This is a genomic window from Pauljensenia sp. 20925_1_27, assembly GCF_041432835.1.
GTDB lineage: Bacteria > Actinomycetota > Actinomycetes > Actinomycetales > Actinomycetaceae > Pauljensenia.
On the sequence record NZ_JAPWAH010000011.1, the window covers coordinates 1 to 57671 of the forward strand.

The following is a 57671-nucleotide window of genomic DNA, read 5'->3' on the forward strand; positions in this document are numbered from 1 at the left end:
ATATACGAAAGCCCCGGCCTCACGGCCGGGGCTTATCGGCCAAACTCAGGCCTGCAGCGCGAGGGGGGCTGCGGCGGCGACGGCCTTGATGCGGTCAGGGCGGAAGCCGGACCAGTGATCCTCGCCGGCGACGACGACTGGGGCCTGCTGGTAGCCGAGGCCCTTAATGAAGGCGAGGGACTCCGCGTCCTGGGTGACGTCGATCTTCTCGTAGGAGACGCCCTGCTTGTCGAGGGCGCGGTAGGTCGCGTCGCACTGGGGGCAGCGGGGCTTGGAGTAAACGGTGATCGACATGTTCGTGTCTCCTTGCGGCTCAAGGCCGGACGTTGGCATCCTATGTTGACTTTCTAGCGGCTCGTTCGCCGCGAACACGACAACACTACACCTTGTGGCCACCCACGCAAGCGACCCCTAGATGTTGTGTGCGACGCCCTGACTGTGGACGATGCCTGAGGGGCCTGTGGACGGAGCGAGCGGTCAGGATCTCCGTATGGCTGACAGGGTTTGTCGCGCCGCATTCACGGGCGGGCGCAGATGCGCGCAAACACTGGGGTTTGTCGCTAACCTATGGGCGCATCTAGGGGTCTCCAACACCCACACAACCACCTGTGCACCCTGTGGACGGACACATCACCACCCTGTGCATAACCACCTGCCAACCAGCTAAAAAATGTCGAGCGTCACACTCTTTGGTGGCACTCTTGGGCGTGTCGCACCCGCACATCTAGGGGTCATTGGCGACTAAGTGACCCTACATGTAGGGGTTCGAGAGGCCTGAGGCACAATGACTGGAATCCTGCGGAAAGGCGGTCGCGGGGAGACGAACAGGACATCAAGAAGTCGCCTCCGATGGCCAATGGTCCCTACATCTAGGGCCCGCGTGGGCCCTAGATGCGGACCCTTATAGAGGTGCCCATATGCGCCCTAGATCCAGGAGGGACACTCCCTCGATATGGACCAGTGCACGAGATATGGGCCGATGCACGCCCGTTCTCGCTGCTGGTGCGCACCCTCATCCCCTTTGCCAATGCACGCCCTCATCCCCTTTGCCAACACACACCCCCGCCCTCTTTGCCGGTGCGCGCCCAGCACGCCACCTCACCCCAGTAACGTGCCCCTCCCCCAATTTCGCATGAAATTCCAAAACACAAGTGACACAACATCATGAACTGATACAAACCAGCATGATATTCGCGGGGAATTGCATGCGAAATTGCTGGACAGCGACCAGTTATGCCAAGTACCACCGAAACGGATGCACCCATGCGGCCTACAGCCCTGGCTGCAGGCCCCTTGGTTCCCACAGTCGACTCGCAACGACCCCTAGCACCATGCCACGACGCCTCCACCGGTACAAAACTCTCCCGGCACGCGCCCCCGTCGGCCCAACCGGTACAAAACTCTCCCAGCACGCGCCCCCGGCGGCCCACCCGGTACAAAACTCTCCCAGCACGCCCGAAACACCCCTTTTCGGCGCATTTTGCGCCAGCAGGGAGAACTTTGTACCGCTTCCACCACCACCAAGCCGAGCAGGGCGAAAAAAGTCACGCACGGGCCGCGCCAAGAGGGGCGGGGCAAGCCCTTACAACCCCAGGAACGCCTTGATCGCAGGCATTTCGCGGACAGCCTGGACCAGGCCTGCGCGGTAGGTCGCCTCCAGGCGTTCGCGCCGCGATTCGGTGTTGTTGATCCACAGGTTGTCGGGTGCGAACACGTAGGCCTGGCCTCGTTCTTCGAGTTCGAAGAGGAAGCGGCGGCCCGCGTTGTAACGGTCGGTGCGCAGGGCCACGCCCTCGAACACGGACGGGAATGAATGGTAGGCGGTGCGCAGGAGGGCACCGACACTGGCGGGCATGGGGTCTTTGACGAAGTCGCGGGGGCGGGTGAGGACGACGAGGAGCTTGCGGTATCCCTCGCGCAGGGGCTGGTCGAAGGGCAGGCCGCCGTTGGGGCCGAGCGCGCCGTCGACGTAGGTGTCGCCGTCGATTTCGACGGGCGGCATGAGGATCGGCAGCGTGGAGGAGGCGCGGATGATGGGTCCGAGCGTGTCCAGTGTGCTCATTTCTTCCTTGGAGAACCAGCGTTCTTCGCCGCGCGAGGCGTTGAACGTGGCGACGCGGGTGGTCGCCGGGTTCGCCAGGAAGGTATCCATGTTGAAGGGAAGGGCGCCGTCGGGGTAGCAGATCTGCTGGTAGATGTACTCGGCGTTGAAGTAGCCGTGTCCCTTGCGGAAGTGCTTGAGGCCGCCGAACTCGGGGTCTTCGACGAGGTCGACGAAGGTGTCGTGGGAGCGGATCGCGTCGCGGGAGGTGAAGTTGCACAGGTGACTAGACCCCGCGGAAACGCCGGAGATGTGGGGGAAGTTGATGCCTTCGGCGATGAGTCGGCTCACGAGCGCGGCCGTGTAGGCGTTGCGCATGCCGCCGCCTTCGAACACGAGGGCAGTGTCGTCGACGGTGACCATCGTGGCGATGGATTCTTCGGGGGTCGGGTAGTGCTCTGGCGTTTCCTTCACGTTTCGACCCTACCGCCACGCCTCAAACCTACGCGCGCGTATGTCCTGTAAAGACCACGTAGTGGTAGAAGAAGAAGCGGAATGCGGTGCCCAGGGCGAAGCCGACGATGTAGACGGCGATGTTGTCGGCCAGCGCCGAGGTGTACCCGAGGATGTGGTGGGTGAACACGAGGCAGAACTGGGAGATGCCGATGCCGCAGGCGTTGGCGAAGAAGAAGAGGATGGCTTCGCGGGTGGCGTTTTCCTGGGTGCGGCCTCGGTAGGTCCACAGGCGGTTGGCGATCCACGAGTAGAGCGTGGCGGTCGCCGCGGCGACGAATTGCGCGGTGTTGGGGTGCCCGGCGAGCACGCCGAGCGGCCCGTGCTGGAGCAGGTTGAACAGTCCGGCGTCGACGATGTACGCGGTGGCACCGACCATGCCGAATTGGATGAATTCACGCACCCAGGCGAGGAGTCGCTGCGTCAGGCTCAGGGACGAGGCCGGGGCCGCTCCCCCGTCCACCTGTCCGCGGGTGCCGGCCTGAGTGAGGGACGAGGCGGGGGCCGCTTCCTCGTTCACCTGTCCGCGGGTGCCAGCCTGGGTACGAGGGGCGGACGGGTCCGCGAGCGCCGCGGGTTCACCGACGGGGGCCAAAGGGTCGAGCACCGGGGCCGCGTGTTCGAGCGCGGCGGATCGGCGCGAGGAAGCTTGTTCGTCATTCACTCCCCTAGTGTCGCACGCTCACAGAACAGCCTCTTCCGCCATATACCAATCCCGCCCCCAAATTTCGCATGCAATTCCCTTTCTCCCCTTCTTGCCTGCCGCCCACAAACCGCAGAATTCCAACGATCTGATTTCAAGATTTGAAAGACACGCGAGGGAATTGCATGCGAGATTTTTGGGGAAGTATGCTGGGTCAGACCTAGGTCAGACGTGGGCGGTGGAGAGGCCCCGTGTTTCCGTGCTACCCCGATGGCCCAGGCCACACCACAAATCGCAGGCCGCCTCCCCGCAGGTCACACCCCCAACCCGACCCGCCATCACCCCAGGCTGCATCAGGCACCACCCCAGTCCGCAGGCCGCCCATACCCCCGCCCACCCCTAAGATGGTCCCCATGACTGAGACGACCCCGCACACTCCCCCCTCGCCAAACACTCCCCCGGTTGCCTCGAAGCGTTACGGGTACCGGGTGCGCGACCAGTTCGGGCAGCATTTTGATGACCCGTGGGATTGGTTGCGTGACGGCGAGGACCCCGAGGTGCGTGCGCATCTGGAGGCGGAGAACGCGTGGGCGGACACGGTGACGGCACCGACGCGCGAGGCGGCCGCGCGCCTCGTGGAGGAGGTGAAGGCCTCCACGGCGCTCACCGACGTGACGGTGCCGATCCGCGAGGGCGAGTTCTGGTACTTCCGTCGTTTCGCGGAGGGTCAGTCCTACGCGACGCATCACCGCGCGCCGGTGGAGCTCGACGAGGCCGGGGCGCCGATCCCGCTCGTCCCCACCCCGGGCGTGCCCGCGCGGGGCGAGGAGCTCCTCGTCGATGAGAACGAGTGGGCGCGAGGCCAGGAGTTTTTCCGCTTGGCGGACCTGTACCCGTCCCCGGATGGGCGCCTGATCGCGTGGGCGCGGGACACGAGCGGGGATGAGCGCTACACGTGGGTCGTGCAGGAGGCATCGGGCCGCGTCATCGACGAGGCCGTGGTGGACGCAGGCTACGGCTTCGCGTGGGCGGACGACTCGAAGTCCTTTATCTACATGGGAGTGGACGACGCGTGGCGCGCGTGCGACGTGTGGTTGCACCGCGTGGGCACGCCGCGCGAGGCCGACGAGCTGCTGCTGGTCGAGCCGGACGAGGGCTTCGAGATGGGGTTCGCGCCCTCGGGTTTCCCGGGGCACGTCGTCATTCATTCGTCGTCGTCGACGGCGGGCCGCGCGTGGCTGTGGCTGCCCGCCCACCCGTCCGTGCGCCCGCTGCCGCTCATGCCGGTACGCCCGCGCACGCTGGTGTCGGCGGATTCGGCCGGCGACCGCCTGTTCCTCGTGCATACGGGGCTGACGCAGGAGGGCTCACTCGCGCAGGCGATGCTGCCCGCAGGGGGTTCGCCCGAGGCCTTGGCCCAGTTGGGCGTTACTTCTTCCTCCGTGTACAGCCGAGGGGCCCTGGCGGATCGCGCGCCGGGCACTCCCCTGCCGGAGGACGAGCCCGCGCCCCTCACCCCGTTTGAGTCCTGGGAGCCGCTGTGCAGCCCCGGCCCCGGCGAGCGCATCACCGACGTCGAGGCCCACGCGGGCTACGTGGCACTCTCGCTGCGTTCGGGCTCGCTGACGCAGGTCGACGTGTGGGATCGCCGTGAGCCCTCGCCTACGTGGCGGCGCGTGGAGGTCAATGCCCCGGTGCGCACGATCACGACCGTGCCGACCCCGTGGGAGGATCCGCTGCGCGTGGAGTTCCAGTCGCAGACCGTGCCCCCGACGGTCGCCGAGGTTTCCCTGCCGAACCCGGCCCCGGCCTCGTCCCCCGAGGACTCCGCCAACCACGAAGGCGCGGCCCTGAGCGTGCGAACCCTGCGCACTCACGAGGCGCCCGGCTGGGACCCCGCCGAGTACGTTGAGGAGCGTGTGTGGGTGCTCGCACGCGACGGCGCGACCCGCATCCCCGTGACCCTCATCCACCATCGCGACGCGCGCCCGGACGGCACGCACGCGGGCTGGCAGATCGGGTACGGCTCGTACGAGGTCAGCTACGACCCCGAGTTCGAGACCCTGCGCCTGCCGATCCTGCGCCGCGTCGTCTACGCGATCGCGCACGTGCGCGGCGGCGGAGAGATGGGCCGCGCCTGGTACGAGGACGGCAAGGAGCTGGTCAAGGAGCACACCTTCACGGACTTCATCGACGTGGCCGACTGGCTGGTCGACTCTGGGTGGGTGGCGCCCGGCCGCCTGGTCGCGGAGGGCCGCAGCGCCGGAGGCCTCCTCATGGGCGCGGTCACAAACGCCGCCCCCGACCGCTTCCGCGCGATCCTGGCGGGCGTGCCCTTCGTGGATGCGCTCTCGACGATCCTGGACCCGAGCCTACCGCTCACCGTCGGCGAGTGGGAGGAGTGGGGCAATCCGCTCTCCTCGCGCGCCGTGTTCGACGCGATGAGCCGCTACACGCCGTACGAGAACGTGCCCGACGGCGCGCTCCTGCCCGCGATCATGGCGACGACGTCGGTCAACGACACGCGCGTCGAGTTCATCGAGCCCACCAAGTGGGTGCAGCGCCTGCGCGAGGCCACCGGCCAGGTTCCCTCCACGGACGAGGCCGGGGCTGGCACACGCTGCAACTGCTGCGATTCGGGGGCGGCCGGGGATTCCGGTGCGGTCGGCGTCGACTCCGGCGGCGGCGAGAGCACGGGCGCAGAGGCCAGCCACGGCCTCGTCGCCGCGCGCGACCCGCGCGAGCGTCCGATCATCCTGCGCACCGAGATGGTCGCCGGGCACGCTGGTCCCTCCGGGCGCGAGGGCCGGTGGGCGGCACGCTGCGAAGAGTTCGCCTTCGCGCTGGGCCAGGTGGGCGTCACGGTGTAACAGGTGGGGCGGTCTTCGTTGGAAGACCGCCCCTCTCGCGTTGCGTCACTGTGCCGCGCGGGTACACGCGTTACTGCGCGCCGCCGTCCCATCCCGGGCGCAGGGCGAAGGACTCAATGCTGCGCCTGTACCCCATCAGCAGATGTCGCTCCACGAGGTAGCGCGACATTGGGCCCGTCGTCAAGAGCACACGCTTGCCGCCCCCATCCCACGGCTGGTACGAAAGAGTGAGGACGTCCTCATCATCATTCTGCTCGAGCGCATACACACCGGTCTCGCTCACCTGGAATACCGCTGGGTTGCGAGTTTTCTCCGATGGAATCGAGAAAAGGTGCCTGGCGTTGCCGCTCGTCACGTCAACCGCGTAGGCGTTCCCTTTCTTTGTCACAAACCGGTACTCATCCCCCACCCGGATCGCTTGAGAATAGTAGAGGAAATTATCCTGATCCGTTTCGATGGGCTGTCCTGCTTCATCGAGTACAGGAATGATCGTGCGCTGCCCTGTAGTCAGATCCCATCGCTGCAGGACCAAAACCCCATCGAATGGGTGCCTTGTGCCATTACGCACAGCGGCTGGGTCTTCCTGTTGAATACTCAGCACCGTGATGACGTTCCCGTCGCACGGAACACTCATCCGACCCGTCAGCAGGCCATCAATCGCAGGTGCCACCGCAAGGAGTCGGGGAACATCACCAGTGGGTTCATCGATCTGAATCACAGCAGCAACATTCTCCGGCATGTCACCGCCCGACTGGGCTGCATAGGCCTCGAACGCCGCCGATCTGATGCTCTCAGAATCCTCAGTATCAGTGATCCCAACGATGTGCTGCCCGCACTGCCCAATCGACCCACTAGTATCGGGGATTTCCGTCGTCTCAATGCGCCCATTAGGGTGGATCGTGTCGACCTTGATCCCCCTGCCCAAATCTACGACAGCAATTCTCCCGTCCGGGAGCGAGAAGCGTTGATGCTCAGCGATCGACGGTTGTTTCACATCGATCTCCTGCGTTCCCTGATCGGTCGTCACATATTCCTTATCCGGCGCCCCAAAGGAGAGACCGCGTTCATTCCACAAGAGAGCGGAAATGCCGTACCTCTTAGCCTCGATACGGGTCGCCTGCCCCCGCCCCTGCGCGTCCAGCAGCACGATCCAGTTGTCTTCCGGCGGGTCCGGAAGTCCCGCCGAGAACTTTCCCTGGCTCAGCCGCACAGCAATCACCGCATCCCCCACACTCAGCTGAGCGGCCCGCGTCTCCGTCACCTCCCCCTGAGACATACAGCTCGACAGCAGCATGACGATCGACAGTGCTGCCGCACCGATGCCGCACCGGCGCACGCCCTTGCGACTGAGCAACCCCCTGCGGGTCTTCACACGGCTACCACCGGTAAGCGGCTCGTCAGTATGCGCCTTCATCGTCCTGATCCATTCTCGTCACTGCGTCGAAGGCGCATCATACGCCCGCTCCCGAGTCTAGGGCACGAGGCCTGGGTGGCCCCGGCCTCGTACCCTTCCGATCAGGGAAGCGCGATGCCGATAGGATGAGTACATGACGATTACGGCGGCGGCAGACGGTTCTTCCCTCGGCAATCCCGGGCCCGCGGGGTGGGCCTGGTACGTGGACGAGGACACGTGGGACGCTGGCGGCTGGCCGCAGGGCACCAACAACCTGGGTGAGCTGACCGCTATTCTGCGCCTGCTTCAGGCCACCGCCGAGACCGGCGAAGAGCTGCACATCCTCGCCGACTCGCAGTACGCGATCAACGTCGTGTCGAAGTGGCGGCTCGGCTGGAAGAAACGCGGCTGGACGAAGGCCGACAAGAAGCCCATCAAGAACCTGGAGCTCATCCAGGAGATCGACCGCGCCATGGAAGGGCGCCGCGTCACCTTCGAGTGGGTGAAGGGCCACGCCGGGCACCGCATGAATGAGCGGGCAGACGACCTCGCGCGAGGGTGCGCCGAGGCCTACCAGGCCGGTCGCACGCCCGAGCCGGGCCCAGGGTTCGGGGGTGTTGCCCGCGGGTCGCGCGGGTCTGCGTCTACGGATCGGGCGCACGGGGGCGCTGCCGCTGGGCGCGCGGTGCCCGCGTCGGTCGAGGTGCGCGACGCTGTGGAGTCCGGCGCGAGCACACCTGCCGAACAGCAACACACCGAGGCCGACAGGGCCGCCGCTGTGCCCGCACGCCCGAGCGAACATGCGGAGGAACCCGCAGCTGCGCCGACATCTGCGTCCGCTTCGCGCAGCGCCTCTACCGACGAGGCCACCGCCGACAGGGCCATGACATCGACTTTTCGTTCCCATCCCAGTGTTTTCTCCGCGCCCACCGAGGCGATCGAACCCGCGGAGGAGGCCCCGGCCTCGTCCGTGAGTGAACCCGCGATCACCACGGAGGACGCGGTCGCCCGCGAGCGCGAGTTCATCCTGGCGTGGACCGGCGGCGACGAGGTGGCGCTGGCGGGGATGACGGACGCGCGCACGACGCGCATTTGGCCGGGCGGCGGCGCGACCACGACGCTGGCGGGACCCTCGCCTGCCTCGCCGTCCATTGGCCGCATCGACGCGCACGACCTGGGCGGGTCGTTCCTGACCCGCTACCGGGTGCGTTGGGAGGGCGGCGCGTCGCTGGAATCCAGTGTGTGGGCACCGGCGACTTCTGGTGAAGTGCGCCTGATCATGGTGCACCACCAGTCGACGCTGATCGGCTAAAACGGGAAGTTCTGTCGCGGGTGGACTCTGCGCGCGCGTTCTCAACTCGTGCGCGCTCCGGGCACACAGTCGCATTCTCTCCAAAAGTCGCATGCAATTCGGCCACCCGAATAAACGGCACCGCCCACAAACGTTGCAATTCCAACGACGTGAATTCAATGTTTGAAGCAATCTCAGGAGAATTGCATGCGACATTGTTGGGAAACCGCTCCATGGCCGTGGCCGCGGCGAGGAGAGGTTGCATCTCAGCAGCCAGTGCACGCGTCCCCCTGGAGCTCCAGTAGGCTGGAGCTCCAGCCTGTCGAGCGCGCCTCACGCGGATAGGTTATGCGCATGCGGATAGGTTATTAAGGTATCCGCATCGTCGTAACCTATCCGTATCTTCATAACCTATCCGCATAACCGTTTCCTATCCGCGAGGAGCCCTACCACACCACACCCTCACAGCTTGGCGCCCTCGAAACTGAAGATGTCGAGGAACTTGCGCGCACGATCCGAGGACGGATCCGCGAAGAATTTGCGCGGCGGGTCGACCTCGACGATGCGGCCCTCGTCCATGAAGACGATGCGGTCGGCGATCGCGCGGGCGAAACCCATCTCGTGCGTGACGATAAGCATCGTCATGCCGGTGCGAGCCAGCTCGAGAACGACGTCGAGGACCTCGCGCACCATCTCCGGGTCAAGGGAGGCGGTGACCTCGTCGAGGAGGAGGATCTCGGGGTCCATCATGAGGGCGCGCACGATGGCGACTCGCTGACGCTGGCCGCCGGAGAGCTGGCGCGGGTAGTCCTCAGCGCGGTCCGCCAGGCCGACGCGCTCGAGCAGTTTCAACGCCCGCGCGCTCGCGTCGGCGCGCGATTCTCCCGCGACGAGGCCGGGGGCGAGCGTCAGGTTCCCCATGACGGTCAGGTGGGGGAAGAGCTCGTAGGACTGGAACACCATGCCGATGCGGCGGCGGACCTCGGGCCAGGACACGCCGGGCGCGGCCAGGTCGGTCCCGTCGAAGAGGATCTGCCCGGAGTTGATGGGCTCGAGGCCGTTGATCGTGCGCAGGAGCGTGGACTTGCCGCAGCCGGAGGGTCCGATGATGACGACGACTTCGCCGTCGGCGACGTCGAGGGAGACGCCGCGCAGGGCGTGGTGTCCGCCGGGGTAGGTCTTGTCGAGGTCGACGAGGCGCAGCTGCGGGTCGGAGGTCAGTTCTGCCATGTTTTCTCCATGTGGCGTGAGAGGAGCGAGATGGGCCAGCAGATGAGGAAGTACAGCGCGAAGATCAGGCCGTAGATCCACAGCGAGGCGGTCGGGTAGTTGAAGCGGTTGGCGTCGATGATCTGCTGTCCGACTTTGAGGACTTCGACGACGCCGATGAGGACGACGAGGGAGGTCGTCTTGATCATGCGGGTGATGAGGTTGACGGCCGGGGGCGCGAGAGCGCGCAGGGTTTGCGGCAGGATCACGCGGCGCATGGTCTGCCTCGGGGTGAGTCCCAGAGCGTAGGCGGACTCGTACTGGTGGCGCGGGATCGAGATGAGCGCGCCTCGCACCAGGTCGCCCATCTCGGCGCCGCCCCACAGGGTGAAGACGAGGACGGAGGCAGTGATGCCGTCCAGGTTGATCCCCGCGACGCGCGTGAGCCCGAAGTAAGCTACGAACAGGAGGACGAGCTGGGGCATGATGCGCACGAACTCGAGGTAGAGCTGCATGAGCCAGCGCAGGGCTCGCCAACGCGAGCGCATGCCGAGGCCCACGAACACGCCGAGGATCAGGGACAGCACGACGGACAGCGCGGAGGTGCCGACGGTGACGCCCAGGCCCTCGAGGATGCGCACGAGGTTGCGGCCTTCGAAGATGACGTTAATTCCCAAATCCGCCACGGCGCACCTTCTTTTCGATGAGTCGGGCCGCGATGGACACGGGCAGGAGGATCACCAGGTAGGCGAGAACCAGGAGGATCAGCGCTTCGGAGGTGTTGTAGGACATGCCGATGAGGTCTTTCGCGACGTACACGAGGTCGGGCAGCGCGACGACGGAGACGACGGAGGTTTCCTTGATGAGGAAGATGACGTTGGCGGCCAGCGGCGGCACGGAGGTCGCGATGGCCTGCGGCAGGGCGACGTGGCGCAGCGTCTGCGTGCGCGTGAGGCCGAGCGCGGAGGCGGACTCCCACTGGATGGTGGCGATCGAGTCGAGGCCGGAGCGCAGGGCTTCGGCCATGTAGGCGCCGCCCAGGAAGATCAGGCCGACGATCGCGCAGGTCTCGCCGCTCCACTTGATGCCCACGCGCGGCAGACCAAAGTAGATGAAGAACAGCTGCACGAGCAGCGGCGTATTACGCGACAGTTCCACGTAGGCGGCGGCAATCTGGGTAGCGACGGGGATCCGGTAGTGCCGAATCGCGGCCACGAGGAGGCCGACCGCGAGGGAGCCGACGATGCCGATGGCCGCGATCCTCAGGGTGAGGATGGCGGCGTCGACGTAGAGGGGCGCGTATCGCGCCAGGATGTCAAGATTCATAGGCGAAATCTGGGACGAGGCCGTGGCCGCCCGGGGCGATCACCTGCGGCGGGCGGACCCGAGAGCGAGCCACGGCCTCGTACCTGTGTCAGTTGGTGGAGGTGGTATCCACGCCGCCTTCGACGACCAGGTCGTCGGGGGTCGCGGCGTCACCGTAGACGGGGGCGAGGGTCTGCTCGTAGTCCTTGTGGAAGAAGTCTTCCTTGCCGAGCTCGACGAGTTCGTTGTTCAGCCAGTCGAGGAGGGCGGTGTTGCCCTTCTTAACGGCGGCAGCGATGTAGCTGGTCTCGCCCAGGCTCTTGATGCCGACGCTGAAGCCGGGGTGCTGGATGGCCCAGGCGATGACCTCGGTGTTGTCGGTGGAGAAGGCATCGCCGCGGCCGTCCTCGAGGGCCTGGTAGGCGTCGGAGTACTGGTCGTACTTCTGGAGCTTGACCTCGGGGTGGTTGGCCTCGAAGTAGGCTTCGGCGGTCGTGCCCTTGGTGACGATGAGGGTCTTGCCGGCCAGCTGGCTCACGTCGGTGATTTCCGCCGAGGTGGGCGAGACGACGCCGAGGGAGACCTTGAAGTAGGGGTTCGCGAAGTCGACCTTTTCGGCGCGCTCGGGCGTGACGGTGAAGTTCGCGAGGGTGATGTCGACCTTGTTCGAGGCGAGGACCTCGGTGCGGGCGGCGGCGTCGACGGGAACGTACTTGGCGGTGACGCCCAGGTCGGCGGCGATGCGGTCGCCGTAGACGACGTCGTATCCGGCGGGCTTGCCGTCGGCGTCGATGTAGCCGAAGGGGGCCTTGTCGGAGAAGATGCCGATGACGATTTCGCCGGCTTCCTTGATCTGCTCGGGGCTGCGGTCGCCGACCTGCGCGCCGGACGAGGAGGACGAGGAGGAGGCCGCGCCACCGGAGCATGCGGCCATGCCGAGGGCTGCGACCATGGCGACGGCGGCCGTGGCGAGTCGAAGGAATGGCTTCTTGCGTGCGTGAGTGGCGCTCATGAGGGCTCCTGATCTGCGGGATTGAATGAAGGACGCCGGGGTGTTCTTCCTCGGCGTTGGTGTCGATGCTTCCACCGCTGGCGCTCATTTGCGAGGGGTATTTCCCGTTTTGGAACTATGTGACAAACGAGCGCGGTGACAAACCGCGGAATTCCGGGCCAGGACCAAAGGCCCAACAAAACGTGGAAGTCGTCACGCTACGGTGCGCCCGCTCGCAATTGGACGGATTGGCACGCGAAAATTGCATCCATGCCCAAGCTACCGCGCACCGTGAACCTCCCCGTGCCGGCTAGCCCTACCCGCCGCGAGATCCTCGAGGGCCTGCGCATCACGGCACCCGTGGCCGCGGGATACATCCCGCTGGGCCTCGCGTACGGCGTTCTCGTCATCCAGCTGGGCCTGCCGTGGTGGCTGGCTCCGGCTCTATCCCTGTCCGCCTACTCGGGGTCGGCCGAGCTGCTCGTCGTGACCCTGGCGGCGCAGAATACGCCGCTGGCCGTCATCGCGGTGACGATGCTGCTGGTGAACTTCCGCCTCCTGTTTTTCGCGTTCTCGTTCCCACTGCACGTCATCGAAGGGCGGTTCGCGCGCTTCTTTTCGATGTACGCCCTCGTGGACGAGGCCTACGCGCTGACCGCCGCCCGCCCGAACGGGTGGACGAAGCCTCGCCTGTTGGCGATGCAGGTTCTCTTTAACCTGACGTGGGTGACGTCGGCCCTCGTGGGCGTATTCGCGGGTTCCTTGATTCCGACTCAGATCGAGGGCCTGGATTTCGCGCTCACCGCTTTGTTCATCACGCTGACGCTGGACGCGGCGCGCACGAGGCGCGAGCTGCCCTCGATCCTCCTGGCGGGCGCGTCATTCGCGGTCGCCATGGTGGTGGCACCCACCCAGCGCCTCCTGGTGGCGCTCCTCCTGTTCGTCGCATGCCTGGTGGTTCGTCACGTCCTTCACCGCCGAGGCATCCTGCGGTCCGCGGATTCGCCTGCCTCGGCCGATGGGCCCGGTCGCGTAACCCGGGAAGGGGGCGCGCAGTGACTCCGACGCTGGGCTACCTGCTGGCACTCCTGGTGATTGTCTTCGTCATCGACTTTACGTTGCGGGCTCTGCCGTTCAAGATCCTGGAGCCGCTGCGCGACTCGCGCTTCGTCTCCGACATGGCGGTGTGGATGCCGCCCGGCATCATGCTGATCCTGGTGCTCTCTACACTGTCGCAGGGCGCGCAAGCGGCCGGCGAGCGCTGGTGGGCGGCGCTGGTGGCGACGGGCGTGACGGTCGCGGTGCACCTGTTGAGCGGCCGCAAGCTCCTGTGGAGCGTCGGCATTGGAACGGTCTGCTACGTCGCGCTGCTGAACTGGCTCTGACGACCTGGCTGTCGCGAACGGGGTGTCACCCGCTGGCTGGGCTCCAGCTGCTGGGTTCCAGATGCAGTGCCCGGCTGTGGTGCCCGACTACGGGGCCCATGAGTGAAGGCGCAGACACCTTCCAGAAATTTCGCATGCAATTCGATTGCATGAACTTTCAACAACCTCCAGAATCGTTGCAATTCCAACGATGCCAATTCAAATTCTGAAATAGTCACAGGAGAATTGCATGCGACATTGTTGGGGAACCATGCATGGCAGTCTGATCCTTTGATCTGCACGTGGGCCCGCTAATTCGAGCCTGGGCAGCCCCGCCCCACAGCCGGGCCAAACAGCAGCCAGAACAGCCACGGCCACAACGAGCCCGCCCCAAAACCGCTACCATTGTGTCCATGCACACAGAGTCGTACCTGCACCATGGCCACACCGTTTACGAGCACCGTCTGGACGTCCCGCTGGATCACCTGCGTCCCACCGGCGAAGACAATCCGACGATCGAGGTTTTCGCGCGCGAGGTCGTGCGTAAGGGCCGCGAGGATGCGCCCTACGCGGTGTTCCTGCAGGGCGGCCCGGGCTACCCGAGCCCGCGTTTCGGCACGTTTACCGGCGGGTGGATGAATCGTCTGCTGCAGGATTACCGCGTGGTGCTCCTGGATCAACGAGGCACGGGCCAGTCGACCCGCATGGACGCTCAGTCGCTCGCCCACTTGGGCACGGACGAGGAGAAGGCCGCGTACCTGCGCCACTTCCGTCAGGACCAGATTGTGTATGACGCGGAGGCGTTGCGCCACGAGTTGTGCGGGGATGACCCGTGGACGACGCTCGGCCAGTCTTTCGGCGGTTTTATCACGACCTCGTACCTGTCGCTGGCTCCCCAGGGCCTGAAGGCCAGCTTGATCACGGGAGGCCTGCCCGGCCTCGTCCATGTGGATGAGATCTACCGCCTGACGTATGAGCGCACGGCGGCGCGCAACCGCGCGTACTTCCAGCGTCACCCGGGCGACGAGCGCACGGTGCGTGAGCTGTGTGCGCACTTGGCGGACACGGAGGAGACGCTGCCGACGGGTGAGCGCCTGTCCCCCACGCGCCTGCGCATGATCGGCATGATGCTGGGCGGGCAGGGCAACACGGATCAGCTGCACTACCTGCTTGAGGGCCCGTGGACGTCGGTTCGAGGCGAGCGCCGCCTCTCATCGCAGTTCCTGGCGGCGATCGGCTCGCAGGTGGACGTCGCGCCGATTTACGGCGTGTTCCAGGAGTACATCTACGCGTGTGCGACGCCGGACCTGGTGGGCACGGCGACGCTCTGGGCGGCGGATCGCTTGGCCGAGGAGGTCCCGGGCTTCGCGAAGGACGCGAACCCGCTGGATGAGAGCGAGCCTTTCTACCTGACGGGTGAGCATTTCATGCGCCGCGTGTTTGACGAGGATCCGGGCTTGGCCCCGTTGAAGGGTGCGGCGCAGATCCTCGCGTCGACGACGGAGGCGGCTCCCGTGTATCTGCCGGACGTATTGGCCGAGAACACGGTGCCGGTGGCGGCGGCCGTGTACTACGACGACATGTTCGTGCCGCGCGAGCTGTCCTTGGACACGGGCAACTTGATCGGTGCCCGACACTACATCACGAACGAGTACCAGCACGACGGATCCGCCTATTCGGGCGGGAAGGTTGTCTCTCACCTGTTGGACCTGCTCGCGGACTGATCCGCGAACGCCTGATCGAAAGGACTGGCTATGACCGACTCATCTACCTGTTCTTGTCCGTGCGCCGGCTCGGTGGACCCGATGCGGGTCGCGGGGTTCGCGGCGGGCGTGGGCGCGACTGTCGCCTGGTACGCGCTGCCTGATTATGTGCGTTCTCGCCCGTTGCGCGGCCTCGCGAAGGCGGGCCTGCTGGGGGTGCTCGGCTGGTCGATGGTGGCGCAGCTGCCGGAGGGCGCGGAGCTGCCGCCCTACGACGACGAGGACGTGGATTGTTCGAAGTCCTCACCCGTGGCGGGCGAGGATCCACTGGAGGGCGTCACGGAGGCGGATCCGGCCGAGCTGGCGGTTCTCGCGGGCGCGGCGCTGGGTTCGGCGATGATCACGGTCGGCGTGGAGCGTTGGCTGTTCCGCCGCGGTGAGCATCGTCGCGCGCAGGGCGCTCGTTTTGCTCATACGAGGCAGGGGCTGGTCCTGGGCGGTCTGGAGGCCGCTTTGACCGTGGTGACGTTCAGCGCGGGGGCTGTGCGAGGCAAGCTCTCGAAGGACTGAGGCAGCGCCCGCCGACCCCACGCCAACAGCCGCCGACCCCACGCCAGCCGTCCACGCGCGAGCCGCCGTCCGCCGCCCGCTCGTTAGCGTTCGCGCCTGAAGACCATGTAGCGGGCGAGCGCGGCACCGACCCACCCGCAGGCCATGACGAGGATGGGCACGCCCACGGCCGTCCACCACGAGGATGCGGGGACAAAGTACCGCAGCACTGCGAATGCCACGGGGGTGACGACGAGGAACGCGAGCGAGATCGTCGCGATCGTCGCGCCGACGGGTCGGCGCTTGAACACGAGGTCGACGACCTCGCGGCGCGTCTTGCCCTGTCCGGCGGCGACCTGTGAGAGGTGTTTGCGCACCGCGCTGTCCATGCCGCGCAGGGGAATCAACGCGGACCACACCAGCCCGACGATGATCGCAACGTCGCGGCTGCCGAACGCGTAGACGAGGCCCGCGATTGACCAGCCGATCACGTAGGTGATCGTGAGGCCTAGGCAGAGGTAGAAGAGCGGCTTGAACACCAGCCAGTGGAGCTTATTCTCGTATATTTTCTCGTCGGGGTTCTGTGCGAGGAGGTCACGGTAGAGGCGGCTGGTGGCGTCGGTGCGGTCGACTTCTTGTATGTCCGCGATTGCTTCGCGGGCGGCCTCGTTGTTCGGATCGATTGAGAGGACGTGCCGGTAGACGTCGAGCGCCGCTTGTTCATCGTCCCGGGCGAGCAGCCGGCCGAGGGTGTTGAGCGCAAAGGGGTCTTCGGGGTCGAGGCGCGCGCCTTCACGCGCTTCGCGCAGCGCTTCCTCCCACTGGAAGTTGCGCGCGAGGGCGTGAGCCCTCATGGTGTGGCTGAAACCGTATTGTGGCGCGAGTTCGACCAGGCGCGTGGCGTGTGTGAGGGCGAGCGCACGGTCCCCCTCTAAGTAGGTCAGCCAGTACAGGGCACTGAGGTTGTTGGGGGAGGCCTCGACGGCACGCCGAGCGAACGCGTAGGCCTTCTCAGGCTCGCGATTTATGAGGTGAGCGTGGGCGAGGAGACAGTTCACTTGCGCCGAAACCTCGGGGTCGGCCTGAGGGATTGTGACGAGTTTTTCGATGGCTCGTTCGGGGCGCTTGATGTCGATCAGGGCCTGGGCGTGCCTGATCCGCTTCGAGATGTCCTCGGTCACCATCGGTCCTCCTCGGTGTCGGTAGCGAACGGCGAGGGGTGGGCAGCGCGAGCGCGCCGCCCACCTCCTCACATCAGATTGTTCGCCTTCATGTACTCCGCGAGGTCGTCGTATTCGCCTTCTCGGTTGCCGTATTCGACGATGTTGCGGGCGGTCACGAACCAGGGACCCGCGCTGGGCCGAATCTGTTCCAGCGCCCTGAGGAAATCCTGCATGGTCACCATGCGCACGTTGCCGGTGCGCACGGAGTCCATCATCGCGTATTCGACGGCGCTGTCGACCAGGTGGGCCAGGTCGGCACCGGTGAATCCGTTGGTGCGCTGGACGAGGTAGCCCAGGTCGATGCCTTCGACGGGGCGGGACTTGAGGTGGTGGTAGAGGACGGCCTGCCGGGCGGGGCCGTCGGGGGGCAGGACGGCGATGGATCGGTCGAAGCGTCCGGGCCTGCGCAGCGCGGGGTCCACGTCCCACGGGGTGTTGGTCGCGGCGAGGACGAAGACGCCTTCGTTGTCGGATCCGATGCCGTCCAGTTCCATGAGGAGCTGGTTGGTGACCGATCGCATGCCTGAATAGCCCATGTCCGCTCTCCGCATGCCGATCGCATCGATTTCGTCGAGGAAGAAGACGACGGGGGCGTTGGCGCGCGCAGTCTCGAAGAGTTCGTGGAGGTTAGCTTCCGATTCACCGAAGTAGCGCGCCATGACATCGCTAATCTTGACGTTCATGAACGCGGCGCCGAGCTCGCCGGCGAGAGCACGGGCGATGTAGGTCTTGCCGCATCCGGGAGGGCCGTAGAGCAGCAGGCCGCCGTTGAGGCTCTTGCCGTAGAGCTTGCGGATCTCAGGGTTGCGCAGGGGTGCCAGGAAGGCCATGGTGAGGCGGTCCTTGACCGACTGCATGCCGCCCACGTCGGCCAGCGTCGACGTCACGTTTTCAAAGGCCCACGCGTCCCCTTCGGGTTTCTCGTCAACTTCGACTTCGCCTTCGACGGCCCCCGGTTTCACGAATGCGGGCGCCGGTCCGCCGACCTGCTTCTCAGCGTTCTTCCAGTCGAAGTTTTCCGGATCGGCACCGTCGGGGGAAGCGGGGGCATCCTGCCCCTCTCCGGCCTCGCCCGCCGACGCACCACCCTGCTCGTTCCCTTTCTCGGCCGTCTGCGGGAAGGCCTCGGGATGTATCGTCACGATCGCGGGAATGTCTGCGTCGTCCGAGGCGGGGGCTGCGGGGGCAGACGGAGCGGGCTCCTCGGGCGCAGTGAGGGGGTCGGCCTCGTACGAGGCGGGGGCCGCGGGCTCAGGTTCAGCGTCAGTCGGCCCGTCGACGGCCGGGGCCGAGGCCTCGGGCACGCCGAGGGCGCTGCGCATGAGGGCCGAGACGCGCTCGTTGTGGGGGTCGACGGCGAGGACGACGGCGAGGTGCGAGACGGCTTCGGCGCCCCTCCCCTCGGCGATCAGGAGTTCGGCGAGGTGCTCGCGCAGGGCATGGTCCTCGGGTCGTTGTTCGATGATCGACATGAGGGAGTCGATGAGAGGATTCGTCATGCTATAAGCCTACCGGCTGGCAGGCTTCTGGGTCTATGTGCGCACGAAGCAAATCGCGCGCACGGATGACATTAGAGGGTGCGCGCGGTGATCCTGCGCAGGGCTTGGCCCGAGCGCCAGGAATTGACGAGGCCCATCGCGAGCGGCAGGGAGACGAGGGCTGCCAGGAGGGCAGATTCGGTGGCGACGGCGATGGCGCCGACGGCAAGGAATCCGATGAACCAGGCGAGCTGCATGCGCGCGCAGGCGGTCATGATCGCGCCGTCGCGCCGGGCAGCACGCAGGGCGGCGTGAGAGTCGGAGAAGATGACGAGGTCCTCGTTGCAGTCCCATTCGCGGTGCCACCGGCGCGCCACGACGATGAGGGCGGCAAGGAGCGCGAGGAGGATCAGGCCTCCTGAGAGGATGAGGGCCAGGGCCACGGCCGCGAACGTTTCGATAGTCGCCTCGGGCATGGAGGACATCTCGACGATGGCGACGATCGTGCTCACGGAGACGATGAGGAGGACGGTGACGATATCGATGGCGATGTTGATGCGGCCCTGCGTCTTTTGCCCCGAGCGCACGCGGTTATAGCGGCGCAATTGGTCATTCCCCAGGCGGTAGGGCCTGGGCGGTGCGGCGAATTCTAATGGCTGATGGGTCACGCCCTCACAATAGCGCTGTCTGTTGATTATCCGCGCCTTACAACGCAACTGTCAGGCACATGGTTTGACACGTTTTCGATGGTCAGGATATAGGCATCGGCATAGAGTGATCGAGATTTTAACCGACCGATTGAATCACCGTGTCAGCGCCATCAGAACGAAAAGAATGAGTCCAGCCAGCACGATCATACGAATGAAGTCCATGACGGAACTTCCCAGGTCGGGGAATCGCTTGCGCAGGCGCGTAAAGGTCAGGCGCACGCCGCGCGGCAACGTGCGGTTAAAGAGCGCGATCTGGAGGAACGCGAACGCGTATCCGCTCAGCGCCGACGCGGCGTACAGGAGGAAGAAGAGGAGCGCGCGTTCATCCGTCATATAGCGCAGGGTGAAGAGATAGCCCAGCCCGGACCCAAATCCACCGATGATCGCGAATATCCACGCCTTGTCGAGCGCGAAGGTCACGCGCTTGAGCATCCCCCGGTAGGCCTTGGCAACAGTCGGCTGCATTTCGATGGCGTACGAGGAACGCCCGGCACCCTTGAGGGGATGAGCCAGAGAGTCGTAGGCGAACTTTGCCTCGGCCAGGTTCGGGGCGTTCGCCTTGGCGCGACCGAACGCCCACTGCGCCGCGTTCGGGTCCACGGGCTCCCACAGGCGCCCGTACGCCATGAGGAGCTCAACGTCGTCGGGGTATCCGTCGGTGGCGATCTGCGAGACGGGCAGCGCCTCCTCGCAGCGCCCCAACTCGACGAGGCAGAGGGTCAGTTCGCGCGCGATCTCAGGGGATTGGGGGTGCAGGCGCATGCCCCTCATGGCCACGGCCCCGGCCTCCGCGACGAGGCCTTGGCGGCGCTGGGCACGGGCAATGAGCGCGAAGGGGTCGGCCATGTCGTCCCCGTAGGCGCGTGCGCGCGTCGCATATTCTTCACACAGTGGGTACAGGCCGAGGAGGTCGGCGCAGGCGGCGGCCTGAATGTCACGGCGGTAGCACGCGTCCTCGCCCACGACCTCGAGCGATTCGAGAATGGCGAGGGCCGCACGGTAGTCATGCTGGGCAATCGCGGCGTCAGCGTCAGCGAAGGTGGGCATCGTCATGGCGCATACGATAGCGCCTCGCACGCGCCCAAGGTGGCCTCGTCCACCACACAGGCCAATCTCAGAACGCGCCCTCAGCACGTTGGCCCCGACGAGTAGCTGCCCTACCCACCACCCTGCGCCAGGCATGCGAGGAAGAAGCCGACGATAACGACGACATAAATGGAGGGGTAGACATTGGAACTCACATCATGCCATCGGATGTTCAGGCACCCGAAGGTAAGGCGCACGCCTCGCGGCAGCGTTCGATTGAACGCGGCGATCTGGTGGCCCATGTAGAGGTAGATGCCGACGATGGGGGCGACATACAGCAGCAGGACCAACAGGCGGGCCCCGTAGGGCATGAGTTGAGCGATAAACAGGTGGTACAGAAGCAAACAGGACAGGCCCAGGATGAAGGGGAGCTTCATGAGCATGGGAGCCACCTTGCGGACTCGGGTCAACATCGTGCGGTAGGCCTGTGCGACGGTCGGCTGCATCTCGATGGCGTAGGAGGAGCGTCCCGCTCCCTTGAGGGGGTATCTCAGGGAATCGAAGGCGAACTTCGCTTCGGCCAGGTTCTGGTTGTTTTCCTTGGCGCGACTAAACGCCCACTGGGCGATGTCAGGATCGATGGGTTCCCACAGGCGCCCGTAGGCCATGAGGAGCTCGACGTCGTCGGGGAATCCGTTGATGGCGACCTGCGAGACGGGCAGCGCCTCCTCATCCCGCCCCAACTCGACGAGGCAGAGGGTCAGTTCGCGCGCAATCTCACGGGATTGGGGGTGCAGGCGCATGCCAGCCATGGCCACGGCCCCGGCCTCCGCGACGAGGCCTTGGCGGCGTTGGGCGCGCGCGAGAAGGGCGAAGGGGTCGGCCATGTCGTCCCCGTAGGAGTGCGCACGCGTCGCATACTCCTCGCACAGTGGGTACAGGCCGAGGCGGTCGGCGCAGGCGGCGGCCTGAATGTCACGGCGGTAGCACGCATCCTCGCCCACGACCTCCATAGACTCCAGCATGTCCAGAGCCGCACGGTAGTCGCGCTTGGCGAGGGCCTCGTCAACGTCGGCGAAGGTGGGCATCGTCATGGCGCATACGATACCGTCCCACTCGCGCCCAAGGTGGCCTCGTCCACGAAACACGGGCCACCAGCGTCGTCGCGGGCCTCGCACCCACTATCCTGGACCCTATACGCGAGGCCGCCCCGGCCTCGTCCGTCCGACACCGCACACAGAGGAGCCCCCATGGCGACCGAGCCCGTGTTCGAGGCCATCAACTGGAACAAGATCCAAGACGACAAGGACCTCGAGGTCTGGGATCGCCTGACGGGTAACTTCTGGCTGCCTGAGAAGATTCCGCTCTCCAACGACCTGCCGAGCTGGAAGACCCTCACCAAGGACGAGCAGCTCATGACGAACCGCGTGTTCACGGGCCTGACCCTGCTGGACACGCTGCAGGGCACGGTCGGCGCGGTGTCGCTGATCCCGGACGCGCGCACCCCGCACGAGGAGGCCGTCTACACGAACATCGCGTTCATGGAGTCGGTGCACGCCAAGTCCTACTCGTCGATCTTCTCCACCCTGCTGTCCACGGAGGAAATCAACGAGTCCTTCCGCTGGTCGAACGAGAACGCGGCCCTGCAGAAGAAGGCCGAGATCGTCAAGTCCTACTACGACGGCAACGACCCGGAGAAGCGCAAGGTCGCCTCGACGATGCTCGAGTCTTTCCTGTTCTACTCGGGCTTCTACGCGCCCATGTACTGGAGCTCGCACGCCAAGCTCACCAACACGGCTGACCTGATCCGCCTCATCATCCGCGACGAGGCCGTTCACGGCTACTACATCGGCTACAAGTACCAGCTGGCCGTGAATGAGTCGAGCCAGGAGCGCCAGGATGACCTGCGCGACTACACGTACGCGCTGCTGTACGAGCTCTACGAGAACGAGGAGCAGTACACGGAGGACCTGTACGATCCGCTCGGCCTGACCGAGGACGTCAAGAAGTTCCTGCGTTACAACGCGAACAAGGCGCTCATGAACCTGGGTTACGAGGCCCTGTTCCCGCACGACGCGACCGACGTGAACCCCGCGATCCTGGCGGCACTGAGCCCCAACGCGGACGAGAACCACGACTTCTTCTCGGGTTCCGGCTCGTCCTACGTGATGGGCGAGGTCGTGGACACCGAGGACGAGGACTGGGACTTCTGATCCTGCACGGGGCCGGGCGCACGTTGTGCGCCCGGCCCCGTTGTTTGTGCGCAGCCGGGCGGTATCGTCCGCGGCCTTCCCTCTTCCTCGGTTCCCCTCCCAAAAGTCGCAGGTAATTTAACACGGTCAGTTTTAGATATGGCCCATAAACGTTGCAATTCCAACGATGCGATTTCAATGTTTGAAATAGTCGCGAGGGAATTGCATGCGACATTGGTGAGGAACCACGGAACCACGGAACCACGACTTGACAACTGCAGGGATCTGGCGGGCGCCCGACGCGGGCGCATCGTGTGCCCGCGTCGTGCGCCCGGCCGCATTCCTTATGCGGCCCGCATCATCTCTCCTTACGAGGCCCGCGCCCACTCTCGGCGTCGCCACGCGCAGCCGGCGAGGCCGAGCAGGGCGGCTCCCACCGCCAGCTGCGGGTAGACGCCGATGGATCCGGCCTTGGGGAGGGTGCCGACCTGCGTGTCGACGACGCGGATACCCGGCAGGGCGGCGTCGCCGCTCGCGTCGGCGTCGGCGGGCAGGACGCGCACGGAGGTGAAGCCTTGGTCCGGTCCATAGTCGGCCACGACGACGGTCGAACACGCGTCATCGGTCCCAACCTCGATATGGAAGGGAACGGGGCGCGGCAGTAGGACGTGGCCCGCCGGCGCGCGGGTTTCCACGAGCCAGTAGGTGACGCCCTTCTCCAGGGACGAGACCACGAAGCTGGATCCACCATCAAGGACGCTGACCGGGGTTCCGCTGAGCTCCGCGTTGTCGTAGATCGCGAAAGCAGCGCCGTCGAGCGGGTAGGTGCCGTCATCGTTGGGCGTGCCCACGGGCTGGGTTCCGGCCTTCTCGATGCGGATCAAGCGCGGGCGAGCGGGCGCACAGGCCTCGTTGTTGGCGGATCCGTCGTGATCCTTGGGTCCGGCGACCTCGTTGTAGAGGCCGTGGCCCGGAACGAGGCGCTCGTTTTCGGTGCGACACTCAAGCAGGGTCTCCTTGTACCCCTCAGCGCTCTTGTCGCGCGCCACGGTGAAGCGAATGAACCACGTAACGGAGGCGCCCGGCTCGATGTCGGTTCCCTCGGTCAGGACGTAGTTTTCGGTTGCGGGCAGCGCAGGGACCTGGTCGATATTCTCGGGTTCGGTCGTGATGCGCGCGGATTGCACGGTCAGTCCCGGCGCGAAGTCGGGACGGTCCACGACGCGGCCGGTCGACCCCTTGACGTTGCCGTCGTTGGTCGCGGTGATGCGATAGGTGACAGTGATGTCATCGGTCGTCGCGCCATCAACGCCGTCCAGCTCCTTTTTCAAGCGCAGATTCGGGGATTGCAGCTGGTTGGTGAAGGTACACGTGATCGGCAGTGCCGCGGGGGACGAGGCCGGGGCAACCTGGGAGAAGTCCACGCCGCCCGTGGTCGCGTCTCGGGTGACGTTCACGCGCTCACCCACGCCGTTCAGGCAGGTCACGTCCGTCATGGCCCACACCGGCGAGCCCGACAGCTCGCTGGTCTCCCACGTGGGCCCAAAGTAGCCGGGCTTGGGAGAGAATCCGGGCAGGACGGGGCCGGTCTCGGCGATCACGAACTTCGACTGGCCGGGGATGAAGGCCTTGTAGCCGGAGGTCGCGGTGCCGTCAGCCCCGTAGCCGGTGGGGGTGAGCTGAGACTCCGAGAAGGAGCCGTCAGCCACGAAGCCATCGGCCGCCACCAGCGTCGAATCCGGCGTGCCGGTCATGCCGGCCCAGTCGCCGACAGCCCGCGTCGTGAAGGTGAAGGGAGGAATAGTCCCGCCGACGCCCTCGGAGTCCTCGGTGATCGCCTTGGCGACGCGCACGTAGCGCTCCTGTTGGAACGACCCATACATACAACCAAATGACGACCTGTTCTCCTTCGTCACGAACGTCGCCACCGGCTCCACACCCGCCGGGGGCTGGGCGGGGCAGTTGCCGTCCGCGTTGGGCACGAAACCGTAGATGAAGAGGCGATGCGGCATCCCGTTGATCATGACGGTCTTCTCAGACGTGGTCTTACGGATCGTCAGGATGTCGTCGGAATAGGGGGTCTGGCCCGGCTCGCCCTTGCTGTCGGGATACGTCTTTCGATCGTAGGGATCGTCAGATTTCTTGTAGATGTCCACACTCCCCTTGCCCTCGCCGACGTGACGATGGCAGTACCACCTACTCTTGTCCCCGCGCTTGCGAGCCTTGTAGGGAGCTCCGGGGTAGCAGCCATAGCCGTTAGGAACGGACGTCGTTTCCTCGTAGGCACCACCGGCGCGGGGCACCGCGGTCGTCTCCGTGTCGTTGTCGGTTTCCTGCTGGTCGAAGGGGAACGACTCCTCCAGGTCTCCGATGCGCACATCGAAGGTAGAGTGCACCCAGCCGTTCCACGTAAGAATCGTGAAATTGTTGTGGCGCACGGCCCCGATCAGGAATGGCTCACCCAGCGTCACCGTTCCAGGATCGTTGGGCTTGTACCCCAGCGCACTCGTCGTGGAAGCATTGATGACGCCATCACGGTACTCGCTCGTAGCTGTGTAGGGCCTGCCTCGAACGATGTAGGACCAGTAGTCCCCACTCTCAGCCACAGATGCTTTCAGCCACGGCTGGACCTGAGTGCCGCTGGTGTGCTTGATCGACGACTGGTTCGGGTCGCTCGAGTTGTAGCGCGACTGGCCGCGCACAACACCGAAGTAGCCGTTGTCGGACACGAAGGTGGTGCGATCTCCTTCAGTGTTGTTGATGACGGTGGCGCCGATACGCCCCTCGGCGCGATTAAACGAGGTCGTGGTCACGCCGGGCGTCTCGAGGGGAGCCTCGGCGTGGGCGGGCTCGACCGCGGAGGTGAGCGCGGTCAGAGCCGCGGCGGCGGCGAGCGCCCCGGCGATCAGGGCGTGGGCGAAAAAGCGACGAGGCCTGGGACCGCGGGTGCGGAGGGAGGCCTCGGGCGCGTATCGCCCTCGCGGAGGAGCGGTATCCGCCAGGCGAGCACTGCTCACAGCTTCGTCGTGGTGCATAGTTCCCCCAGATAGCAATAGTTACTACGCCACCCTAGCAAGTCCCGTCAATTAATGAGTAAGTTATGGCAGATATCATCGCGTTCGAGTTCTACCAGCGCTTATATGACCGTCGAGCATACGTCTATATTCCGCGTTAATTCCACACAGGCTCGGATTGACACATCAATGAACACCACTGACAAGCAGTCAACGCCAGATGCGCCGCCGAGAGAACACCCCTCTCACTTTGTTTGCTCCAACACACTTATTGTCACACGTGTAACATGCGCACCAGCTGTCACAGGCGCATCATGGCGCGGTATTCCCCGCCATCACGCGCATTGCACGCGACGACCAGCGCCACCCCACATCGGGAACATCCCGACAGATGGGGCACCGGCGCCTACTATCGCAGCTAAACTGGGACCGGAAGCGGCCTCGCTTCCACCCACACCGTACGTCGCGCACACCGCGCGGGGGAATGAGGAGAGCACGACTATGAGCATCTTCGACCGCTTCGAGAGCGCCGTCGAGAGAGGCGTCAACGGCGCCTTCTCGCGCGTGTTCCGGTCGGGGATCAAGCCCGTGGACATCACCACGGCGATCCGCCGCGCCATGGACGAATCCGTCCAGGAAGTCTCCGCCTCGCGCATCATCGCCGCGAACCACTTCGCGGTCTACGCCTCGCGCACCGACCTCACGTCCCTCGAGGCATCCCTTGACGTCCTCGCCGACGAATTCGCCCAGCAGGCCACCGAGCACGCCTCCTCAAACGGCTACTCACTCCTCGGACCCGTGACGATCGAATTCATCGCCGACGCGTCCGAGCCCAGCGGCACCCTCAAGGTCGACGCCGAGAACCGCAGGGGCCCCGCAGCCCCCGCCACTGCCTCGTCCGCGTCCCCCGAACACCCCATCATCGATGTCGACGGCGAAAAGTGGCTCCTCACCGAGCCCGTGACCGTCATCGGACGCGGCTCTGAAGCCGATATCGTCGTCAACGACTCGGGTGTCTCGCGCCGTCACCTCGAACTGCGCATCACCCCCACCGGCGTGATCGCAACCGACCTCGGTTCCACCAACGGCACCTTCGTTGAAGGACACCGAATCGACGCAGCGACCCTGCTCGACGGCAACCAGATCGTCATCGGACGTACCAAGATCCTCTTCTGGACCCACCCAGACCAGAGCGGAGTTTAATGAAGTGACCACCGACCTCGCATTCACCGTCTTCCGCATCGGGTTCCTGGTGCTGCTGTGGCTCCTCGTGCTCGCGGCTGTCAACACGCTGCGGCGCGACATCTTCGGCACCGTCGTCACCCCGCGCGGCAAGGGACGCGACAAGGCGACGTCACGCCGCAAAGCCTCCCGCGACAAGCGCAAGGACAAGAAGCGCACGTCCTCCAACCCGCTGGCCCCCAAGGATCTCCTGGTGACCGGCGGCCCGCTCGTGGGCACCATGCTGCCCCTCGGAGAGGCCCCCATCGTCATCGGGCGTTCACCCGCCTGCACGCTCGTGCTCGAAGACGAGTACGCGTCCAGCCGCCACGCGGCTCTCACCCCCCAGTCCGACGGCTGGTGGATCGAAGACCTCTCCAGCCGAAACGGCACCTTCATCGACGACGAACGCCTGAGCACCCCACGCCAGCTCAAGATCGGTGACATCATCCGCATCGGCCAGACGACTCTCGAATTGGTGGGTTGATATGTCAGGAAACGCGGTTCAATTCCACTACGCCGCCCGCTCCGACGTGGGCCTCGTCCGTTCCAACAACCAGGATTCGGGCTACGCCGGCGCGAACCTCCTCGTCCTCGCCGACGGCATGGGCGGCCCCGCGGGCGGTGACATCGCCTCCTCGGTGGCCCTCGCGCACCTCGTTCCCCTCGATACGGACTCGCACCCCGCCGACTCGATGCTTCCCCTCCTGCGCGAGGCCCTCCTCGACGCGCACGAGGAACTCACCGATCGTTCGAGCCGCGACCGCGACCTCGAAGGCCTGGGCACCACCTGCATCGCGCTCATGCGCAGCGGCAACCGCCTGGCGATGGTCCACATCGGCGACTCGCGCGCCTACGTGCTGCGCGGCGACACGCTCACGCAGGTCACGACCGACCACTCCTTCGTGCAGTACCTGGTCGACACCGGCCAGATCACGCCCGAGGAAGCCGAGCACCACCCCAACCGCAACGTCGTCCTGAAGATCCTCGGCGACGCGCAGGCCGACGTGGCCCCCGACGAGACCATCCGCGAGGCCGTCGTCGGCGACCGCTGGATGCTGTGCTCCGACGGCCTCTCCGGCCTCGTCTCCCCCGAGACGATCGGCCAGGTCATGGCCGACATCAAGGATCCGGGCGAGTGCGCCGAAGAGCTCATCCGCCTGGCGCTCCTGGGCGGCGGCCCCGACAACATCACGTGCGTCATCGCGGACATCGTTCCCGCCGGCACGTACCCGCCCGCTCCCCCGCAGATCGTGGGCGCCGCGGCCATCGACCGCAACGCCAAGTCCCGCGGAGGCGAAGGCGCGGCAGCCCGCGCGGCTGCCCTGGGTTCCTCCTCCTCGGACGCCGTTTCCGACGAGGACGAGGCCCCCATCGAGCTCAAGCCTCGGTCCTCCTGGTGGACCCCGGTGTTCATCTCGCTGGTGACGGTCCTCGTCGTCGCGGCCTCGTGGATGTCGTGGAAGTGGACGCAGACCCAGTACTACGCGATCGGCCAGGACGGCTACGTCGTCATCTACCAGGGCATCCCCCAGTCGATTGGCCCGTGGCAGCTCTCGCACGCGGTCGAGGTCTCGAGCGTGTCCCTCGCCGACCTGAGCCCCGTCGATCGCCAGCGCCTCGACACGCCGGTGCTGCGTTCCTCGCGCGCCGACATCGACTCCTACATCGAGGGCCTCAAGCGCTCCGCGGCTGAGAACGCGGCGTCCTCGTCCTCCTCATCTTCGTCGTCGACGCCTCAGTCGGGTACGTCCCAGTCCGGCGCGTCCCAGTCCGGGGCGCAGAGCGGGGGCGCCTCCTAATGGCTACCGTATCGATCGCGCCCGCCCGGCCTCGCCGATTCCTGGAGCTGACCCTCATGGGGTTGGCCCTGGCCGTCGGCATCGCCGGCTACGTGCTGACGTCGCTGAACTACACGGGGGAGATCCCCGCGAACCTGCTCACGCAGGTCGGTGTCCTGGTGGCCATCGCCATCATCGCCGAGGTCGGCGTGCACTTCCTGGCACCCTACGCGGACCCCGTGATCCTGCCGATCGCGGTGGCGCTGACGGGCCTCGGGCTGGCGATGATCTACCGCCTCGACCTCTCGTACGCCCGCAGGGACGAGGCCGTGGTTGGCTTCCGCCAGGCCCTCTTCGTGGGCATCGCGATCGTTATCGCGGCGGTCATTTTGATCACGCTGCGTGACCACCGCATGCTGCGCCGCTACACCTACACGTTCGGCGTGCTCTCCCTGTTCCTGCTGCTCCTGCCGATGATCCCGGGCCTGGGTCAGGAGACCTTCGGCGCGCGCGTGTGGATCCACCTGGGTCCCATCTCCATCCAGCCCGGTGAGCTCGTGAAGATCACGCTGGCGATCTTCTTCGCCGGATACCTCGTGACCAACCGCGACAACCTGGCGATCGGCGGCCGTAAGTTCCTCGGCATGCGCCTGCCTCGCGCCCGCGACCTCGGGCCGATCATGGTCGTCTGGCTGATCGGCATCGCGATCCTCGTCCTGCAGCGCGACCTCGGCACCTCGCTGCTCTTCTTCGGCCTCTTCGTCGCGATGCTGTACGTCGCCACAAACCGCGTGTCGTGGCTGGTCATCGGTTTTGCACTGTTCGTGCCCGCAGTCCTCGTGGCGGTCAAGTCCTTCGCCCACGTGCAGACGCGCTTCAACATCTGGCTCAACGCCCTCGACCCCGACATCTACAACCAGGGTTCCTACCAGCTCGTCCAGGGCCTATTTGGACAGGCTTCCGGCGGCCTCATGGGCACCGGTTGGGGCCGCGGCTACCCGCAGCTCGTGCCGCTGGCGAACTCCGACTTCATCCTCTCCTCCTTCGCGGAGGAGCTGGGCCTGACCGGCATGGCGGCGATCCTCGTCCTGTACCTGATACTCATTCAGCGCGGCCTGCGCGCGGCGCTCACGGTGCGCGACGGCTTCGGCAAGCTCCTGGCCACCGGCCTGAGCTTCTCGCTGGCCATCCAGCTGTTCGTGGTGCTCGGCGGCATCACGCGCATCATCCCGCTGACCGGCCTGACGGCCCCGTTCCTGGCGGCCGGCGGCTCCTCGATGGTGTCCTCGTGGATCACCGTCGCCCTGCTGATCCGCGTATCCGATGCTGCTCGCCGCCCGGCCTCGACCCCCGCGCCGTGGAATTCCGGCATCCAGCCTGCCGTGGGAGTGGGTGAGTAAACCGTGAACAACCAGATCCGCAAGATCTTCATCATCGTCCTCATCATGTTCGCCCTGCTGGGCGTGGGCGTGACGAACACGCAGTTCATCTCCGCGTCCTCGCTCAACGCCGACGCGCGCAACCAGCGCACGATCCTGCACGCCGCGGAAACCGACCGCGGCCCGATCATCGTCGACAAGACGGCCATCGTCTCGTCCGAGCGTGAACAGGACTCCAAGCGTTACGCGCGCTCCTACGCCGAGGGCCCGCTGTACGCGCCGGTCACGGGCTATTTCTCGTCCGTGGGCAACGCGTCGACGGGTATCGAGGCCGCCGAGGAGGACGTCCTGGACGGCCAGTCGCAGACGCTGCTCGGCCAGCGCCTGCGTAACCTCCTGACCGGCCAGAACCGCCAGGGCGGCGGCGTGGAGCTCACCCTGAACTCGCAGATGCAGAAGGCCGCCGCCGAGGCCCTCGGAAACCGCAAGGGCGCTGTCGTGGCTCTCGACGCGAAGACCGGCGCGGTCCTCGCGATGTACTCGGCGCCGACTTTCGATCCGAACCAGCTTGCCTCCTCCGACGCGAACGCTGTGTCGGACGCGTTCTCGGCGCTTTCCTCGGACCCGAATAATCCGCTGCTCAACCGCGCGATCTCGCAGCGCTACGCGCCCGGTTCCACCTTCAAGGTCCTCACGACGATCGCCCTCATCGAAAACGGTGTCGCCGAGCCGGACACGCGCATGTCGTCGCCGGTGTCCACGACCCTGCCCGGCACCGCGACCGAGGTGTCCAACATCGAGTCCTCGACCTGCGGTGACGGCAACCCGACGCTGACCGAGGCCTTCGCCCGCTCGTGCAACACGACCTTCGTGCTGGCCTCCGAGCAGCTGACGACCCAGCAGCTCGTCGATGTGACGAACCGATTCGGTTTCGGGCGCGACTCCCAGATCCCGCTGGCGGTGACCCCCTCGGTCTTCCCGGCCGACACCGATAACGCGCAGCTCGCGATGAGCGCGATCGGTCAGTACACGGTCCAGACGACGCCCCTGCAGATGGCCCAGATCGCTCAGACGGTCGCCAACCAGGGCCAGATGATGACCCCGTACCTCATCGACTCCATCGTGGACGCGGACAATCAGGTCGTTCGTACAACCAGCCCGACGGACGGCGGACGCCCCATCTCCGCAGAGACCGCCTCGAAGCTGCGCACCATGATGGAAGCCGTCGTTTCCCAGCCCTATGGCACCGGAAACACGATGGCTCTGCCGAACGTGGCCGTGGCCGCCAAGACCGGCACCGCTGAGACCGGCGAAGGCGACCGCGCGAACGCGTGGGCCATCGGCTTCGCACCCGCCGACAACCCGCAGATCGCTTTCGCGGTCCTCGTCGAGGGCGACAACACGAACCCCACCCCGCACGGTGGCGACGTGGCCGGCCCGATCGCTCGCGCTGTACTGGAAGCGGGGCTCAAGTGAGCGCGCCACGCATGACATCCGGCGCCGGGCGAGTGCTCGGTGGGCGCTACACGCTGCTCACCCCGATCGCGCAGGGTGGCATGGGCGAGGTGTGGAAGGCCCGCGACCGGGTCAGCGGACACATCGTCGCAGCCAAGGTCCTGCGCCCCGAGCTGGCGGGCGAGGAGCTCTCCCTGTCGCGTCTGCGCCTCGAGGCCCGCAACTCGATGTCGATTTCCCACCCGAATATCGCGAACACGCAGGATTCGGGCCAGGAGGACGGCATCGGCTGGATCATCATGGAGCTCGTCGACGGCTATCCGCTGACGGATTACCTGCGTGGCGGCTCGCGCATCGAGCCCGAGTACCTCATGCCGATCCTCGTGCAGGTCGCGATGGCCCTGGGTGCCGCCGCGCGCGCCGGCGTCGTACACCGCGACATCAAGCCCGCGAATATTCTTGTCCGTCCTGATGGCATGGTGAAGCTGACGGACTTCGGCATCTCGCGCGCCACCGGCCAGGTGAACCTGACGGCCGCGGGTATGGTCATGGGCACCGCCCAGTACCTGCCGCCCGAGCAGGCCATGGGCGAGATCGCCACCCCCATCGGCGACCTGTATGCTCTCGGCGTCATCGCTTACGAGGCCGCGGCCGGCCGCCGCCCCTTCACAGGCGAAACGCAGGTGGACATCGCGTTCTCGCACGTCAACGACCCGGTGCCCCCGCTCCCCGACTTCGTCCCCGAGCCGCTCGCCGACGTCATCCTGCACCTGCTGGAAAAGGACCCCGCGAAGCGCCCCGAGTCCGGCTCTGCCGCCGTGCGCGAGATCGCCGCCGCAGCCAAGGCCATGGGGATCTCCGTGACTCCCCGGCCTCTCCCCCTGCCCAAGGCCGCACAGCGTCCGGCCGAGGTCCGCACGCCCGTCCAGCCCTCCGTACCGATCGTCGCGCCCGTACGCCACCTGACGCGCCGCACGCTCCCCGAGGACATGCTCCAGCCTCCCTCGGGCCTGACCCCCAAGGTGCGCACCACGACCGGCCGCCACGCCGCCGTCCCCGTCCTGGACGAGGCGACCACGATCGCGCCCTCCTCCTCGGCGATCCCCATCACGGGCCGCCACGCGTCGGTTCCGCGGATCCTCGACGAGGCCGAGGTCCTTCCGACCGCACGCCCCGTTTCCACACCCACACGGGCGCGTCGCCTGCACCCTGAGACCACTGGCGAGCACGCGCCCGCAGTGTCCGGTGCCGTCCGATCGCTGACCTCGACCGGGCGTCACGCGGCAGTCCCGGCCCCTCCGAGCGCCCCTCAGGCACCGGCCTCCGCGCCGATTCCAACCCGCTCCACCACCGCGGTATCCGCATCTGCGCCGGCGCCCGCATCTGCACCTGCGCCCGCAACCAAGCCGACGTCGGCCTCGTCGCCGCGGCACGCGGTACCCACGCGTCCGGAGCAGGCCCCTCAGCCCCGCGAGAGCGCGCAGCGTCCCGAGGCACCCATCCCCGCGCCGCCCGTCACGCCCGCCGATCAGGCCTCGGATGACCGCCGAGCCGCCCTCGCGCAGCGCCTGCGTGAACGCGCAGCCAGCCGTCAGGCCGAGGACGCCGCCGAGGCGCAGCGCCGCGAACGCGTCGCACGCGAAGAGGAACAGCGCCAGCGCGAACTGCGCGAAGCCCGCGAACGCCGCGAAGCCGAACAGGCACAGCGCATGGCCGCCCAGCGCAGCGCGCCCTCCATCCCCCAGCCGACCCGCTCCGAGCAGCAACGAAGCGACAAGGCGGCCACGGCCTCGTCGCCGCGCGCCACGAGCGGCGGGACTCCGCGCGTGTACGGCACCGTCCCCCAGCCTCGGGCCCCCAAGCCGTCATCTCGTCCACGCCGATCCGTGTTCGAGCCCCGACCCGACAAGGCGACACACGGACCACGCTGGCACGACCTCGACGCCCGATCGGCAGACAGGACCCGGCCACCGACCAAAACCGCCTACTCGCGCAGCGTGGTCGCACCGCCCGTCCCAGTATCCAGGCAGATTATTCGCGCGGTCATCGTCGCAATCATCGTGATTGGGCTCATCGCGCTCACAGCTATTACGATCAAACACATGCTTGGCTCCCTGATTCATCCAAGTGCGGGAGCACACATTATCGAGGAGGTTAGGACATGGCAGAGCCCATGGCCCACCGTCTAGCTGGCCGATACGAGGTCCGCTCGCTCATCGGGCGAGGCGGCATGGCCGAGGTCCACCTGGGCTTCGACACTCGTCTGTCGCGCGTCGTCGCCATCAAAATGCTGCGACGCGACCTGGCGCAGGATTCGATCTTCCAGGCGCGCTTCCGCCGCGAAGCGCAGTCAGCGGCGTCGCTGAATCACCCGAACATCGTCGCCGTCTACGACACCGGCGAGGAGATCATCGAAGACGCGTCCGGCCGCTCGATCGCGATTCCCTACATCGTCATGGAGTACGTGGAAGGGCACACGGTCAAGGAACTCATCTCCGACGGTACGGCCGTGCCGATCAACGAGGCCATCGAGATCGTTTCCGGCGTCCTGTCCGCCCTCGAGTACTCGCACGCGAACCACCTGGTGCACCGCGACATCAAGCCCGGCAACATCATGCTGACGTCGGACGGCAAGGTCAAGGTCATGGACTTCGGCATCGCGCGCGCCCTGACCGACTCGCAGGCCACCATGACGCAGACGAACGCCGTCGTGGGCACCGCCCAGTACCTCTCCCCCGAGCAGGCGCGCGGCGAAACCGTCGACGCCCGCTCCGACCTGTACTCGACCGGCGTCGTCCTCTTCGAGCTGCTGACCGGCCGCCCGCCCTTCAAGGGCGACTCCGCCGTCGCCGTCGCCTACCAGCACGTCGAGCAGATCCCTCCCACGCCCTCGTCGATCCTGTCCGACATCCCGGACTCCCTCGACCGCGTGGTGCTCAAGGCCCTGGCGAAGAACCGCGAGGACCGCTACCCGAGCGCGGCCGCGATGCTCGCGGACCTGCAGCGCGTCGCCCGAGGCCTCGACGTGGGCGCACCGCCCGCGGACTCGTGGGCCACCGAGGTACTGCCCGCCGCCGGCGTCGCTAGCGCCCAGACCGCTGCGACCATGCCGATGGCGGCCGTCGCCAACCGCACCCCCGCCCCGGCCATGGCCGCGACCTCCACGTCGCTGCCCCCGGTGGCCACCGCGGACGCGGATGACGACGTCGCAAAGTCGCGCAAGCGCCGCACGGCGATCATCGCGACCCTCGTGGTCGTCGCACTGCTTCTGATCGGCGGTTTGGTATGGGCGCTGACGCGTGGGGCCGCACAAGCGGAGACGATCGCGGTCCCCAACGTTGTCGGCCTGACGCAGGCCGAGGCGAAGACCCAGATCGAGCAGGCAGGCTTCACGTGGGAGCTCAACCCTGACAAGGTCGCCTCCGACACCGTTGCCGAGGGTTCGGTCGCCTCCACCGATCCCACAGCCGGCACGCAGGCCGAGAAGGGCGCGACCGTGCGCGTCACCATCTCCTCCGGCCCCGATTCCGTGACCCTGCCGGACAACCTGGTCGGCATGAGCCCTGACGATGCGCGCAAGGCCATCGAGGCGCTGGGCCTGAAGTGGGAGCTCGACAACAGCAAGGTCGCCTCCGACACCGTCCCCGAGGGCAAGGTCGCGCAGACCAACCCCTCCCCCGGTTCGAAGGTGAAGGCGGGCCAGACGATCCGCGCCTACCTGTCCTCCGGCTCTGACCAGGTCGACGTTCCGGACCTGTCCGGCATGAGCCAGGACCAGGCGCGCAGCGCCCTGAAGGCCGTCGGCCTGGAGCTCGGTAACGTGACGAGCGTGGACTCCGAGAAGGACAAGGATCGCATCGTCGATCAGGATCCGGCCACCGGCACGAAGGTTAAGAAGGGCACCACCGTTGGCGTGTCCGTGTCGAACGGCAAGGCTGCCCAGGTGGAGATCCCCTCCGTCGTCGGCATCGGCCGTGATGACGCCGAGGCGCAGCTCAAGGCTCTCGGCCTGAACGTCACCGTCGAAGAAGTCTCGGGCAACCAGCCTGCCGGCCAGGTCCTGTCCGTTGAACCCGGCGTGGGCTCGAAGGTCGACAAGAACTCGACCGTGAAGCTGAAGGTGTCGAAGGGCAGCCAGAACGGCAACAACAACGGGAACAATAACGGCAACAACGGGAACGGCCACTGAGGTTCCCGCGGGTCGCTACCGCGTGACGGTGTCGAGCCGGACGGTCACTGATCGGGTGAGTAACTGATCGGGTTAGCGGCTGACCTGCCGATTGATGAGGCCCGCGCCGCAGGATTTCTCCTGGCGAGCGCGGGCCTCACTGTATGCGCGGGGGCGCGCCGGCGTGCGCCGACGTGCGCCGGCGGCCTCGACAACGCACTGCTAGCAGGGACCGGCGCGCCCGCCTCTTCACGGTGGAAGCGTGCCTTCCACAACGCACGCCTGCCAGATAACCAGCTCTGTAGGCAGGTGCTGTGCTGCGACGTGGGCTCAAACGCGGATCCGTCAGAAAACAGGCGCCTCACGCGGATAGGTTGTGACGATGTGGATAGGTTATCGGCATCCGGATAGGTTAATAAGCTATCCGCATGCGCATAACCTATCCGTATGCTCGTAACCTATCCGGATGTTCACGCCAACAAGCACATCTGCGGCACTAGCGCCACCGCATCACCGCGCCAACAGCACTGCAATGCCGCCGCCACTGCGGCCAGCGCGCCAGCGATGACACGTAGACAACACAGCACTCGAACACCAGGCCCTTTCTGCCACGGCGCTCTGCCCCGTCGCAGTGAGTGTGCGCTTACGCGGATAGGTTGTGACGATGTGGGTAGGTTATCGGCATACGGATAGGTTAATAAGCTATCCGCATGCGCATAACCTATCCGTATGCTCGTATCCTATCCGAATACTCACTCCAACAAGTACATCTGCGACACCAGATCGGGAGCATTACACCAGATCGGAAAGGGTGTAACACTCCCTAAACGGTGTAACACCACGAAGCAACAAGTCTTTACGCGGTCGCCCCGAAAAATCCTTGCTCCGAACGGGGGCTTTTGCACTACACGGGGCTCCGACACGCCGGCGACGCATGCTCCCAGGCCCTCATGTAGTGCAAAACCCCCACTGCAGGCCACTACTTAGACGGATGAAAGAGTACGGAGTTTCAGAAGACAGGGCTGCGCCCCCTGAGCACTGGATAGGAAACGAGGATCTGGACAGGTTACGGCGTTCTGGATAGGAAAATAACCTATCCAGAAGAGCGGTTCCTATCCAGAACACGACTTCCTATCCACAACACGCATCACCGCCGGCATAAGCCACGAGAAACTACTGGCTAAACACAGTTTCAGTGCCCACACTCAGCATCAGGGATAGCGCGCCCCCAAAGATCAACCACCTGTAGCCGCAGGCTCGCGACGCATGCGCCAAATGAACCAACAGGGAGCAACAACCCTCGTGCTAGCATGATGGTTACTTCATCACCATGTGACTGGGACCCATTGGTGGAGCCTCCAGTCAGACCTGGAGCGCAGATATGAGTGACACGACGCAGGACGTTGAGCAATGGGATCCCAATGAGGATGACACCATCATCGTCCCCCTCGAAGACGATTACGCCCTCGTCGTTGGCCCCAACACCAAAGGCCTCGAAAAGATTGACGGCTCGCTGGTAGGTGATCGTGCGCTCAACGATCTCATCGCGTCAATCGGCGAGGGAGCCTCACTGAGCGGAGGCGCAGCCTCGGCGGCCAACGCCATCCAGCATATGTCCGGCCTCTACAAGCTGGATGCCGTCACCAAGGCACAACTAGCCGCAGGCAACGCACTCACGAAGACCACTGACGGTCGATTGATCGGTGCCGTCAGAAATACTGGTGGGCAAATCACTCGCCAAGCACGCCTCATTCCCGTGTCAGCTCCCCAGATCGCGGGAGCCATCGCAGCCATCGGCCCGGCGGTCGCGATGGTGGCCGTGCAGATGCAGCTCAACAACATTTCCAAGCAGGTGAGCACAGTCCAGCAGACCTCTCTGCAAACGCTTCAGGTGCTGACCGACTCGAGGAATGCTGATTACCAGGGCGACTGTCAGACCATCGATGAGATCTATCGGGCTAGCTCTAGCCATGACTACGTGTCGGAGACCGACTGGTCGATCATCTCCGGACTTGTATCTAGAATTCAATCTCACCGTCACTTCTACAAGAAGCAGGTTGCGAACCACCAGGAAGCCCTCGAGAAAGCTCATGACGACTCACACACGCAAAGGGACTACATCCAGACGAACAAGGCTCGCATTGTGAACGATTCTTGTGCTGCGTTTGAAACGCTCCGGGCATGGGCACACCTAACTGAGCTGCGCATCGCACGGGCCCAGGCACAAGGCGAACACCCCCACGCCGAACCACTTCAGATCCGCCAGGAAGTTATCGAGGACCTGCAGGTTCAACGCGCTCTTTTGCACGGCCTCATGCGCGAGCTTCGCATCATCGCGGAGCTTCCCGGCGGTTGGACCGTACCGGCCTCCGGTAAGCGAAAGCAGTCCCACCTATCCCAACAAATGGCACAAGAGATTATCGGCACACTGAATCCCCTCGTACAGCAGCTGGGAATCCAAGAAAAACCTATTCCCAGCCTGGATGTCACCTGTGCACCCGACGACTACGATGTGTCTCCCTACACCCAAATCCTGCGCTGGTACCTGGACGAGGGCGAAGAACTGAGGGCATTAGCTTTCCCTGTCAACGCGTTGACTCATAAAGTCGTCGCCCCAACCATCGACAGAGTCAGATCCAAGCCATCTGTGGACTCGGCATGGTCCAAGCTCCCGACACCGAAAAACGCAACGGAATGGAGCCTGGGCTGGGTCAGACGCGCTACCGGAAGAGCAGTAATGGTCTCGCCCGAGATGGTTGCCGTTACCGGCCGCCGCATCATCACCGCTGACCCACAGGAGTTCATTCAGAAGGGCATTGTCAAAGAAGAGTTCTCCATCAACGACGTGACTCCAACGTTCACGGACACAGATGATGCGCTCCCGGAGCTAGACCTCACGCAAGGGGAGAAAAAATGTCGCGAGTGGTGTTTCCCGAGCACCGCACGCGTCGAGGCGCGCAGCGTCGCAGAAATGCTCGTCGATGATCCTATGCAGCTCCTACCGCCCACGAAGCCTGAGCTTACCGATACACAGGACGACATAGAGGCTGCGGACCCAGGCGATTCGGAACCCACACAGAGTCCGGATCCCGCACAGAACACGAAATCCGCACCGAACGACGCATCAGCGCATCCCGAAACGGTAGAAACCCCCGCGAAACCTACAGCTTGAAGCGCTCCGCGACGACGGGCTTGAGGGACACGGCACGCTCACGCGCGTCGGCATCACCGCAGGCGGCCAGCCAGTTGGCGAACATGAGGTGCCCAGACTGGGTCATGACGGACTCGGGGTGGAACTGGACGCCCTCGAGGGGCAGTGAACGGTGGCGCACGCCCATGATGATGCCGGACTCGGTGCTCGCGGAGACCTCGAGCTCGTCGGGCATGGTCGCCGGGTCGATAGTCAGCGAGTGGTAGCGGGTGACGGTCAGCGGCGAGGGCACGCCCTCGAACACGCCGCGCCCGTCGTGGGTGATGACGGAGGTCTTGCCGTGCATGAGTTCGGGCGCATGCCCGACGGTCGCGCCGAAGAGCTCGCCCAGGGCCTGGTGGCCCAGGCACACGCCCAGCATCGGGATCTCGCGCTCGGCGCAGTCGGCGATGGTCTGCAGGGAGGCGCCGGCGCTCTTGGGGTCGCCGGGTCCGGGGGAGATGAGGACGCCGTCGTAGCCGGCCTCGAACCACGCGGGATCCACGACATCGTTACGCACGACGTCCACGACGGCACCCAGGTGGCGCAGGTAGCCCACGATCGTGAAGACGAACGAGTCATAGTTGTCGACGCAGAGGATTCGTGCCATCGCCGGTCCTTTCATGTACGAGGCCGTGGCCCCTTCTCCGTCATCCATCGTAGGGCGCTCCCCCAGTGGGCGCGCGGGCGCTGTCCGACAAACGAGCGGTGCGGTGCGGAAAGCGGCGGCATAGAAAGCGGTGACGCATTCACGAATGAGAGATGGGAGACCGACCCCGCGCCCGCGGGACAGCCTCGGTCAGCTTCCATCGCGGTCAGCCGCGCTGGAGACCGACCCTGCGCCCGCGGGACAGCCGAGCAGAAATTCCCACATGCAAGGTTCGCGACCCCGCCCCACACACGTGGATACGGCACGAGGCCGGGGTGGCCCCGGCCTCGTGCCATCGACGAGCAGGCGGCTCAGGCTCAGCCGACGGAGGACTGTCCCAGTTCCAGGTATGACTGGACCCAGGGGTAGACCCAGGTGAACAGGGCGGCGACGGCCGCGCCGATGAGGGCCAAGGATTCGATGACTTTGAACCAGGTGGGGCCGGGCAGGTGGCGGAAGATCCATGCGTACATGTGGGGTCCTTAGTTCGTGGGTTCGTCGACGAGTTCGGCGGGCACGCCCGTGTCCTTGGGGGTCCAGGATTCGAACTTGAGGTGGACGATGTAGCGCTGCCAGTTGCCGTATTCGGGGTGGCAGGTGGTCATGGTCATCCAGCGCTCGGTGGGGGTTTCGGACCAGGATTCATCGTCGATGACGGGGGCGACGACGCGCATCTGGGTGGGGTCGGTGGCGTCGATGATCTCGGAGGAGACCATGGAATAGACGAGGTAGTGGTCGTCGACTTCCACGACGACCTTGTCGCCCTGGCTGAGGCGGTCGATCCAGCGGAAGTTGTTGCCGTAGGTGCGGCGGTGGCCGGCGACGGAGAAGTTGCCGACGCCGCCGGGCTGGGTGGTCATGTCGTAGTGGCCGGCCCACCCCTGGTCGAGGACGTAGGAGGTGGTGCCTTCGGCGAGGGGGATCTTCATCCAGTCCCAGGTGGGCACGTGGACGAGGCCATAGACCTCACCGTCGCCGACTTCGCGCGTGAACTCGGGCGGGTCGTCGGTGCGGACTTCGCCGAGGGTGCGCTTGGCGGGCTGGTGGCTCTCCTCGTACGAGGCGATGGTCTGGGAGACCTGCCCGGAGACCTCGTAGGTCGTCCAGTACAGCTGCCAGACGGAGAAGAGGCCGATGACGAACGCGAAGGTAATGAGCAGTTCGCCGACGACACCGACGATGTTCCAGAAGATGTTGGAGCGCTTTTTGCTTGTCGGCGAGGCTGGGGCGACGTGTTCACCCATTCGTTTCCTCCACGGTTGCGTAGTTGACTGTCTGCGAGGTGGTGGCAGGCGCGAAGCTCAGGGAGTCTTTGGTCTGCATATCCCACCCGAGGCCGTACTTTGTCACGTAGACCTGGTAATTCACCATACGTGGGTTTGCAGTAACCGTCGCGCGCAGGGTGGCAGGATCACCGATTGCTTGGATCACATAGGGCGGCGAGTAGCTGGTGCCATCGACGAGGATGACGTTGCCAATGCAGCGGATGACGGTACGGGACGTGACGCGCACGCCTTGGACGGTCATGGCCTCGGCGCCGCCGCTCCACAGGGCGTTCATGGTGTCCTCGATGTCCTGCTGGTGGATGACGAGGTCGTTGGGGGTTGCGCCCTCGGGGATCTGCCCGGGGGGCGCGTCGGAGAGCGTGATTTGGACACCGGGCCCGGAGACGGGGCGGTTGGAGCGGGCGGTGAACGCGTCTTCGTCGGGGGCGCCGGATTGGGGGTCGGCGGAGGAGAAGCTCTGGACCTGCGCGTCGAGCTCGGATACCTCGTTGTCGAGGGCTTTGACCTGCTCCTGGCGGTTTCGCACGAGGGTGGTCAGGTCGGAGGTGGCCGCGGGATTCTTGCGTTCGTTGAGCGCGGAGATGGAAAAAAGGAGTCCGGAGGCGACGGTGACGGCGAGGACGCCTGCGATGTGGCGGACGCTGCGTGGGCGCATCTTTCCCCCTCCCGTGGCGCTGCGCTTTGGCACTTTCCACGTCCGAGACTACGCTAGTGTTGCGACTAATTCATCACCGCCGGGCGGTTTTCTTCCCGCGCGGGCCAGCAGAGAGGACCCGACGTGGCCGAATCCAAGAAGCGTAAGAAGAATGGGCACGAGGTTGAGGACGATACCGATATCCAGAACTGGACTGACGGTATTCCGCTCAGCCCGGCCTGGTGGGCACCCGCTTTCGTGACCCTGATGATTCTGGGCCTGCTGTGGGTTGTCGTCTACTACATTTCGTCGGGCACGTACCCGGTGCCGAAGCTGGGCGCATGGAACATCGCGGTGGGCCTGGGCACGATGATGGTCGGCTTCCTCATGACGCTGCGTTGGCGTTGAGCGCGGGCAGTATCGCGAAAACGTGAGTGTGGGGCGTTCCGGCTGCGGCCGGGGCGCCCCACTATTTCTATCGACGAGGCCGGGGCTGGCTACCGGGTCACGGCCTCGTCCTCGGGTCACGCCCTGCTGAGTTCGACCCTCATGCCCGCGTCGTACATGCCGAGGAGGGATCGTCCAGCCAGCCCGTCTTCGAGGCGCGCGGGGTGCGCGCTGGCGAAGGACATGACGGTCGTGGCCCCGGCGTGAATGATCGCGGGGGACGCGGGGGCGGAGGGGCCGAGGACGACGGTGTGCGCGCTGGAGGCGAGCGCGAGCAGGCGCGGCATGGTCTTGTTGACGAACGCGGATCCGGAGATGAAGACGTAGTCCATCTCGGGGAGCAGGTATTCGCAGGCGGAGTCGGGGTAGTCGCCGTCGAAGACGTTGCGTTCGAGGATGACGAGCTGCGCGGCATCGGGCATGGCGGCGGCCGCGAAGGGGAAGTGTCCGATGACGGCGACGCGCTTGCCGGCGACAAGGGGCGCGTAGGGGTGGAAGGTGCGCGCCCAGTTGTTTTCCTTGCAGGGGGTAAATCCGTGGGCGAGGGCGCGGACGGGGTGGGAGTGGTAGGCGTTGACGGCGGCCATGCCGATGCCGGCGTCTTCGAAGTTCCAGGACTTGGCGAGGGCCGCGACGTCGCGCAGGGGCCGTCCGATGAGGTCGGAGGGGTCCTCGGTGGCGCGCGGGCGGGACTGGACGTTCATGCCGAAGGCCATGCCGACGCCGTCTTCGCTGGAGGCGACGCGGCGCCATTTTCCGTCGGTGTGGATCGCCGTGACGGTGATGTCGGCGGGGATCTCGTCGATGAGCTGGTCGTACAGGTCCCAGGGGCTGGTCATGGTCTCTCCTGTGGGAAGCATGAGGGAGGGCCCGGCACGCTTTGCCGGACCCTCCCTATATTAGGTCATCCTTAGATGCGACGCGCCTGTCGGTCGTGAACGCGTCACGCTCCGTAGACCTCGTACAGGACGCGGAAAGCGAGCGCGCTGAGCGCGACCATGCCCGCGATCATGCCGAGGGCCGCGAGCGCCTGGCGACGATTCTGCGCGGCCTCCGTGACGCCCGAGCGCGGGCGTGCCAGGCGCACCAAAACCCACGTGGCGGCCACGCCGGCGATCGCCCCGCCGATGTGCCCCTGCCAGGAGATGCCGCTGACCACGAAGCCGTAGACGAGGTTGACACCGAGCAGGGTCAGGATCGCGGTCGTGTCGGACCCACCCAGGCGCTGCAGGACAAACACCGCGCCGAAGAGTCCGAAGACGGCGGCGGACGCGCCCACCGTGCTGACGAAAATCTCGGTGGGCTGGATCAGGCACCACGCGAGAATGAAGGCGGAGCCACCCAGCGCGCTCACCAGGTAGACGGTGAGGAAGCGCCACCAGCCCATCACCGGCTCGATCGCGCGCCCCACCCAGTACAGGGACAGCATGTTGAACAGGATGTGCAACACACCGCCGTGCAGGAATGCGCCCGTGAGGATCGTCCACGGGTGGGCCATCAGCTGCGCGGGCACGAGGGCGAGCGAGGACGTGAGGGAGGGCGACACCCACGTGAGGGCGTACATGAGGACGCAGATCGCCATCATCGCGTAGGTGACGACCGGCGCGCCAGCGGCGGCCGCGCGCGACGAGGAACGCATCCACCCCTTCTTCGAGGAGGAGCAGTCCACGCAAATGGAACGGACCTCTGTGGGGATCGCGCAGTCCACGCACATGGGGCGGTTGCAGCGCTTGCAGTAGTCGACGCTGCGCACGCCCGGGTGGCGCGGACACTCGGGGGCGGCGCGCGGGTCAGAGCGTTGGCCGTAGCTCGGCATGCTCATAGCTTCCCTTTCGGCGGGGGTAAGGGACGAGGCCGGGGCGCACCATCCCGGTCACTGCACGCAGCAGCGGGGGCGGCCCCGGCCTCGTCGATGATGAGGGGAGAGGGTCAGTCGACGATCTCGATGGAGTTGATGACCTGCTCCGTCACGGGGCGGTCGTTCGCGCCCGTGGGGGTCGTGGCGATGGCGTCGACGACGCGCTTGGAGTCCTCGTCGACGACCTTACCGAAGATGGTGTGGTTGCCGAGCAGCCACGGGGTGGGGGCCACGGTGATGAAGAACTGGGAGCCGTTGGTGCCCTTGCCCATGCGCTTGCCGGCGTTGGCCATGGCGAGCAGGTAGGGGTCGTTGAAGTTCAGCTCGGGGTGAATCTCGTCGTTGAACTGGTAGCCGGGACCGCCGGTGCCGGTGCCGAGGGGGTCGCCGCCCTGGATCATGAAACCGGGGATGACGCGGTGGAAGATGGTGCCGTCGTAGAGGGGACGGGAGGTCTTCTGGCCGGTCTTCGGGTCGACCCATTCGCGCTCGCCCTTGGCCAGGGTCACGAAGTTGTTGACCGTGTTGGGGGCGTGGTTGGGGAACAGTTCGACGGTGATGTCGCCAGCGGAGGTGTGAAGAATAGCTTTCATGGGACCAATGGTCGCATCTTTTCCTGGGTGTTTCCTGTCCGTCGTGCACGTCACGGGAGCCGGTGGGCTGCAGATCACAGCCCGTTGTAGCACAATAGGAGTGAGTGGCGCGTCCGCGCCCCTGTTTATTGTGGACAGAATCGGAGACATCATGGTTACTTCGCCGACTTTCGATGCAGAAAAGCTGCGCGCATCGTCCCAGCAGCTTCGCGACGCCGCTGCCATTTACGCCGGCAAGGTTGCCGTGCGCGCCGCTGATCTGGCTGGCCAGGGCGTCGACTGGGCCGCGCCTCGCGCCCAGGCCGCGCTGAACTCCGCGATCGAGCACGCGACCCCCGCGATCGAGAACGCTGCCGCTCGCGCGCAGGCCGCCGCCGCGCAGGCCGGCCCGGCGATCGAGAACGCTCGCGAGCACCTCGTGGACGACTACCTGCCCCGCGCTTCCCTCGCTGTCAACCAGGCGGGCGCCGCCCTGCAGGCTCGCGGTTCGCTGTCGGATCGCGCTCGCCGCGCGTCCGAGGCTTCGGCCGTCGCCCTTGCGACGCCCACGCCTAAGCGCCGCAAGTGCCGCGTGCTGCGCGCCTTCGGCCTGACGGCCCTGGTGGGTGCCGTCGCCGGTGCGGGCTACATCCTGTGGAAGCGCTCGCAGCCGATCGAGGACCCGTGGGCCGAGGAGTACTGGGCCGATCTGGACACGGATTCCTTCGTGCCGGACACCGAGGCCGAGAAGGCTACCTTCGAGGCGGGCGAGTGAGCCTGACCTTCTGAGAGGTTTTTGCTTTGGGGGCCGCGACGCGCTGCGTCGCGGCCCCCGACCATTTGTCATCTCTTGCCCGCATGCGCTCTTGCAGCGACCGTTTCCTTCCAGCACCGCTCACCCACGCATACCCCGCATTTTGCGACCTTTTCCGGATGGTCATATGATGAGCATCATCTCATCGCCATCCGCAGGTCATACCTGCGCTCGTTTCGCCTGGAGGTTTTCGTGAGCGACGTGGGCTTCGACTCCAATAAGCATGATCTGACACGTCAGGATGCGCAAAAGGGTGCAGAGTCCCTCAAGACTGCTGCCGATGGCATCAACACATTCGCCGACGCACAGGTTGAATCTGTGTGGGGCGAGGAGGCCGGCGTCGACGCTGCGCGTCGCGCACTTCGAGCCGCATACCAGGCAGTCGGAGAAGGTTACGCCACCGAAAGCACTATCGTTCTCGATTTTGGGGGTAAGGTTGACGAATCTGAGGCAGAGTTCCTTCGAATGGAAGGGGAAAATGCTGGCTATTTCTCGCAAGCCAGTACTGCTCTGACGCAAGATCCAGCCGTCGCCGCAGCGGCCGCTGGCGTATCCGGGTCAGGATCCTCCTCAAGTGCCGGATCAAGCAACGGCCCAGGTTCATCTGTTTCAACGGGTGCTTCATATTCAGGGTCACAGGGCGAGGAAGATTCCAACGCAGATCCCAACTCCGACTTCTGATACTAGGAAAGGATACTGCCGTGGTTCACAGCCCCATGTACCAGCGCCTCATGCGTTTCGTGGAGGACGCGAAGGCGAACGAGGCCCTGGCCGACTATGACAGCAAGCACCGCTCCACCCTGGAAGCCATGCGCGAGGCGGAAGAGTACATTCGGCATTTCCGTGAGCACCAGGGTTTCCAGGGGCAAACTGGCGACGCCATCGACAACTGGCTTGAACGCGCTGAGCGTCGTCTTGAACAGTGGCGCTCTAGCTATTTGGCTACAACACAGGTTGAGGTTGAGATGCGCCGCGTCATGCAGCAGGCACGTGAGGAGGCGGAAATGCTCTCTCCCGTCCTCGTTGACGCCAGGCTGGATAAACTGCGCGACGTGGCCGAGGTGACGATCCCCGTCATGGAGCAGTACGGCCTCGTCGGCAAAGCATTCAACGCTGTCGCCTCGACCGGCGCGGCCGTCTACGACGCGATCGCAGCCCAGGCCAACAATGAGCGGGAAGTCAGCTCAACAGCAATCCTCGAACGTCTGAACCATTCGATGGATGCTTTAGCTGCGCACGCGAGCTTCATCAACCAAGCCCAGCAACACCTTGCAGAAGCAGGTACTCGAGATAGTCAGGTGACGATTCCACAAGGTCCGTCGACCCCCAGTGTCGCGGACCAGCTCGAACAGGGCTACAAAGGGGTCTCACTGCATGATCCCGGCGTGTATCCGGGCAACAGGGACACCGACTACGGTCGATCGGACGGGCGCGGCCCCAATTCAGGACTCTACCCGAATGGCTTTGACAACCCGACCTCGCAGGACGCGGACGCCGAGAAACTGCGCAAGCTCCAGTCCGGGCGCATTCCAGACCGCTTCAACAGCGAGGGCGAGCCGGGCAGCCGGAGCAAGCCCATCACCGATCCCGAGGACCTGATGGGCATCGACCTGCTGCACACGCGCATCGGCGGAGAGCGCTACGCCAACGGCACCGTCGGCGGATACACCCCCGCTCCTCCAAGCGATCGCTACCATCCTCTGTGGAACATTAACGGGGGACCCTCCACCCACTTCGACGCCTCCGGGCGTACGAGCCATGCGGGTGCGGGTGCCCTCGGCGCTGGTGTTCTCAGTGCGGGTGCCCTCGGCGCCGCCGCCCTCGGTGCGCGCGGCACATCTCGTCTGGGTGCGGGAGCGAGCAGCTCACTGGGTCGCGGTGGCGCAGGTGGACTTGGTTCCGCGGGCCGTTCAGGTATTGGCGGCATCAGTGCATCCGGTCGCGGTGGCGCAGGCGGCATCGGCGCATCCGGTCGCGGTGGCGCAGGCGCCGGCGGCCTCGGCGGGCTACGCGGGGGTTCAGCTTCCGGAGGCCGCTTTGGCTCCAACGGCCTGGCTGGCAGTGCAAGCGCATCGGGTGGTACGACCGGCCTCACGGGCACCAAGGGCATCGATGGATCGGCTGAAGCCGCTGGAAAGACGAGCAGCGGCAGCACTGCTAGCGGTACGAGCGCTTCCGGCAGGCCGGGTATGGGCGGCTTCATGGGCGCGGGTGCCGGCGCGGGTGCCGGCGGCGGCAAGGACGACAAGAAGGGGCGTCGACACAAGTACACGGCCTTCAAGTTCGAAGACGATGACGAAGACGGTCTGCCTCCCGGCTACGTCAATCCGATGTCGCAGACCTATGGCTCGGACAAGGACCTGAAGCCTGCCTCCCACAAGGACGACGGATGGGATCCCCGCCAATGGTGACCACGAACCACGTTTCTGACCGCCGTCGCAGGCTGCGCCTCGTGGGTGTGTGCGCGATGACCCTGGCCCTGGCGGCCGGGGCCACCGCGCTGCCTGCCGCTCCCGCGCATGCCGCCGACCCCATCACGGCGGCCGACCAGCCCTACTTCGCTTACTACAAGCTCGATCAGGCGCGGGCGAAAGGCTACACCGGCAAGGGCGTCACCATCGCGCTCATTGATGGCGAGGTAGACACCAGCGCGCCCGAACTCGCAGGCGCCACCATCATCGACAAAACACCATGCACCGTCACCTCGAGCAACGAGAGTAAAACTCACGGAACACTTGTCGCTTCTCTTCTGGGGTCGAGCCAATACGGAGTCGCCCCAGACGCTTCAATCTTGACCTACCGAAGCTTGTCCGCCAGTGACGGTGACAGTGCAGGCTCTGATTGCTATGGAGACTCTCGCTCGTCAAAGCACTCAATCGCTTCGCTTCTCAATCATGCGATGAACGATGGTGCCTCGGTAATTTCTGTCGCTCAGGCGGTTCCGGACGAAAGTCGCGCACTCAAATGGGCAATTGCACGTTCGATGCACGAAAACGTCGTCATTGTCTCTTCGATGGGCAACGAACGGAGAGATCAAAATATTACGCACCTCTCCCGCTTCTCAGGAGTCGTTGGCGTTAGCGCCATTGATCTTAACGGAAAGCTGGCAGACTATTCCTCGTGGGGTCAAGGCGTCACTACGACTGCGTTCGGCGGTCCCGTTGCCGTCCGAAACTATGCAGACAATCAAATCGGACAGACCTCCGGCACATCAATTTCAGCTCCTCTTACCGCTGGTTTCATTACACTGGCCAAGCAGAAGTGGCCCAACGCCACCGGCAATCAACTCCTCCAACTGCTCACGCACACAGCCCGCACTGATCAAGACGGGTGGAACATATACACCGGATTCGGTCGTGTCGATCCAGGCGCCCTGGTCAATACGGACCCATCCCAATACCCCGACGAAAACCCGATCGCGGATAAAGGTGGCGGATCCAGCCCCACTGCCGAAGAAGTTCAAGAGTACGCTGATGGCGTCGTCCCACCAACAGAGCTCGCCTTCGACGACTCGTACACCTACCGCGGCCTCGACGAAAGTGTCATCCGCGACACTGACGCTGGCGTACCTATCCACCTGGGCACCAGCCCCCGCTACCACGCCAAATGACGACTAGCCCAACGAGACACCGGCGGCTGCGCTTTGCGGGCGCGTGTGCGATGACCCTGGCCCTGACGGCCGGGGCCACCGCCCTGCCCGCCGCTCCCGCCCAGGCCGCCGACCCCATCACGGCGGCCGACCAGCCCTACTTCGCCTACTACCACCTCGATCAGGCACGAGCGAAAGGCTACACCGGCAAGGGCGTCACCATCGCCGTCATTGACGGCGAGGTCGACACCAGCGCACCCGAACTCGCAGGCGCCACCATCATCGACAAAACGCCGTGCACTGTCACCTCCGGTGCCAACTCGAAGAGTCACGGGACGGCCATGGCCTCGCTCCTGGTCTCCAAAGAGTACGGCGTCGCTCCCGACGCCACACTCCTTGCCTACCGCACCTCCTTCCCCAAGGACGGCGACAAGGCAGAGTCCGATTGCCGTGGCCACCACGCTAACACGCTCGATGAGCCCGAGTGGCTGATCAATCAGGCGATCACTGACGGTGCCCAAATCATCAGCATCTCGGCGACAAGTGGAGACACGAGCGACGCGGTGAAGTGGGCGATCGCCCGCGCCAACGCCCTGGGCGTCATCGTGGTGAGCGGCGCAGGAAACGACAACGAGGAAGATACTATTCACACCTTTGGCAAGTGGTCCGGGGTGGTCAGCGTCAGCGCCATCGACACCTCCGGTAAGCGCGCCGAATACTCCTCGTGGGGCAAAGGCGTGACAGTGGCCGCCGTGGGAGGCCCCATCCTCGCCCACAATTACGAGAACAACACCAACATCAGTACCAGAGGCACCTCCAACGCCACGCCCCTGGTCGCAGGCTTCCTGGCCCTGGCCAAGCAGAAGTGGCCCAACGCCACCAGCAACCAACTCCTCCAACTGCTCACGCACACAGCCCGAACCGATCAAAGCGGGTGGAACAAGTACATCGGATATGGCGGAGCTGACCCCGGAGCCATGGTCAACACTGATCCCTCCCAGTACCCCGACGAAAACCCGCTCATGGACAAGGGCTACAGCGACCTGGGTCCCACGAACGAAGAGACCCAGCAATACCTCGCAGGCCTCGTCGACCCCCGAAACATCGCCGGGGACTCCACCTACGCCTACCGCGGCCTCGACGAAAGCATCCTGAAAGACACCGACATCCCCACACCAATCCACCTGGGCACCAGCCCCAGATACCACGCCAAATAAGGTATGACAAACACCGCGCCGGCACCATTGACGAGGCCGGCGCGGGGTCTCGTGATCAAGGGATCAACCCTTTGCGGAAGAGTTCGTGACGGCAACGATGATGGCGGTGATGATGGCGGCGACGATAAGGATGAGACCAATCGGCAGAATGTAGAACATCATTCCGACTGCAAGCCAGTACATGCCATCTCCGCCGTCTCCGTGATTGCCCGGAATGAGGTCAATGACGGTCCACGCAATGAAGGGTGAGAGCGCAAGCAGCATGCCTACCGCACACAAAGCGCCCGCCAGCTTGAACGACTTGCGAGGTTTCACGGGGGCGACGGGCCCGTAGCCATAGCCCGCATACCCGGTCTGCGGGTAGCCCTGCGCAACGGGTTGAGCCGCCCAGTACTGTTGCATGCCTTGCTGAGGTGTCCCCTGAGGAGCTACGCCGCCCTGTAGCTGGGAGGACGGCTGCTGCGGGGGCATCATGGGCGAGGCGTTCGGCTCGGGAACGTACGGGTTCGGTGTTGTCACGGTCTGTCCTTCCATCAGTGACAGGCGTCAGCGAGCTTCACCCGCCCCGTCATCGCCTGTTTCTCGGTCACACACTACCTGTGAAAACGCATGTACTAGTTGGCCATCTCCCGAATACACTCGGCCCCGAAGGCGAGCGCCAGCAGTATCCAGTGAGTGGCACTCAGACGCTTACCGAGCTTGCTCATTGCGAATTCCCGCGGGGTCGACGCGTAGGCCATGCCTTTCAGCCCAGCGTTGGAACCCATGATGGTCAGGACGATGAGAACTGGGAAGATCCCCACTTGGGCGATGAAGACGATCGTCCCGAGCCCACTGGCATCACGCATCGCGGGAGCGGTGAGCGCGAAGGCAACAGCGCCCACGATGGTGAGGACCGAGGCGACCCATGCGGCGACTCCCCACGCGAGCGCCTTGCGCGCGAGGGCCGAGGGATTGGGCGGGCGCACCGGGACACCCTGCGGATAGCCGGGCTGAGGGTACGTACCCGCAGCCTGTGGCGGAGCGACAGGTCGCTGTCCATTCGACATAACGCGTTCCCTTCATCATCGCGGGGAGCCGACGTCATCTCCCCAAAAAGTATTTCAAGAATTGAGATTATCGGAGAGGTAGGTTGCACGCAAGGAGTGCTGCCCGAGGAGAGCGTGCGGCACCTGGGCCGCCCTGCGCGCGTCGGTCACCGTGTTTTCTGTCGTCCTGCGAAGACCAACATGAGGCCACAGAGCGCCAGCATCAGCCCAAAAGGCACCACATAGAGGAGGACCATGACACCGAGCCAGGCAAGTCCATCTCCGCTGTCCCCGTGGTCGCCGGGAATAAACTCAATCCCCACGCAGACAGCGACCGACAAGACCAGGGTAATGGCCGCAAAGACCAAGAAGATGATGCCGCTGATCTTCATTCCCGACCGACGCGGCGGCCGGGCCCCCGGATTCGGATAGCCCGTCGGCACCCCCTGATATATGGGCTGCGCGGGCACACCCGCCTGGGGAACCCCCTGCGGCGCGGGCACATACGACTGCACACCCCAATTCCCTCCGCCCGGATAGGCGTTCGAGTTCGGGATGTGCGAATCCGGTGTTGTCATAGTCGCTCCTTCATCAGTTGATCGTCGCGACACTATCAGCAGGTTCGCTCATTCGCACACCCTTACAGAGATGCCATCGTTGGGCGTGCGCCAACAATCATCATCGATGCGTGGGAGTCCCCGCCGCGACAACAATCACAACGATCATGAGGATTGCGAAAACGACGTACGGGCTCGCGTTGAGCAGGATTCCCAGCCAGTTGAGCTTGCGCGTCTTCGGCTTCCCGACGGCCCCCACGATACCGATAATCCCACCAGCGAGATTCGCCGGGCCAATAAACATCAGGGCGAAGAGGGGCAAGAAACCATACACTTCCTTGCCAGTCGGGTCAGGATCGGACGCACTGGATTCGATAGCCAGCCACATGACGAGTACCGTCAGACCGATGAGAACCCACCCGACAATACCCAGGGTGATCGACGCCCAGTTCACCTTCTGAACGACAGGCCCCTGGGGCACGGGCACATAGCCCGGCGCACCCCCCTGATATGCATGCTGCGCGGGCATTCCCACCTGGGGAACCCCCTGCGGCGCCTGCTGCACAGGCTGCGCGGGAACTGCGGGCTGCCCCGCAGGCTGCTGTGGATACGGCATACTCATTGACTTCCTCGGTCTCATTTACGTTATTTACATGCAACGGTCATCCGAAGACCCGTGCGACCCCCACAGTACAGGGAAACTAGGCATTCACATCCAGACAAGGAGACCGATAGCGATCACCCAGGGAAGAATATTCAGGCCGATACCGAGCAGGCTCCACATCCGCTGTCGGCCCGAAACCGAGGGCCCCACCTTCTGGGAGCCACTAATCAGACCGATAAGATTAATGGGCAGAAGAACGCCCATATACACGGCGAACGGGATGATCCATACAAAGCCACCGCCTTCGGGATGGTCACTGTGCACAGCACTGTCAACGATATAGGCGCAGTACAGGAGTGACGGAACCAGGACCACCAATCCGATGATCGCACAAATGAAGGACAGCCTGCTGATTTTCTCCGAGAGGCGTTGCTGGGGCCCCAGCGAATATGGCACCACAGGCTGAGGCACCCCCCAGTATGCGGGCTGCCCGGGTGCTCCCTCCTGGAGCACTGCCGAATACCCCTGCGGCGCAGGCTGCGCCGGTTGCACAGGCTGCGCGGGAGCTACGGGCTGCACGGGCCGTGCGGGCACATACGGCTGCGACGCGGGCTGCCCGCCCTGACTCTGCCTACCCGGATAGGTGTTCATATTCGGGACGTGAGGATCTGGTGTTGTCACAGCTTCTCCTTCATGAGTTGGCCATCGCGGCGATATTGTACGCTCGCCCAGCCGTACGCCCTTTCGGGCATGCCATCGTTGGGCACGCGCCATCAATCATCATCGATGCGTGGGACGACCCACAGCTAGGCGGCCTAGTGGAAATACATTGGCGCCATCATAAGGGCGAGGAAAATGACGTACGGGCTCGCGTTGAGGAGGATTCCCAGCCAGTTGAGCTTGCGCGTCTTCGGCTTCCCGACGGCCCCGACGATCCCAATAACGCCGCCAGCGAGGTTCACCGAGCCAAAGAATGGCAAGCCGAGGAGAGGTATAAAGCCGACGATGTCAGCACCGCTCGGGTCAGCGTCCGACGGGATAGCACGAATGGCCAGCCACGTACCCAATACCGTGAGACCAACGAGGGCCCACCCGATAACACCCAGGATGATCGACGCCTTGTTCACCTTCCGAACGACAGGCCCCTGGGGCACGGGCGCATAGCCCGGCGCATATCCCTGGGGTGCCGCCGGATAACCTTGCGGCACCGGCGGCACGGCCTGCGCGGGCACTCCGGGAACTGCGGGCTGCCCCGCAGGCTGCTGAGGATAAGGCGTGCTCATCAGATTCCTCCACTCAATAGGCGCTATTCGCAGACAATAGTCATCCGAGAACCAGCACGGCGCCAGCAACACCGGGGAAGCTCGACGTGCGAATCCAGACAAGGAGAGCTGCAGCGATCACCCAGGGAAGAATATTCAGGCCGATACCGAGCAGGCTCCACATCCGCTGTCGGCCAGAGACCGAGGGCCCCACCTTCAGGAAGCCAACAATCAGACCGGCAAGATTGATGGGTGGCAGGAGGCACATGTATACAGCGAACGGAATGATCCACACAAAGCCACCGCCTTCGGGATGGTCACTGTGCACAGCAGTGAAAACGATATAGGCGCAGTACAGGAGTGACAGAACCAGGACACCCAGTCCGGTGATCGCAAAAATGAAGGACAGCCTACTGATCTTTTCCGGGACCTGGCGCTGGGGCGCCAGCGAATATGGCACTCCCGCCTGGGGCACAACCTGCGGCGACCCCTGCGGCGCGAGCTGCACAGGCTGCGCGGGAACTGCGGGCTGCCCCGCAGGCTGCTGAGGATAAGGCGTGCTCATCAGATTCCTCCTCTAGTGCACCGACATGCGGCAACGAGACTGTGAAGAACCCCCACATCTCCCCTGCCGAAAAGTCTTTCAAGAATTGAGACTAACGACAAGACAACCCCCACGCAAAACGCACTCACCCCACAAGCGCACGCTGCGCGGGCGAGGCAGGAGGGTACTGCTGATGCTGGTCCATCGACTAGACACCCCTTTCGACGATACTCGCGATCACGATACAGGCATAGAACAGGAAGAAGACGACGAACGGGGCGATGCTCAGCCAGAAACCGATCCTGTTCATGATGAGCTGCTTGCGCGTCATCAGGTGTTTCTTCGCTGATGCGCCGGTGGCCAGGCCAAAGATGGTGAGGGGCAGCACGACGATCCAGGACCCAAACATCGGGATAATGGCGATCCCATCCCTCGCCGAGGCGCTCTCGTCGGCCGAATTCGCTATCATCAAGGCCGTCACGCCGATGATCAGGAGAATCGCCACCCAGGTCGCGATCCCGAAGAAGAATGCAATCGGGATCTTCTTCTTGCCTGCCTCCGTGCTCACCCCGTCGTAGGGCTGAGGAATACCACCCGGGTAAGGCACACTCCCCTGGTAGGGTGTGGCCCCCTGCGGGCTTTGTGTTCCCGGATAGCCATTCAGCTGCGGGTTGTTGTTCGGTACGCTCATTCGCCGCTCCTCTGATCGTTGCTCACGTCGTTACTCACGCGCGCTCATCGGCTAGGGGATAAACATGCTGCCAAAGAGCGCCACGTAGGGGGCCGCATTGAGGAGGATACCCAGCCATCCGACGACTGTCTTTGCTTTCGGAGTGAATGCAACGCCGAGAACTCCAGCGACGAATCCGGCCATATTCACGGGGCCCATGAACCCAAACGCGAAGAGCGGGAAAAACCCGATGATGTCCGCTCCGCTCGGGTCTGAATTCGGTGTGAGATCGTTGATCATGTACCACATAGCGAACGCTGTTGCACCGACGATGACCAGACCGAGGATCCCACAGATCAGGGATACCCGGCTCGCTGTTTTTCCGCCTTGTTTCTTGGGGGAAACGGCGGGCTGAGGAGGCAACTGCTGCATACCCGGGTAGGCGGGCTCTCCCGTCGGAATCCCCGCCTGCGGCGCTACGCCCGGCTGCACTACGCCTGCCTGAGGCGGTCTGCCTCCATATTGCGCGTATTCGGGCATGCTCACGATGTCCTCCGTCCAACGGGTATTTCAAGAATTGAGATTAACGGTAAGTTCCTACCCGCGCAACGGAGCGTTACACCAGGAGGGCGCGCAGCACCTGGGCGACCCCGGCCTCGTTATTGGAAGGCGCGACGAAGCGCGCGGCCTCGACGACATCCCGGGAGGCGTTGGCCATCGCGAAGGACAGGTCCCCCTCGCTCATCATGGACAGGTCGTTGCCCGCGTCGCCGAAGACCGCGGTCTGGGAGCGATCCACGCCGAGGAAGCGCTGCAGGTCGCGCACGGCGCTCCCCTTGTCGACGCCTCGAATCTGCAGGTCCGCCCAGTTCGCACCCGAAATCGCATACTGGTGGGTGTCGGCGAAGTTGGCCAGGGTGGCCTGCGCGAGCGCCTGGACCGGCCCAATGACGTAGACGGCGAGCTTGACGATCGCATCGTCGATCTGCCCGGCCTCGATGGCGTCGATGATGGCGATCTGATCATCCACGCGCTTCGTGCGGTGGTAGTAGGGCATGACGCCATCGACGAAGCGGTCATCGGTGCGCTCGACGTAGGCGAATTGCTTGCCGCACATGACCAGGCCGCCGTCGATCCCATTCGGACCGGAGGTGGCCTCGCGTACGAGGCGGACGGCCTCGCGCATGGTGGGGGCATCGAGGGGACTGGAGGAGACCTCGGCACCGTCGCGCATGACGATGCCGCCGTTCTCGCCGATGACGGTCATGCCGGGGCGCCCGGGGAACATGTCGATGAGGGTCCACACCTGACGGCCGGACGCGGGCGCGAAGGTGACGCCGCGCGCGTCCATCTGGTCGAGCAGCTCGTCCATGCCGGGCGGGAAGTTCTTATCGTCGTCCAGGAGGGTGCCGTCCATGTCGACGGCTGCCAGGCGCAGGTCGGCGCCCGCGTAACGCGCGGGGTCAGTGGGGGTGGGGGTCGTCATGGGTCCATTGTGCCCGACTGGGGGCGCGGGTGCTCACGACCTGAGACGAGGCCGGGACGACCTCACGCTGCCTCACACGGTATGTGCTGCGGAAGCAAGAGAGGCGACTAGAACCACCAGAAGACAACGGCCACGATGAGCAGCGCGGCGGCCACGAAGGCGCTGAAGCGCGGGAGGCGAGGTGCCCCCACGGGCAGCGAGTATTGGGCGGGCGTGTGCAGCGCGAAAATTTCCTCATCGAGCGCGGCGCGCGTCTGCGGGCGCACGGTCGGCGGGTACGAGGGTGGCGCGGGGCGGCGACGCCGAGCGGATGGCCTGGTGACCTGGGATCCTCGCGCGGCACCGCCGACTCCCCCAGCATGCGAGTACTGGGAAGACGAGTGATACACGGTCTCTCCGTTGAATTCATGCGGTTGAACGGCGTCATTCTAGCACTTATGAGGCGTGCGTCACACACCTTTGTGTTCGAGATTGTCCGTGTGAATACGGATCGGCCCCGGCCTCGTCAATAGGGGGACGAGGCCGGGGCCCGGACGTGCGCAGATGCCGGCGAGCTACTCGCGCCCCTCGCGCACGCCCGCGAGGATCCGACGACGCAGGGGCACGGTCGCCTCGGAGGCTACGACGATGAGGACCACGCCGACGATCGCTGAGGCGAGCGCGATGAGGAATCCCTTTCCGGCACCCGCCGCAAGCATCGGTGACATGAACACCATGCCGAGCAGCATCGAGCCGACGATCATGACGAACGCGGGGATCGCGACCTCGAGGCGGCGGCTGCGATCCATGAAGCCACGCGGGGACCCCATGTAGGACAGGGCGCGCACCTGGTCGGCGGAGTCGAGGACGCGGATCGACTGATTGACCGCGGTCGACACGGCCCCGAGGGCGAGGGTAATCGCGAAGGTCAGCAGCATGCCCCTGTTGATGTCGCCAACGACGATGAGCGCGACCTCGTCGGCCCGATCCCCGCTCATGGAGATCGCGTCACTCGCCGGATACATGATGCCCACGAGGAACCCGACGAGGGCCACCGCCCCGAAGGAGCGCCACACGGCGCGCGGATCGTCGGCCATGCGTCGGCCCGCCACCATCATCTGGGGGCTGCGCGAGACCCGCGCCATGATGCGACCCATCAGGCTGATCGACCACACGCCCACCAGGTTGACGATGAGGAAGATCGCGCCCATGAAGCCCATGAACACGGCCAAGCCGATCGCGGTTCCCAGGTTCATCGCGAGGGTGCCGACGCTCAGCCACAGGACGAGGAGGACCAGGCCGAGGACGGGGCCGACCGCGCTCACGCGGCCCGCCTGGCTGCGGCGCGCGACGCCCAGGGGCGTGATCGCGACCTTGCGCATGGCCAGCCACGAGGACAGGGCGGCCAGGAGGATCATGGCGAGTCCCTCGACGAGGAGGGCCACGACCCCCACCCACATCTCGCTGGCCCCCATCGGGCGGCCCTGGAAGGACAGCGCACCCCACGCGGGCAGCGTCACGGCGTACAGGATCGAGCCGACGACGACGCCAACGGCCGCAAACGCGCAGGTCTCGATGATGCAGGCGAGCTTCGTCTTGCCCGGCGCGAGGCCGACGAGGCGCAGGACCGCGAGGTCACGCTCGCGCCGACTCATGCCCAGGCGCGCGGCCGCCGCACCCATCGAAATAATGGGAACGACGAGCAGGGTCGCCGCGAAGTAGGCGAGCATCACGTAGAAGGAGGCCATCCCGTCGAGGCTCGAGGG

General features: G+C 65.1%; 54 protein-coding genes (1 of these 54 running past the window's edge). 21 read left to right on the plus strand and 33 right to left on the minus strand.

All coding sequences use genetic code 11. From position 1 onward, the window contains the following. Positions 1-45: 45 nt before the first annotated feature. The 3 genes from nrdH to O3684_RS06975 all read right to left on the minus strand — a co-directional run bounded on the left by nrdH (position 46) and on the right by O3684_RS06975 (position 3218). A complete protein-coding gene (gene nrdH, locus O3684_RS06965; protein ID WP_009058684.1) occupies positions 46-294 on the minus strand; it encodes a glutaredoxin-like protein NrdH in 249 nt (82 codons plus the stop codon). A 1288-nt stretch (positions 295-1582) separates the two neighbouring features. Continuing rightward, positions 1583-2515, minus strand: coding sequence for a patatin-like phospholipase family protein (locus O3684_RS06970; protein ID WP_500065915.1), 933 nt, complete (start codon positions 2513-2515; stop codon positions 1583-1585). 28 nt (positions 2516-2543) lie between these two features. Further along, entirely contained in the window at positions 2544-3218 is a 675-nt protein-coding gene (locus O3684_RS06975; protein ID WP_500065917.1) for a GtrA family protein, read from the minus strand. Between the two features lie 383 nt (positions 3219-3601). On the opposite strand from O3684_RS06975, the gene O3684_RS06980 reads away from it, so the two are divergent. Further along, positions 3602-6067 carry a S9 family peptidase gene (locus tag O3684_RS06980; protein ID WP_500065919.1) on the plus strand — a complete coding sequence of 822 codons (2466 nt, stop codon included), beginning with the start codon at positions 3602-3604 and terminating at the stop codon, positions 6065-6067. A gap of 70 nt (positions 6068-6137) precedes the next feature. Here the strand turns inward: O3684_RS06980 and O3684_RS06985 are convergent, their stop codons facing one another. Then, entirely contained in the window at positions 6138-7481 is a 1344-nt protein-coding gene (locus O3684_RS06985) for a hypothetical protein (protein WP_500065921.1), read from the minus strand. 133 nt (positions 7482-7614) lie between these two features. Between O3684_RS06985 and O3684_RS06990 the strand changes: the two genes are divergently transcribed. Then, entirely contained in the window at positions 7615-8772 is a 1158-nt protein-coding gene (locus O3684_RS06990) for a ribonuclease H family protein (RefSeq protein ID WP_500065923.1), read from the plus strand. A 441-nt stretch (positions 8773-9213) separates the two neighbouring features. On the opposite strand, the gene O3684_RS06995 is transcribed toward O3684_RS06990, so the two are convergent. From O3684_RS06995 to O3684_RS07010, 4 genes are all read right to left on the minus strand, one after another. Next, positions 9214-9981, minus strand: a complete 768-nt coding sequence (locus tag O3684_RS06995; protein WP_500065924.1) for an amino acid ABC transporter ATP-binding protein — start codon at positions 9979-9981, stop codon at positions 9214-9216. Continuing rightward, positions 9969-10646, minus strand: a complete 678-nt coding sequence (locus O3684_RS07000; RefSeq protein ID WP_500065926.1) for an amino acid ABC transporter permease — start codon at positions 10644-10646, stop codon at positions 9969-9971. The genes O3684_RS06995 and O3684_RS07000 overlap by 13 nt, the downstream gene beginning before the upstream one ends. Continuing rightward, positions 10627-11286, minus strand: coding sequence for an amino acid ABC transporter permease (locus O3684_RS07005; RefSeq protein ID WP_500065927.1), 660 nt, complete (start codon positions 11284-11286; stop codon positions 10627-10629). The genes O3684_RS07000 and O3684_RS07005 overlap by 20 nt, the downstream gene beginning before the upstream one ends. An 88-nt stretch (positions 11287-11374) precedes the next feature. Next, positions 11375-12277 carry a cysteine ABC transporter substrate-binding protein gene (locus O3684_RS07010; RefSeq protein WP_500065929.1) on the minus strand — a complete coding sequence of 301 codons (903 nt, stop codon included), beginning with the start codon at positions 12275-12277 and terminating at the stop codon, positions 11375-11377. Positions 12278-12526: 249 nt separating this feature from the next. Between O3684_RS07010 and O3684_RS07015 the strand changes: the two genes are divergently transcribed. The 4 genes from O3684_RS07015 to O3684_RS07030 all read left to right on the plus strand — a co-directional run bounded on the left by O3684_RS07015 (position 12527) and on the right by O3684_RS07030 (position 15893). Further along, positions 12527-13315: an AzlC family ABC transporter permease gene (locus O3684_RS07015; RefSeq protein ID WP_500065931.1), complete on the plus strand. Its 789-nt coding sequence runs from the start codon at positions 12527-12529 to the stop codon at positions 13313-13315. Continuing rightward, on the plus strand, positions 13312-13641 hold the full coding sequence (locus tag O3684_RS07020) for a branched-chain amino acid transporter permease (protein ID WP_048676435.1): 330 nt from the start codon (positions 13312-13314) through the stop codon (positions 13639-13641). The genes O3684_RS07015 and O3684_RS07020 overlap by 4 nt, the downstream gene beginning before the upstream one ends. A 392-nt stretch (positions 13642-14033) precedes the next feature. Beyond that, positions 14034-15344: an alpha/beta fold hydrolase gene (locus O3684_RS07025; RefSeq protein WP_500065932.1), complete on the plus strand. Its 1311-nt coding sequence runs from the start codon at positions 14034-14036 to the stop codon at positions 15342-15344. A 30-nt stretch (positions 15345-15374) separates the two neighbouring features. Further along, positions 15375-15893, plus strand: a complete 519-nt coding sequence (locus O3684_RS07030; protein WP_500065934.1) for a peptidase S9 — start codon at positions 15375-15377, stop codon at positions 15891-15893. Positions 15894-15976: 83 nt separating this feature from the next. Here the strand turns inward: O3684_RS07030 and O3684_RS07035 are convergent, their stop codons facing one another. The 5 genes from O3684_RS07035 to O3684_RS07055 form a co-directional block, all read right to left on the minus strand. Then, positions 15977-17056 carry a tetratricopeptide repeat protein gene (locus tag O3684_RS07035; RefSeq protein ID WP_500065936.1) on the minus strand — a complete coding sequence of 360 codons (1080 nt, stop codon included), beginning with the start codon at positions 17054-17056 and terminating at the stop codon, positions 15977-15979. Positions 17057-17121: 65 nt separating this feature from the next. Then, complete coding sequence (locus O3684_RS07040) at positions 17122-18594, minus strand: ATP-binding protein (RefSeq protein WP_500065937.1); 1473 nt, start codon at positions 18592-18594, stop codon at positions 17122-17124. Positions 18595-18665: 71 nt separating this feature from the next. Then, a complete protein-coding gene (locus tag O3684_RS07045) occupies positions 18666-19178 on the minus strand; it encodes a hypothetical protein (RefSeq protein ID WP_500065938.1) in 513 nt (170 codons plus the stop codon). 198 nt (positions 19179-19376) lie between these two features. Next, a complete protein-coding gene (locus O3684_RS07050; RefSeq protein WP_500065940.1) occupies positions 19377-20336 on the minus strand; it encodes a hypothetical protein in 960 nt (319 codons plus the stop codon). A gap of 104 nt (positions 20337-20440) precedes the next feature. Then, positions 20441-21403, minus strand: coding sequence for a tetratricopeptide repeat protein (locus O3684_RS07055; RefSeq protein WP_500065941.1), 963 nt, complete (start codon positions 21401-21403; stop codon positions 20441-20443). A gap of 156 nt (positions 21404-21559) precedes the next feature. Between O3684_RS07055 and nrdF the strand changes: the two genes are divergently transcribed. Continuing rightward, positions 21560-22522 (plus strand): class 1b ribonucleoside-diphosphate reductase subunit beta, encoded by a 963-nt coding sequence (gene nrdF / locus O3684_RS07060; protein WP_500063715.1) that lies wholly within the window; start codon positions 21560-21562, stop codon positions 22520-22522. A gap of 347 nt (positions 22523-22869) precedes the next feature. On the opposite strand, the gene O3684_RS07065 is transcribed toward nrdF, so the two are convergent. Continuing rightward, positions 22870-25536, minus strand: a complete 2667-nt coding sequence (locus O3684_RS07065) for a SpaA isopeptide-forming pilin-related protein (RefSeq protein ID WP_500065943.1) — start codon at positions 25534-25536, stop codon at positions 22870-22872. A 480-nt stretch (positions 25537-26016) separates the two neighbouring features. Between O3684_RS07065 and O3684_RS07070 the strand changes: the two genes are divergently transcribed. The 8 genes from O3684_RS07070 to O3684_RS07105 all read left to right on the plus strand — a co-directional run bounded on the left by O3684_RS07070 (position 26017) and on the right by O3684_RS07105 (position 38691). After that, positions 26017-26718, plus strand: coding sequence for an FHA domain-containing protein (locus tag O3684_RS07070; protein ID WP_016460761.1), 702 nt, complete (start codon positions 26017-26019; stop codon positions 26716-26718). A gap of 4 nt (positions 26719-26722) precedes the next feature. Beyond that, entirely contained in the window at positions 26723-27223 is a 501-nt protein-coding gene (locus O3684_RS07075) for an FHA domain-containing protein FhaB/FipA (protein ID WP_500063719.1), read from the plus strand. Position 27224: 1 nt separating this feature from the next. Continuing rightward, on the plus strand, positions 27225-28538 hold the full coding sequence (locus tag O3684_RS07080; protein ID WP_500063720.1) for a PP2C family protein-serine/threonine phosphatase: 1314 nt from the start codon (positions 27225-27227) through the stop codon (positions 28536-28538). Further along, complete coding sequence (locus O3684_RS07085; protein ID WP_500063721.1) at positions 28538-29917, plus strand: FtsW/RodA/SpoVE family cell cycle protein; 1380 nt, start codon at positions 28538-28540, stop codon at positions 29915-29917. The genes O3684_RS07080 and O3684_RS07085 overlap by 1 nt, the downstream gene beginning before the upstream one ends. A gap of 3 nt (positions 29918-29920) precedes the next feature. Further along, the gene (locus O3684_RS07090; protein WP_500065945.1) at positions 29921-31372 is read left to right on the plus strand and encodes a peptidoglycan D,D-transpeptidase FtsI family protein; all 1452 of its coding nucleotides are present in this window, start codon (positions 29921-29923) and stop codon (positions 31370-31372) included. Positions 31373-31383: 11 nt separating this feature from the next. Further along, positions 31384-33540, plus strand: coding sequence for a serine/threonine-protein kinase (locus O3684_RS07095; protein ID WP_500066002.1), 2157 nt, complete (start codon positions 31384-31386; stop codon positions 33538-33540). Beyond that, on the plus strand, positions 33513-35540 hold the full coding sequence (pknB, locus tag O3684_RS07100) for a Stk1 family PASTA domain-containing Ser/Thr kinase (protein WP_500065947.1): 2028 nt from the start codon (positions 33513-33515) through the stop codon (positions 35538-35540). The genes O3684_RS07095 and pknB overlap by 28 nt, the downstream gene beginning before the upstream one ends. 1360 nt (positions 35541-36900) lie before the next feature. After that, positions 36901-38691, plus strand: coding sequence for a hypothetical protein (locus tag O3684_RS07105; RefSeq protein ID WP_500065948.1), 1791 nt, complete (start codon positions 36901-36903; stop codon positions 38689-38691). On the opposite strand, the gene O3684_RS07110 is transcribed toward O3684_RS07105, so the two are convergent. The 4 genes from O3684_RS07110 to O3684_RS07125 all read right to left on the minus strand — a co-directional run bounded on the left by O3684_RS07110 (position 38681) and on the right by O3684_RS07125 (position 41299). Further along, on the minus strand, positions 38681-39367 hold the full coding sequence (locus O3684_RS07110; protein WP_500063238.1) for a type 1 glutamine amidotransferase family protein: 687 nt from the start codon (positions 39365-39367) through the stop codon (positions 38681-38683). The two genes, O3684_RS07105 and O3684_RS07110, sit on opposite strands and share 11 nt — an antisense overlap. A 308-nt stretch (positions 39368-39675) precedes the next feature. Further along, positions 39676-39831 (minus strand): hypothetical protein, encoded by a 156-nt coding sequence (locus tag O3684_RS07115; RefSeq protein WP_007588533.1) that lies wholly within the window; start codon positions 39829-39831, stop codon positions 39676-39678. Positions 39832-39840: 9 nt separating this feature from the next. Next, positions 39841-40602 carry a class E sortase gene (locus O3684_RS07120; protein WP_500065950.1) on the minus strand — a complete coding sequence of 254 codons (762 nt, stop codon included), beginning with the start codon at positions 40600-40602 and terminating at the stop codon, positions 39841-39843. Further along, positions 40595-41299, minus strand: coding sequence for a DUF881 domain-containing protein (locus tag O3684_RS07125; RefSeq protein WP_500065952.1), 705 nt, complete (start codon positions 41297-41299; stop codon positions 40595-40597). The genes O3684_RS07120 and O3684_RS07125 overlap by 8 nt, the downstream gene beginning before the upstream one ends. Positions 41300-41422: 123 nt before the next feature. Between O3684_RS07125 and O3684_RS07130 the strand changes: the two genes are divergently transcribed. Next, positions 41423-41686 (plus strand): cell division protein CrgA, encoded by a 264-nt coding sequence (locus O3684_RS07130; protein WP_016460751.1) that lies wholly within the window; start codon positions 41423-41425, stop codon positions 41684-41686. A 116-nt stretch (positions 41687-41802) separates the two neighbouring features. Here the strand turns inward: O3684_RS07130 and O3684_RS07135 are convergent, their stop codons facing one another. The 3 genes from O3684_RS07135 to O3684_RS07145 form a co-directional block, all read right to left on the minus strand. After that, on the minus strand, positions 41803-42564 hold the full coding sequence (locus O3684_RS07135) for a Rossmann-like domain-containing protein (RefSeq protein ID WP_500065954.1): 762 nt from the start codon (positions 42562-42564) through the stop codon (positions 41803-41805). Positions 42565-42668: 104 nt separating this feature from the next. Continuing rightward, a complete protein-coding gene (locus O3684_RS07140) occupies positions 42669-43547 on the minus strand; it encodes a rhomboid family intramembrane serine protease (RefSeq protein ID WP_500065956.1) in 879 nt (292 codons plus the stop codon). Positions 43548-43654: 107 nt separating this feature from the next. Further along, positions 43655-44176, minus strand: coding sequence for a peptidylprolyl isomerase (locus tag O3684_RS07145; RefSeq protein ID WP_500063243.1), 522 nt, complete (start codon positions 44174-44176; stop codon positions 43655-43657). A gap of 151 nt (positions 44177-44327) precedes the next feature. Between O3684_RS07145 and O3684_RS07150 the strand changes: the two genes are divergently transcribed. From O3684_RS07150 to O3684_RS07170, 5 genes are all read left to right on the plus strand, one after another. Beyond that, complete coding sequence (locus O3684_RS07150; RefSeq protein ID WP_500063244.1) at positions 44328-44930, plus strand: hypothetical protein; 603 nt, start codon at positions 44328-44330, stop codon at positions 44928-44930. 231 nt (positions 44931-45161) lie between these two features. Further along, positions 45162-45650: a hypothetical protein gene (locus O3684_RS07155; protein WP_500065957.1), complete on the plus strand. Its 489-nt coding sequence runs from the start codon at positions 45162-45164 to the stop codon at positions 45648-45650. A gap of 20 nt (positions 45651-45670) precedes the next feature. Next, a complete protein-coding gene (locus O3684_RS07160; RefSeq protein WP_500065959.1) occupies positions 45671-47380 on the plus strand; it encodes a hypothetical protein in 1710 nt (569 codons plus the stop codon). Next, on the plus strand, positions 47374-48579 hold the full coding sequence (locus O3684_RS07165) for a S8 family peptidase (RefSeq protein ID WP_500065960.1): 1206 nt from the start codon (positions 47374-47376) through the stop codon (positions 48577-48579). The genes O3684_RS07160 and O3684_RS07165 overlap by 7 nt, the downstream gene beginning before the upstream one ends. Continuing rightward, positions 48576-49775, plus strand: a complete 1200-nt coding sequence (locus O3684_RS07170) for a S8 family peptidase (protein WP_500065962.1) — start codon at positions 48576-48578, stop codon at positions 49773-49775. The genes O3684_RS07165 and O3684_RS07170 overlap by 4 nt, the downstream gene beginning before the upstream one ends. 63 nt (positions 49776-49838) lie before the next feature. Here O3684_RS07170 and O3684_RS07175 read toward each other — a convergent pair whose 3' ends face one another. The 12 genes from O3684_RS07175 to O3684_RS07230 form a co-directional block, all read right to left on the minus strand. Further along, entirely contained in the window at positions 49839-50294 is a 456-nt protein-coding gene (locus O3684_RS07175; RefSeq protein WP_500065963.1) for an iron transporter, read from the minus strand. A 95-nt stretch (positions 50295-50389) separates the two neighbouring features. Continuing rightward, positions 50390-50743, minus strand: coding sequence for a hypothetical protein (locus O3684_RS07180; RefSeq protein ID WP_500065964.1), 354 nt, complete (start codon positions 50741-50743; stop codon positions 50390-50392). A 227-nt stretch (positions 50744-50970) separates the two neighbouring features. Then, a complete protein-coding gene (locus O3684_RS07185) occupies positions 50971-51381 on the minus strand; it encodes an iron transporter (protein WP_500065966.1) in 411 nt (136 codons plus the stop codon). A 100-nt stretch (positions 51382-51481) separates the two neighbouring features. After that, a complete protein-coding gene (locus tag O3684_RS07190; RefSeq protein WP_500065968.1) occupies positions 51482-51982 on the minus strand; it encodes a hypothetical protein in 501 nt (166 codons plus the stop codon). A gap of 87 nt (positions 51983-52069) precedes the next feature. Next, entirely contained in the window at positions 52070-52645 is a 576-nt protein-coding gene (locus O3684_RS07195; RefSeq protein WP_500065969.1) for a hypothetical protein, read from the minus strand. 134 nt (positions 52646-52779) lie between these two features. Beyond that, the gene (locus O3684_RS07200; RefSeq protein WP_500065971.1) at positions 52780-53247 is read right to left on the minus strand and encodes a hypothetical protein; all 468 of its coding nucleotides are present in this window, start codon (positions 53245-53247) and stop codon (positions 52780-52782) included. Positions 53248-53287: 40 nt separating this feature from the next. Continuing rightward, a complete protein-coding gene (locus tag O3684_RS07205; protein WP_500063255.1) occupies positions 53288-53791 on the minus strand; it encodes a hypothetical protein in 504 nt (167 codons plus the stop codon). A 187-nt stretch (positions 53792-53978) separates the two neighbouring features. Then, positions 53979-54461 (minus strand): hypothetical protein, encoded by a 483-nt coding sequence (locus O3684_RS07210; protein ID WP_500063256.1) that lies wholly within the window; start codon positions 54459-54461, stop codon positions 53979-53981. A 51-nt stretch (positions 54462-54512) separates the two neighbouring features. Beyond that, positions 54513-54986, minus strand: coding sequence for a hypothetical protein (locus tag O3684_RS07215; RefSeq protein ID WP_500065972.1), 474 nt, complete (start codon positions 54984-54986; stop codon positions 54513-54515). Between the two features lie 70 nt (positions 54987-55056). After that, positions 55057-55926 (minus strand): HAD-IIB family hydrolase, encoded by an 870-nt coding sequence (locus O3684_RS07220; protein ID WP_500065974.1) that lies wholly within the window; start codon positions 55924-55926, stop codon positions 55057-55059. A gap of 107 nt (positions 55927-56033) precedes the next feature. Next, complete coding sequence (locus O3684_RS07225) at positions 56034-56315, minus strand: hypothetical protein (protein ID WP_500065975.1); 282 nt, start codon at positions 56313-56315, stop codon at positions 56034-56036. A 165-nt stretch (positions 56316-56480) separates the two neighbouring features. After that, positions 56481-57671, minus strand: partial view of an FtsX-like permease family protein gene (locus O3684_RS07230; RefSeq protein ID WP_500065976.1) — the 3' portion only. It continues 177 nt past the right edge of the window; the window shows 1191 of its 1368 coding nt (coding positions 178-1368); its start codon lies beyond the right edge, outside the window — the gene reads right to left on this strand; its stop codon occupies positions 56481-56483.

Excerpts from the sequence above, each read along its gene's own strand:
- O3684_RS07070 (WP_016460761.1), top strand. The coding sequence starts at position 26,017 with ATGAGCATCTTCGACCGCTTCGAGAGCGCCGTCGAGAGAGGCGTCAAC.
- O3684_RS07050 (WP_500065940.1), bottom strand. The coding sequence starts at position 20,336 with ATGACGATGCCCACCTTCGCTGACGCTGACGCCGCGATTGCCCAGCAT.
- O3684_RS07140 (WP_500065956.1), bottom strand. The coding sequence starts at position 43,547 with ATGAGCATGCCGAGCTACGGCCAACGCTCTGACCCGCGCGCCGCCCCC.
- O3684_RS07085 (WP_500063721.1), top strand. The coding sequence starts at position 28,538 with ATGGCTACCGTATCGATCGCGCCCGCCCGGCCTCGCCGATTCCTGGAG.
- O3684_RS07040 (WP_500065937.1), bottom strand. The coding sequence starts at position 18,594 with ATGACGAATCCTCTCATCGACTCCCTCATGTCGATCATCGAACAACGA.
- O3684_RS07010 (WP_500065929.1), bottom strand. The coding sequence starts at position 12,277 with ATGAGCGCCACTCACGCACGCAAGAAGCCATTCCTTCGACTCGCCACG.
- O3684_RS07145 (WP_500063243.1), bottom strand. The coding sequence starts at position 44,176 with ATGAAAGCTATTCTTCACACCTCCGCTGGCGACATCACCGTCGAACTG.
- O3684_RS07125 (WP_500065952.1), bottom strand. The coding sequence starts at position 41,299 with ATGCGCCCACGCAGCGTCCGCCACATCGCAGGCGTCCTCGCCGTCACC.
- O3684_RS07025 (WP_500065932.1), top strand. The coding sequence starts at position 14,034 with ATGCACACAGAGTCGTACCTGCACCATGGCCACACCGTTTACGAGCAC.
- O3684_RS07170 (WP_500065962.1), top strand. The coding sequence starts at position 48,576 with ATGACGACTAGCCCAACGAGACACCGGCGGCTGCGCTTTGCGGGCGCG.
- O3684_RS07185 (WP_500065966.1), bottom strand. The coding sequence starts at position 51,381 with ATGACAACACCGGATTCGCACATCCCGAACTCGAACGCCTATCCGGGC.
- O3684_RS07035 (WP_500065936.1), bottom strand. The coding sequence starts at position 17,056 with ATGGTGACCGAGGACATCTCGAAGCGGATCAGGCACGCCCAGGCCCTG.
- O3684_RS07095 (WP_500066002.1), top strand. The coding sequence starts at position 31,384 with ATGACATCCGGCGCCGGGCGAGTGCTCGGTGGGCGCTACACGCTGCTC.
- O3684_RS07005 (WP_500065927.1), bottom strand. The coding sequence starts at position 11,286 with ATGAATCTTGACATCCTGGCGCGATACGCGCCCCTCTACGTCGACGCC.
- O3684_RS06990 (WP_500065923.1), top strand. The coding sequence starts at position 7,615 with ATGACGATTACGGCGGCGGCAGACGGTTCTTCCCTCGGCAATCCCGGG.
- O3684_RS07190 (WP_500065968.1), bottom strand. The coding sequence starts at position 51,982 with ATGAGTATGCCGTATCCACAGCAGCCTGCGGGGCAGCCCGCAGTTCCC.
- O3684_RS07135 (WP_500065954.1), bottom strand. The coding sequence starts at position 42,564 with ATGACCAGCCCCTGGGACCTGTACGACCAGCTCATCGACGAGATCCCC.
- O3684_RS07210 (WP_500063256.1), bottom strand. The coding sequence starts at position 54,461 with ATGAGCGTACCGAACAACAACCCGCAGCTGAATGGCTATCCGGGAACA.
- O3684_RS07205 (WP_500063255.1), bottom strand. The coding sequence starts at position 53,791 with ATGAGCACGCCTTATCCTCAGCAGCCTGCGGGGCAGCCCGCAGTTCCC.
- O3684_RS06980 (WP_500065919.1), top strand. The coding sequence starts at position 3,602 with ATGGTCCCCATGACTGAGACGACCCCGCACACTCCCCCCTCGCCAAAC.
- O3684_RS07165 (WP_500065960.1), top strand. The coding sequence starts at position 47,374 with ATGGTGACCACGAACCACGTTTCTGACCGCCGTCGCAGGCTGCGCCTC.
- O3684_RS07030 (WP_500065934.1), top strand. The coding sequence starts at position 15,375 with ATGACCGACTCATCTACCTGTTCTTGTCCGTGCGCCGGCTCGGTGGAC.
- O3684_RS07015 (WP_500065931.1), top strand. The coding sequence starts at position 12,527 with ATGCCCAAGCTACCGCGCACCGTGAACCTCCCCGTGCCGGCTAGCCCT.
- O3684_RS07220 (WP_500065974.1), bottom strand. The coding sequence starts at position 55,926 with ATGACGACCCCCACCCCCACTGACCCCGCGCGTTACGCGGGCGCCGAC.
- O3684_RS07120 (WP_500065950.1), bottom strand. The coding sequence starts at position 40,602 with ATGGGTGAACACGTCGCCCCAGCCTCGCCGACAAGCAAAAAGCGCTCC.
- O3684_RS07080 (WP_500063720.1), top strand. The coding sequence starts at position 27,225 with ATGTCAGGAAACGCGGTTCAATTCCACTACGCCGCCCGCTCCGACGTG.
- pknB (WP_500065947.1), top strand. The coding sequence starts at position 33,513 with ATGGCAGAGCCCATGGCCCACCGTCTAGCTGGCCGATACGAGGTCCGC.
- nrdF (WP_500063715.1), top strand. The coding sequence starts at position 21,560 with ATGGCGACCGAGCCCGTGTTCGAGGCCATCAACTGGAACAAGATCCAA.
- O3684_RS07115 (WP_007588533.1), bottom strand. The coding sequence starts at position 39,831 with ATGTACGCATGGATCTTCCGCCACCTGCCCGGCCCCACCTGGTTCAAA.
- nrdH (WP_009058684.1), bottom strand. The coding sequence starts at position 294 with ATGTCGATCACCGTTTACTCCAAGCCCCGCTGCCCCCAGTGCGACGCG.
- O3684_RS06985 (WP_500065921.1), bottom strand. The coding sequence starts at position 7,481 with ATGAAGGCGCATACTGACGAGCCGCTTACCGGTGGTAGCCGTGTGAAG.
- O3684_RS06995 (WP_500065924.1), bottom strand. The coding sequence starts at position 9,981 with ATGGCAGAACTGACCTCCGACCCGCAGCTGCGCCTCGTCGACCTCGAC.
- O3684_RS07065 (WP_500065943.1), bottom strand. The coding sequence starts at position 25,536 with ATGCACCACGACGAAGCTGTGAGCAGTGCTCGCCTGGCGGATACCGCT.
- O3684_RS07110 (WP_500063238.1), bottom strand. The coding sequence starts at position 39,367 with ATGGATGACGGAGAAGGGGCCACGGCCTCGTACATGAAAGGACCGGCG.
- O3684_RS07105 (WP_500065948.1), top strand. The coding sequence starts at position 36,901 with ATGAGTGACACGACGCAGGACGTTGAGCAATGGGATCCCAATGAGGAT.
- O3684_RS07200 (WP_500065971.1), bottom strand. The coding sequence starts at position 53,247 with ATGAGCACGCCTTATCCTCAGCAGCCTGCGGGGCAGCCCGCAGTTCCC.
- O3684_RS07055 (WP_500065941.1), bottom strand. The coding sequence starts at position 21,403 with ATGACGATGCCCACCTTCGCCGACGTTGACGAGGCCCTCGCCAAGCGC.
- O3684_RS07150 (WP_500063244.1), top strand. The coding sequence starts at position 44,328 with ATGGTTACTTCGCCGACTTTCGATGCAGAAAAGCTGCGCGCATCGTCC.